45 protein-coding genes and 2 riboswitches (1 of these 47 cut by a window edge) are annotated in these 57,671 nt (G+C 41.3%); of the genes, 22 read left to right on the top strand and 23 right to left on the bottom strand.

Features of this window, described 5'->3' with window-relative positions; all coding sequences use genetic code 11:
* Positions 1 to 7: 7 nt before the first annotated feature.
* Positions 8 to 589 carry a Fe-Mn family superoxide dismutase gene (locus MTF68_RS03520; protein ID WP_004588111.1) on the bottom strand — a complete coding sequence of 194 codons (582 nt, stop codon included), beginning with the start codon at positions 587 to 589 and terminating at the stop codon, positions 8 to 10.
* A gap of 266 nt (positions 590 to 855) precedes the next feature.
* Here MTF68_RS03520 and MTF68_RS03515 point away from each other — a divergent pair, with 266 nt between their 5' ends.
* From MTF68_RS03515 to MTF68_RS03500, 4 genes are all read left to right on the top strand, one after another.
* Entirely contained in the window at positions 856 to 1,194 is a 339-nt protein-coding gene (locus MTF68_RS03515; protein ID WP_004588110.1) for a Grx4 family monothiol glutaredoxin, read from the top strand.
* Positions 1,195 to 2,042: 848 nt separating this feature from the next.
* Positions 2,043 to 6,500: a glutamate synthase large subunit gene (gltB, locus tag MTF68_RS03510; RefSeq protein ID WP_024033372.1), complete on the top strand. Its 4,458-nt coding sequence runs from the start codon at positions 2,043 to 2,045 to the stop codon at positions 6,498 to 6,500.
* Between the two features lie 9 nt (positions 6,501 to 6,509).
* Complete coding sequence (locus MTF68_RS03505; RefSeq protein ID WP_004588108.1) at positions 6,510 to 7,925, top strand: FAD-dependent oxidoreductase; 1,416 nt, start codon at positions 6,510 to 6,512, stop codon at positions 7,923 to 7,925.
* Positions 7,926 to 8,145: 220 nt separating this feature from the next.
* Positions 8,146 to 9,165 (top strand): GGDEF domain-containing protein, encoded by a 1,020-nt coding sequence (locus MTF68_RS03500; RefSeq protein WP_248461676.1) that lies wholly within the window; start codon positions 8,146 to 8,148, stop codon positions 9,163 to 9,165.
* Between the two features lie 361 nt (positions 9,166 to 9,526).
* Here MTF68_RS03500 and recN read toward each other — a convergent pair whose 3' ends face one another.
* From recN to nadK, 3 genes are all read right to left on the bottom strand, one after another.
* Positions 9,527 to 11,200 (bottom strand): DNA repair protein RecN, encoded by a 1,674-nt coding sequence (gene recN / locus MTF68_RS03495; protein ID WP_024033375.1) that lies wholly within the window; start codon positions 11,198 to 11,200, stop codon positions 9,527 to 9,529.
* A gap of 75 nt (positions 11,201 to 11,275) precedes the next feature.
* Positions 11,276 to 11,842: a hypothetical protein gene (locus MTF68_RS03490; RefSeq protein WP_096041509.1), complete on the bottom strand. Its 567-nt coding sequence runs from the start codon at positions 11,840 to 11,842 to the stop codon at positions 11,276 to 11,278.
* A gap of 75 nt (positions 11,843 to 11,917) precedes the next feature.
* Complete coding sequence (nadK, locus tag MTF68_RS03485) at positions 11,918 to 12,802, bottom strand: NAD(+) kinase (protein ID WP_004588103.1); 885 nt, start codon at positions 12,800 to 12,802, stop codon at positions 11,918 to 11,920.
* Between the two features lie 284 nt (positions 12,803 to 13,086).
* On the opposite strand from nadK, the gene MTF68_RS03480 reads away from it, so the two are divergent.
* Positions 13,087 to 14,052, top strand: coding sequence for an HrcA family transcriptional regulator (locus MTF68_RS03480; RefSeq protein WP_054983110.1), 966 nt, complete (start codon positions 13,087 to 13,089; stop codon positions 14,050 to 14,052).
* Positions 14,053 to 14,110: 58 nt separating this feature from the next.
* Positions 14,111 to 14,725: a nucleotide exchange factor GrpE gene (grpE, locus tag MTF68_RS03475; protein WP_024033377.1), complete on the top strand. Its 615-nt coding sequence runs from the start codon at positions 14,111 to 14,113 to the stop codon at positions 14,723 to 14,725.
* A gap of 28 nt (positions 14,726 to 14,753) precedes the next feature.
* Here grpE and MTF68_RS03470 read toward each other — a convergent pair whose 3' ends face one another.
* Positions 14,754 to 15,953 (bottom strand): Bcr/CflA family multidrug efflux MFS transporter, encoded by a 1,200-nt coding sequence (locus MTF68_RS03470; RefSeq protein WP_248461675.1) that lies wholly within the window; start codon positions 15,951 to 15,953, stop codon positions 14,754 to 14,756.
* Positions 15,954 to 16,147: 194 nt separating this feature from the next.
* Here MTF68_RS03470 and MTF68_RS03465 point away from each other — a divergent pair, with 194 nt between their 5' ends.
* On the top strand, positions 16,148 to 16,945 hold the full coding sequence (locus MTF68_RS03465) for a M48 family metallopeptidase (protein ID WP_024033379.1): 798 nt from the start codon (positions 16,148 to 16,150) through the stop codon (positions 16,943 to 16,945).
* Between the two features lie 71 nt (positions 16,946 to 17,016).
* Here MTF68_RS03465 and MTF68_RS03460 read toward each other — a convergent pair whose 3' ends face one another.
* From MTF68_RS03460 to MTF68_RS03450, 3 genes are all read right to left on the bottom strand, one after another.
* Positions 17,017 to 18,030 (bottom strand): alpha/beta hydrolase, encoded by a 1,014-nt coding sequence (locus tag MTF68_RS03460; protein WP_248461674.1) that lies wholly within the window; start codon positions 18,028 to 18,030, stop codon positions 17,017 to 17,019.
* Between the two features lie 162 nt (positions 18,031 to 18,192).
* Complete coding sequence (locus MTF68_RS03455; RefSeq protein WP_248461673.1) at positions 18,193 to 18,981, bottom strand: nucleoside-binding protein; 789 nt, start codon at positions 18,979 to 18,981, stop codon at positions 18,193 to 18,195.
* A 134-nt stretch (positions 18,982 to 19,115) separates the two neighbouring features.
* Entirely contained in the window at positions 19,116 to 20,429 is a 1,314-nt protein-coding gene (locus MTF68_RS03450) for a Na+/H+ antiporter NhaC family protein (protein WP_004588096.1), read from the bottom strand.
* 339 nt (positions 20,430 to 20,768) lie between these two features.
* Here MTF68_RS03450 and dapB point away from each other — a divergent pair, with 339 nt between their 5' ends.
* The 10 genes from dapB (at position 20,769) to MTF68_RS03400 (ending at position 33,010) form a co-directional block, all read left to right on the top strand.
* Positions 20,769 to 21,566: a 4-hydroxy-tetrahydrodipicolinate reductase gene (gene dapB / locus MTF68_RS03445; RefSeq protein ID WP_055255032.1), complete on the top strand. Its 798-nt coding sequence runs from the start codon at positions 20,769 to 20,771 to the stop codon at positions 21,564 to 21,566.
* Positions 21,567 to 21,930: 364 nt separating this feature from the next.
* Positions 21,931 to 23,067 (top strand): glutamine-hydrolyzing carbamoyl-phosphate synthase small subunit, encoded by a 1,137-nt coding sequence (gene carA / locus MTF68_RS03440; RefSeq protein WP_004588094.1) that lies wholly within the window; start codon positions 21,931 to 21,933, stop codon positions 23,065 to 23,067.
* Positions 23,068 to 23,083: 16 nt separating this feature from the next.
* Entirely contained in the window at positions 23,084 to 26,302 is a 3,219-nt protein-coding gene (gene carB, locus MTF68_RS03435; protein ID WP_024033384.1) for a carbamoyl-phosphate synthase large subunit, read from the top strand.
* 46 nt (positions 26,303 to 26,348) lie between these two features.
* Positions 26,349 to 26,825 (top strand): transcription elongation factor GreA, encoded by a 477-nt coding sequence (greA, locus tag MTF68_RS03430; protein ID WP_004588092.1) that lies wholly within the window; start codon positions 26,349 to 26,351, stop codon positions 26,823 to 26,825.
* 353 nt (positions 26,826 to 27,178) lie between these two features.
* Positions 27,179 to 28,237 (top strand): S66 peptidase family protein, encoded by a 1,059-nt coding sequence (locus MTF68_RS03425; RefSeq protein ID WP_024033385.1) that lies wholly within the window; start codon positions 27,179 to 27,181, stop codon positions 28,235 to 28,237.
* A gap of 67 nt (positions 28,238 to 28,304) precedes the next feature.
* Positions 28,305 to 28,486, top strand: a riboswitch (FMN riboswitch).
* Positions 28,487 to 28,710: 224 nt separating this feature from the next.
* The gene (gene ribB, locus MTF68_RS03420) at positions 28,711 to 29,364 is read left to right on the top strand and encodes a 3,4-dihydroxy-2-butanone-4-phosphate synthase (protein ID WP_248461672.1); all 654 of its coding nucleotides are present in this window, start codon (positions 28,711 to 28,713) and stop codon (positions 29,362 to 29,364) included.
* A gap of 189 nt (positions 29,365 to 29,553) precedes the next feature.
* Positions 29,554 to 30,045, top strand: coding sequence for a cupin domain-containing protein (locus MTF68_RS03415; RefSeq protein ID WP_248461671.1), 492 nt, complete (start codon positions 29,554 to 29,556; stop codon positions 30,043 to 30,045).
* 8 nt (positions 30,046 to 30,053) lie between these two features.
* A complete protein-coding gene (locus tag MTF68_RS03410; protein WP_248461670.1) occupies positions 30,054 to 31,187 on the top strand; it encodes a major royal jelly family protein in 1,134 nt (377 codons plus the stop codon).
* 341 nt (positions 31,188 to 31,528) lie between these two features.
* A complete protein-coding gene (gene grxB / locus MTF68_RS03405) occupies positions 31,529 to 32,161 on the top strand; it encodes a glutaredoxin 2 (RefSeq protein WP_248461669.1) in 633 nt (210 codons plus the stop codon).
* Positions 32,162 to 32,425: 264 nt separating this feature from the next.
* Positions 32,426 to 33,010, top strand: coding sequence for a class I SAM-dependent methyltransferase (locus MTF68_RS03400; protein ID WP_248461668.1), 585 nt, complete (start codon positions 32,426 to 32,428; stop codon positions 33,008 to 33,010).
* Between the two features lie 52 nt (positions 33,011 to 33,062).
* Here MTF68_RS03400 and MTF68_RS03395 read toward each other — a convergent pair whose 3' ends face one another.
* From MTF68_RS03395 to MTF68_RS03375, 5 genes are all read right to left on the bottom strand, one after another.
* Complete coding sequence (locus MTF68_RS03395) at positions 33,063 to 33,716, bottom strand: nitroreductase family protein (RefSeq protein ID WP_054983121.1); 654 nt, start codon at positions 33,714 to 33,716, stop codon at positions 33,063 to 33,065.
* Between the two features lie 78 nt (positions 33,717 to 33,794).
* Entirely contained in the window at positions 33,795 to 34,583 is a 789-nt protein-coding gene (locus MTF68_RS03390) for a glycine betaine ABC transporter substrate-binding protein (RefSeq protein WP_055255038.1), read from the bottom strand.
* Complete coding sequence (locus MTF68_RS03385) at positions 34,580 to 34,792, bottom strand: hypothetical protein (protein ID WP_248461667.1); 213 nt, start codon at positions 34,790 to 34,792, stop codon at positions 34,580 to 34,582. Before MTF68_RS03385 ends, MTF68_RS03390 begins: the two co-directional genes overlap by 4 nt.
* The gene (locus MTF68_RS03380) at positions 34,752 to 35,135 is read right to left on the bottom strand and encodes a thioredoxin family protein (RefSeq protein WP_248461666.1); all 384 of its coding nucleotides are present in this window, start codon (positions 35,133 to 35,135) and stop codon (positions 34,752 to 34,754) included. Before MTF68_RS03380 ends, MTF68_RS03385 begins: the two co-directional genes overlap by 41 nt.
* A gap of 52 nt (positions 35,136 to 35,187) precedes the next feature.
* The gene (locus MTF68_RS03375; RefSeq protein WP_248461665.1) at positions 35,188 to 36,294 is read right to left on the bottom strand and encodes a major royal jelly family protein; all 1,107 of its coding nucleotides are present in this window, start codon (positions 36,292 to 36,294) and stop codon (positions 35,188 to 35,190) included.
* A gap of 455 nt (positions 36,295 to 36,749) precedes the next feature.
* Here MTF68_RS03375 and MTF68_RS03370 point away from each other — a divergent pair, with 455 nt between their 5' ends.
* Together MTF68_RS03370 and MTF68_RS03365 are read left to right on the top strand one after the other, a co-directional pair.
* Positions 36,750 to 37,685, top strand: a complete 936-nt coding sequence (locus MTF68_RS03370) for a LysR family transcriptional regulator (RefSeq protein WP_248461664.1) — start codon at positions 36,750 to 36,752, stop codon at positions 37,683 to 37,685.
* 354 nt (positions 37,686 to 38,039) lie between these two features.
* The gene (locus tag MTF68_RS03365) at positions 38,040 to 38,204 is read left to right on the top strand and encodes a hypothetical protein (RefSeq protein WP_240452915.1); all 165 of its coding nucleotides are present in this window, start codon (positions 38,040 to 38,042) and stop codon (positions 38,202 to 38,204) included.
* 45 nt (positions 38,205 to 38,249) lie between these two features.
* On the opposite strand, the gene MTF68_RS03360 is transcribed toward MTF68_RS03365, so the two are convergent.
* The 4 genes from MTF68_RS03360 to MTF68_RS03345 all read right to left on the bottom strand — a co-directional run bounded on the left by MTF68_RS03360 (position 38,250) and on the right by MTF68_RS03345 (position 46,197).
* Positions 38,250 to 39,140 carry a dienelactone hydrolase family protein gene (locus MTF68_RS03360; protein WP_248461663.1) on the bottom strand — a complete coding sequence of 297 codons (891 nt, stop codon included), beginning with the start codon at positions 39,138 to 39,140 and terminating at the stop codon, positions 38,250 to 38,252.
* 220 nt (positions 39,141 to 39,360) lie between these two features.
* Positions 39,361 to 41,157 carry a SulP family inorganic anion transporter gene (locus MTF68_RS03355; protein ID WP_248461662.1) on the bottom strand — a complete coding sequence of 599 codons (1,797 nt, stop codon included), beginning with the start codon at positions 41,155 to 41,157 and terminating at the stop codon, positions 39,361 to 39,363.
* 712 nt (positions 41,158 to 41,869) lie between these two features.
* On the bottom strand, positions 41,870 to 45,019 hold the full coding sequence (locus MTF68_RS03350; RefSeq protein WP_248461661.1) for an efflux RND transporter permease subunit: 3,150 nt from the start codon (positions 45,017 to 45,019) through the stop codon (positions 41,870 to 41,872).
* A complete protein-coding gene (locus MTF68_RS03345) occupies positions 45,016 to 46,197 on the bottom strand; it encodes an efflux RND transporter periplasmic adaptor subunit (protein WP_248461660.1) in 1,182 nt (393 codons plus the stop codon). The genes MTF68_RS03350 and MTF68_RS03345 overlap by 4 nt, the downstream gene beginning before the upstream one ends.
* 169 nt (positions 46,198 to 46,366) lie before the next feature.
* On the opposite strand from MTF68_RS03345, the gene MTF68_RS03340 reads away from it, so the two are divergent.
* Positions 46,367 to 46,630 carry a YkgJ family cysteine cluster protein gene (locus tag MTF68_RS03340; RefSeq protein WP_248461659.1) on the top strand — a complete coding sequence of 88 codons (264 nt, stop codon included), beginning with the start codon at positions 46,367 to 46,369 and terminating at the stop codon, positions 46,628 to 46,630.
* A gap of 722 nt (positions 46,631 to 47,352) precedes the next feature.
* Here the strand turns inward: MTF68_RS03340 and MTF68_RS03335 are convergent.
* Positions 47,353 to 49,206 (bottom strand): TonB-dependent receptor, encoded by a 1,854-nt coding sequence (locus MTF68_RS03335; RefSeq protein ID WP_248461658.1) that lies wholly within the window; start codon positions 49,204 to 49,206, stop codon positions 47,353 to 47,355.
* Positions 49,207 to 49,383: 177 nt separating this feature from the next.
* On the opposite strand from MTF68_RS03335, the gene MTF68_RS03330 reads away from it, so the two are divergent.
* Positions 49,384 to 49,875, top strand: a complete 492-nt coding sequence (locus MTF68_RS03330; protein ID WP_248461657.1) for a peptide-methionine (S)-S-oxide reductase — start codon at positions 49,384 to 49,386, stop codon at positions 49,873 to 49,875.
* A 20-nt stretch (positions 49,876 to 49,895) separates the two neighbouring features.
* Here MTF68_RS03330 and MTF68_RS03325 read toward each other — a convergent pair whose 3' ends face one another.
* From MTF68_RS03325 to MTF68_RS03305, 5 genes are all read right to left on the bottom strand, one after another.
* Positions 49,896 to 50,699 (bottom strand): methionine sulfoxide reductase, encoded by an 804-nt coding sequence (locus tag MTF68_RS03325; RefSeq protein ID WP_248461656.1) that lies wholly within the window; start codon positions 50,697 to 50,699, stop codon positions 49,896 to 49,898.
* A 65-nt stretch (positions 50,700 to 50,764) separates the two neighbouring features.
* Entirely contained in the window at positions 50,765 to 51,316 is a 552-nt protein-coding gene (locus tag MTF68_RS03320) for a DUF4136 domain-containing protein (RefSeq protein ID WP_054983133.1), read from the bottom strand.
* Between the two features lie 108 nt (positions 51,317 to 51,424).
* Positions 51,425 to 54,202 (bottom strand): hypothetical protein, encoded by a 2,778-nt coding sequence (locus MTF68_RS03315; protein WP_029774581.1) that lies wholly within the window; start codon positions 54,200 to 54,202, stop codon positions 51,425 to 51,427.
* Positions 54,199 to 54,747 (bottom strand): hypothetical protein, encoded by a 549-nt coding sequence (locus MTF68_RS03310; RefSeq protein ID WP_024033404.1) that lies wholly within the window; start codon positions 54,745 to 54,747, stop codon positions 54,199 to 54,201. Before MTF68_RS03310 ends, MTF68_RS03315 begins: the two co-directional genes overlap by 4 nt.
* 3 nt (positions 54,748 to 54,750) lie before the next feature.
* Positions 54,751 to 56,022, bottom strand: coding sequence for a hypothetical protein (locus tag MTF68_RS03305; RefSeq protein WP_248461655.1), 1,272 nt, complete (start codon positions 56,020 to 56,022; stop codon positions 54,751 to 54,753).
* Between the two features lie 290 nt (positions 56,023 to 56,312).
* A riboswitch (Lysine riboswitch) is annotated at positions 56,313 to 56,485 on the top strand.
* Between the two features lie 76 nt (positions 56,486 to 56,561).
* Between MTF68_RS03305 and lysC the strand changes: the two genes are divergently transcribed.
* On the top strand, positions 56,562 to 57,671 hold the 5' portion of the coding sequence (gene lysC / locus MTF68_RS03300; protein ID WP_248461654.1) for a lysine-sensitive aspartokinase 3. It continues 276 nt past the right edge of the window; the window shows 1,110 of its 1,386 coding nt (coding positions 1–1,110); the start codon lies at positions 56,562 to 56,564; the stop codon falls past the right edge of the window.

Below are 57,671 nucleotides of genomic sequence, written 5' to 3'. Positions count from 1 at the left end.
TAGCTAATTAAGCGAAGTTAGCGTTCGCGAATTCCCAGTTAACAAGCGCCCAAAAACCTTTAAGGTAATCAGGACGAACGTTACGGTAATCAATGTAGTAAGCGTGTTCCCATAAATCCACAGTTAGGATTGGTGTAACACCTTCGTCTGTAAGCGGCGTTGCTGCGTTAGACGTGTTTACGATATCTAATGAACCGTCAGCTAGTTTAACTAACCATGTCCAGCTAGAACCAAAGTTATTAACCGCTTTGTCGTTTAATGCATCTTTAAACGCGTCAAAAGAGCCCCATTTAGCGTTAATAGCGTCAGCGATAGCACCTGTTGGCTCGCCGCCGCCATTTGGAGATAGACAGTTCCAGTAGAAAGTGTGGTTCCAAATTTGTGCAGCGTTGTTAAATACGCCACCTTCAGATGAACAAACAATCTCTTCTAAAGATTTGTTTTCAAATTCAGTACCTGGAATTAAACCGTTTAATTTAACAACGTAAGTGTTGTGGTGCTTACCGTGGTGATACTCAAGAGTTTCTTGTGAAATATGAGGCTCAAGTGCATCAATTGCATATGGTAGTGACGGTAGTTCAAATGCCATTTTTTTATCTCCATCTTCTTTTGGTTGATAACTCGCTTGATAGTACGTAATGCCTGATAGAACAGACCACTTACCTATACCAAACGAAAATATAGTGTTACTATAATTGTTGAGTATTTTACTCAAGTTTAAGCAAACAGCAATGCTATTGCTAAAGACTATTTCAATTGCGGCTTTATTTGCCCATTTTAAGTTATATATCTGTGGCCACAATGATTTATTTCAAGCCCTAGGTATATCAAGCTATCGTCATTTTGAGGTTGTAGATGGAAACCATTGATAAAATTAAACAGCAGATTTCAGAAAACCCAATTATCCTTTACATGAAAGGGTCGCCTAAATTACCAAATTGTGGTTTTTCTTCACAAGCGTCACAAGCTCTAATGTCATGTGGCGAACCATTTGCCTATGTTGATATTTTACTTAATCCAGATATTCGCGCTGAGTTACCAGCATACGCAAATTGGCCTACTTTCCCACAGCTTTGGGTTGAGGGCGAATTAGTAGGTGGTTGTGACATTATCATTGAAATGTTTCAACGTGGTGAATTACAGCCACTGATCACTGAAACTGCAGCTAAGTATAAAGAAGCTGACGCAGAGTAATTGCTACTTTGCTAGATTATTAAAGCCACGTTTTACGTGGCTTTTTTGTGCCTATATATAACTTTATTACGTCTTAATTTCTTGAACAGCCCATCAGTGGGTGATTATTACCATTAATCTGTGCTCAATAGTTTGCAAACTCACCCCTTGCTCCTTGTTTAGGTGCACCTAGTCAGGATAAGTAAGCAACAAGCTACTTAATATAAGCGCGAATTTTAATTAAAATAGGAGTTTTATATCAATGCGCTATAAGACGTAATCATTTTGCGGGGCTAAACGTGTCGCTATCTGCGTTAAATAATTCTTTTTTAGAACAACTAAATAGCGAGTTTTTTGCCCAGCTATCAACACGTTTTTCCAGCCTTACAATAGTTCGCTCAATCAAGCGAATTGGCATTAAATAAAAATTCACTACATCTGCACTAAAAACGACACCACAATTAATAACTATACTAATGAACGCTAAAAAAGCGTGATCCTAAACCTCTAATTTATTTAAAACGCATTAAACTATCTAAATGTTAACTGAACCCGTAGGAAATTAGTGAATATTTATTCATTGGTTTGGTTCTTTACGTTTACGTAAAGGGTATTGCTTTAACGCCTTTGTTTTTACAAAATGTTAAAATTGACACCAGTGTCATGAAAAAATAACGCGCAAATAAGCGCTAAATGTTAAAACTTATGGGTGAAAAAGAAATCTTGCCTTGAAGTGAGAAATATTCAAGAATGTGAATATGTATTCAAAATAATATTGACTCTATTTACTATAGAGGCTAGTTTTGTGCGTCTGTTAGCAAATCGTCGAGCAGTTCATTCACGTTAACAGTGCAGCAAGGGAGGGGTCTATGTTATACGACTCAACATTAGAAAAAGATAATTGTGGCTTTGGCTTAATAGCCCAAGTAAATGGTCAAGCTAGTCATCGGCTTATTCGTACAGCTATTACTGGACTTGATCGCATGCAGCACCGCGGTGGTATTTCTGCCGATGGTAAAACAGGTGACGGCTGTGGTTTATTACTACAAAAACCTGACAGTTTTTTCCGTGCTATTGCGAGTGAGCATAATTGGCACTTAGGTAAAAATTACGCCGTAGGCATGGTTTTCTTAAATTCAGATCCCGTTTTAGCACAAGCTGCAAAACAGGTTTTATGTGAAGAATTAGAACAAGAAACACTTAAAATACTCGGTTGGCGTGAAGTGCCTACTGACCCTTCAATGCTAGGGCCAATTGCTACACAGCAATTACCTGGTTTTGAGCAAATTTTTGTTAGTGCGCCTGAAGGATGGCGTTCTAAAGATTTAGAGCGACGTTTATATGTAGCACGTCGCCGTGCAGAAAAGCGTTTAGCAGAGGATGAGTCGTTTTATATTGCGAGTTTATCGGGGTTAGTGACTATCTATAAAGGCCTTATGATGCCTGCAGATTTGCCTAACTTTTATTTAGACTTAGCTGATATTCGTATGACCAGCGCTATTTGTGTATTCCATCAGCGTTTTTCTACTAATACTCAGCCGCGTTGGCCTTTAGCACAACCATTTAGGTATTTAGCGCATAATGGTGAAATTAATACCATTGAAGGTAACCGCCAATGGGCTCGTGCACGTTCGTATAAGTTTTCATCGCCACTTATTCCTGATTTACAAAGTGCAGCGCCGTTTGTAAACGAAACTGGCTCTGACTCTTCAAGCTTAGATAACATGCTGGAGCTGTTTTTAGCCGGTGGCATGGATTTATTCCGTGCTATGCGTATGCTTGTGCCACCTGCATGGCAGAAAAACCGTGCTATGGATGATGACTTACGCGCATTTTACGACTTTAACTCTATGCATATGGAACCGTGGGATGGCCCTGCGGGCATTGTTATGTCTGATGGGCGTTTTGCAGCCTGTAACCTTGACAGAAATGGCCTGCGTCCAGCGCGCTATGTTATTACTCAAGATGGCTTTATTACACTTGCCTCTGAGGTAGGGATTTGGGATTACACTGCAGATGAAGTGGTTGAAAAAGGCCGTGTAGGGCCAGGTGAGCTGTTAGTAATTGATACTAAATTAGGCAAAATTTGGCACTCAGACGAAATCGACCAAGATTTAAAATCGCGTCATCCTTATAAGTCATGGCTTGAAGAAAACGTTAAACGTTTAACCCCGTTTGAAGAGCTTACCGAGCAAGATGCGGGTAATCGCTCATTTGATGACGAAACACTTGTTAAATACCAAAAAATGTTTGGTTACACTAACGAAGAGCTCGATAGTGTTATTCGCGTAATGGGTGAAAATGGCCAAGAAGCAACAGGCTCTATGGGTGATGACACGCCATTTGCAGTACTTAGCGAAGGGCATCGTTCATTGTACGATTACTTCCGCCAAAAGTTTGCACAAGTGACTAACCCGCCAATCGACCCGCTGCGTGAAAACCACGTAATGTCACTGGCAACGTGTATTGGTAGTGAGCAAAACGTATTTAATGAAACCACAGGCCACGCTAAGCGCCTACAGTTTGATACGCCAATTTTAATGTATGCAGACATGCAGCAGCTACTAAATGCCGATGACGAGCATTACAGCTACTGTAAAATTGATATTACATACACAGCAGAGGAAGGTTTAGAAAAAGCGGTTGCACGTATTTGCGACGCTGCACAAGAAAAAGCAGCAGCCGGCTGTGTAATGCTTATTTTATCTGACCGTAACTTTAGCGAAACCCAATTACCAATTCCTGCTGCTATGGCGGTAGGTGCTGTACAAAAACGTTTAGTAGATAATAACTTACGTTGTGAGTCTAATATTATTATTGAAACGGGTAGCGTACGCGATGCACACCAATTTGCCGTATTACTTGGTTTTGGTGCAACCGCAATTTACCCATACCTTGCATACGAGTCACTGGTTGCGATGAGCGACAGTAAAGTGATTGATAAGTCGTACTGCGAAGTGACGCTTTCGTACCGAAAAGCCATTAATAAAGGCTTGTACAAAATTATGTCTAAAATGGGCATAAGCACAATTGCATCGTACCGTTGTTCAATGCTTTTTGAAGCGGTTGGTCTATCTGATGCTATGGTAGACATGTGCTTTAAAGGTGTGGCAAGTCGTATTAAAGGCGCCTGTTTTAGCGATTTTGATATTGATCAGCAAAAGCTACATAAACTTGCTTTTAGTAAACGTAAGTTACTGAGCCATGGCGGTTTATTAAAATACGTTCACGGTGGTGAATACCACGCTTACAACCCAGATGTTATTCAAACGCTACAAAAGGCCGTACGTTCAGGCGATTATAAAGACTACGCAGCCTATGCTGATTTAGTTAATAACCGTCCTATTGCAACGCTGCGCGATATGTTAGCGCTTAAATTACCTGAAAAAGGCATTAGCATTGATGATGTTGAGCCGGCTGAATTTTTATACCAGCGCTTTGACTCTGCAGCTATGAGTATTGGTGCACTTTCGCCTGAGGCGCATGAAGCGCTTGCCATTGCAATGAACCGCTTAGGCGGGTGTTCAAATTCTGGTGAAGGTGGCGAAGATAAGCTGCGCTACAACACCGAGAAAAACTCACGTATTAAACAAGTTGCCTCGGGTCGTTTTGGTGTAACGCCACACTACCTTCGTAATGCGGATGTAATTCAAATTAAAGTGGCGCAGGGTGCTAAACCTGGCGAAGGCGGGCAGTTACCAGGCGAAAAAGTAACGCCGTATATTGCAAAGCTTCGTTATTCGGTTCCCGGTGTAACATTAATTTCACCACCACCGCATCACGATATTTACTCAATTGAAGATTTAGCCCAGCTAATATTCGATTTAAAACAAGTAAACCCAGAAGCGATGATATCGGTGAAGTTAGTATCTGAGCCGGGTGTAGGCACAATTGCCACAGGTGTAGCTAAAGCGTACGCCGACTTAATTACTATCTCAGGTTACGATGGTGGTACTGGTGCAAGCCCATTAACGTCAGTTAAATACGCGGGTAGCCCATGGGAGCTTGGCCTTGCAGAAACCCAGCAAGCGCTTGTTGAAAATGGTCTTCGTCACCGTATTCGCCTGCAAACAGATGGTGGTTTAAAAACAGGTTTAGATATCATTAAAGCCGCTATTTTAGGTGCAGAGAGCTTTGGCTTTGGCACAGGCCCGATGGTGGCGCTAGGTTGTAAATACTTACGTATTTGTCATTTAAATAACTGTGCGACCGGTGTTGCAACGCAAGATGAAACACTTCGTCAAAAGCATTACCACGGCTTACCAGAAATGGCGATGAACTACTTTAAGTTTATAGCCCAAGAAGCACGTGAAATTATGGCAAGCTTAGGTGTTGCTAATCTAACTGACTTAATTGGCCGTTTAGACTTATTAGAAGCGATTGAAGGTAAAACAGCGAAGCAAAAGAAAATAGATTTATCGTCTGTAATTGCTCAGCCAAATAACCCAACGGGCGAAACCTTATTTTGCAGCGCACCAAATAGCTCGCATTATTTAGGTGAACTTAACGAAACGTTACTAGGTAAAGCGCAACAAGCGATTGATACCTCATCGGGTATTTCGCTCGTGAGCCGCATATGTAATACAGACCGTTCAGTGGGCGCAATGCTGTCGGGTTACATAGCTTCTAAGCACGGCAATCAAGGTATGGCTGCAGATCCAGTATCTATTGAGCTACATGGTACAGCAGGGCAATCATTTGGTGTTTGGAATGCCGGTGGCCTTGAAATGACCCTTATTGGCGATGCAAACGACTACGTGGGTAAAGGCATGGCTGGTGGTAAGCTTGTTATACGTCCACCACTGGGATCATCGTTTGAAAGTCATAAAGCAACCATTGCTGGTAACACATGTTTGTACGGTGCTACGGGTGGTAAGTTATTTGCCGCAGGCTGTGCTGGTGAGCGTTTTGCAGTGCGTAACTCTGGCGTGCAAGCCGTTGTTGAAGGCGTGGGTGATAACGGCTGTGAATACATGACTGGCGGCGTTGTATGTGTGCTAGGTAATGTAGGCGTTAACTTTGGTGCGGGTATGACAGGTGGTTTTGCTTATATTTTAGATGAGCGAAGTGACTTTGAAAAACGCATTAATCCAGAGCTTGTAGAAGTAGTAACACTTGATGATTTAAGTTCGCACCAAGAGCATTTGCGTGGCTTAATTGCCGAGCATTTAGAGCTAACGGGTTCATGTCGAGCAGAAACCATTTTAGCTAATTTTGAACTGTACTTACCTATGTTCAAACTAGTTAAACCAAAATCAAGTGATGTAAAAAGTTTACTCGGGCACCGCGCTCGCAGTAGCGCAGAACTTCGTGTTCAAGCGCAATAAGGGGGCAGTATGAGCGAAAATGTATATCAATTTATAGACGTGCAGCGTGTTGATCCGCGCAAAAAACCAATCTCGTCGCGTAAAAAATCTTTCGTGGAAATTTACGAACCCTTTTCTGAGAATCAGGTAAATTCACAAGCTGACCGTTGTTTAGATTGTGGTAACCCTTACTGTGAATGGAAATGCCCAGTGCATAACTACATTCCGCAGTGGTTAAAATTAATTAGAACTGGCCGTATTTTAGAAGCGGCTGAGCTTTCTCATCGTACAAACAGTTTACCTGAAGTGTGTGGACGCGTATGTCCACAAGACAGACTGTGTGAAGGTTCATGTACGCTTGATGAAGAGTTTGGCGCAGTAACGATAGGTAATATTGAAAAATACATTACCGATACCGCATTTAAAATGGGCTGGAAACCAGACATGTCATACGTGACATGGACGGATAAAAAAGTAGCTATTATTGGTGCGGGTCCGGCTGGTTTAGGGTGCGCAGATATTTTAGTGCGTAACGGTGTAAAGCCAGTGGTTTTTGACCGTCACCCAGAAATTGGTGGATTACTTACTTTTGGTATCCCTTCTTTTAAACTTGAAAAAGAAGTAATGCAAAAGCGCCGTGAAATTTTCACCGAAATGGGTGTGGAATTTAAGCTAAACGTCGAAGTGGGTGTAGATATCACTATGGACGAAATTTTAGCTGACTACGACGCGGTATTTTTAGGTGTAGGTACGTATCAGAGTATGCGTGCTGGTCTTGAAAACGAAGACGCGCCAGGCGTACACGACGCACTGCCATTTTTAATTGGTAACACAAATCGCGTTATGGGTTACGATGAAAAAAACCAAGCGTGCATTGATATGGCCAATCAAAAGGTTGTGGTACTTGGCGGTGGTGATACCGCGATGGACTGTGTGCGAACGTCTATTCGCCAAAATGCAGCTAAAGTAACCTGTGCTTATCGTCGTGATGAAGAAAATATGCCAGGCTCTAAGCGTGAAGTTAAAAACGCTAAAGAAGAAGGTGTAAACTTTACCTTTAATGTACAGCCAACGGGTATTGTACTTGATGATAATGGTCATGTTGCAGGCGTTAAAATGGTTAAAACACAACTGGGTGAGCCTGATGAAAACGGCCGTAGCCGAGCAGAAGTTGTACCAGGCTCTGAGCACGTACTTGAGGCAGACCAGGTTATTATGGCGTTTGGCTTTAAACCACACAAAATGGACTGGTTAGAAAAGTATGATGTAGAAATTAACCACTGGGGCGGCATTAACGCACCAGAGCAAGGTGAATTTACTCATCAAACAACTAATCCGAAAATATTTGCAGGTGGCGATATAGTGCGAGGCTCTGATTTAGTGGTAACGGCTATTTTTGAAGGACGTAACGCTGCTGAAGGTATTATGGATTATTTAGAGGTTTAATTATCTCGCTAAGTTTTAAATATAATAAAGGCAAGCCAACTGGCTTGCTTTTTTTTTTGCTTTTTTCAAATAAAAAAGTATTAAAAAATTGTCATTAACCAATAATTAACGTGTAAATCTTGCTTAAAGTACTATTTCAGTACAAACTTGCTGCTAAATTCTTTTTTAAATCCTCGGAAAATGAGCTTTTAAAGCTCGCTTGCAAATAAAAAATAATAATATGAATGCATACTCAGACAACAGAGAAAGAAAGCTAATTGTTCGCTTTTTTTCGACCATCGGATTTATAGCTACCTTCGCTATGGCGTGTAATGCACTGTCTAATGCTGATGTAGTGCTTGGTATTATGCTGCTAGTTTCAGCTGGTTTTTATGCGTGGGCTTTTAGCCTTTACCGCGCAGTCGAAAAATCAGCAACCACCATTTTATATAACCTTTACTGTTTAATGCTGTATTTAGTGATCTCGGGCGGAGCTGAAGGTACTGGGCCAATTTGGATATTTATTGTATCACCGGTGACTTACTCTATTAGAGGCCTTAAAAAAGGAACATTTGATATTGTTGCCTTTTTATTTGCCGTGATCGCCGGCTTTATTATTACAGATAACTTTAATATTTATGATTATCAGCCTGAAGCACTTCCACTAAGGGTGGTCATTTCTTTTATTATTGTTGCTTTATTAAGTGGTTTTTATGAGCGCTCACGCGAAAAATACAATGAAAAAATAGTCGCGCTGAGTCAAAAAAATGAGCGCCTTGCCACAATAGATCACTTAACTGATTTACCTAACAGACGTTTTATGATGAAAGAACTTGCTGAGCTTAAACATCTTCATAAAAAAACTAAGCAGCCTTATGTAATTTTGCTAGCTGATGTTGATAATTTCAAAAACATTAATGATAACTACGGCCACGACTTTGGTGATGAAGCGTTAACCCAACTTGCCAATATTTTAAAAAAGAGCATGCCAAAGCAAGGTATTGCTTCTCGGTGGGGCGGTGAAGAGTTTTTAATTGCACTACCAAACAGCGACAAAGATCAGGGGCAAAGTATTGCAGAAAAAATTCATGCAGAATTACAAAAAAATCCAGTGCGCATGAGTGGGAAATCGGTGGTATTAACTATAAGTATGGGGCTTGTGCAAAGCCAGTTAGATACAACCATAGCCCAAGACATAAAGCTTGCCGACGAGCGATTATACAAAGCAAAAGAGCAAGGTAAAAATAGAACTTGCTCTTAACGCTTGCGTTAGTTAATCCATAGAAAAACTATCAAGGTTGGGGCGGCTTTTACTTTTTCGCCGCTGTAAACTTAAATAGCACATTGCACTGCACAGTATCTGTGCTAATAAAAGTAACCATTGATTATTAGCCACTATGTTGCCAATAATAAACCACTGCCAAACACTCACCGTTACTTGATAAACCAATATAAGTTTTAAAAAGCTAAAGAGTTTTAGCTTAAATTCTGCGTGCTTAAACTTACTAAACCCAATAAGCAAAAAGCTCAAAACAACAAGTAGCCACCCAATAACATGGCAAAAATTTATCAGCATGCTTTGCATTTAAAACGTCTCTCCACTGTTGAAGCAAAAGTATAACTTAGGCGTGCGCCATAATAAGCTCTTTAGCATTTGCTTTAGCGGTTTTACTTATATTATCGCCGCCAAGTAAGCGTGCAATTTCATTAATACGGCCGTCTTTATTTAGGCTGAGCATTTGAGTAAAGGTCTCGCCTTGTGCTATTTCTTTTGCTACAAAAAACTGCTGATGCGCACTACTTGCAACCTGGGGTAAATGGGTTACACAAATAACCTGTGTTGATTTTCCTAGTTGGCGTAGTAACTTCCCTACAGAGGAGGCGGTAGGACCTGATATACCTACATCCACTTCGTCAAAAATAAGCGTTGGCGTAGTCACTTTTTGGGCAATGATCACCTGTATGGCAAGGCTAATACGCGACAGCTCACCACCCGAGGCAACTTTAGCTAAAGGTTGTAATGGCTGCCCAGGATTAGTAGAGACCAAAAACGAGACGCTATCAAAACCTAATGCATTGGGTTGGCGCTCAGCTTCTTGGGTAAGCTGAATTTCAAAGACCCCATTTTCCATTGATAAATTAGCCATGCTTTCACTAATTAATTGATTTAATGTATTAGCATATTTATGGCGACTTTCGCTTAGCTGATCACTGGCGTGCTGGTATGCACTTAGCGCATTAGTTATTTCATCGTCTAATTGCGCCAAACGTGAGCTATTGTTACTAATTGATTCTAGCTCTTGTGTTAAACCTTGATGAAACTCAACCAGCTCTTGAGGTTTTATATGATGCTTACGGGCTAAGTCCATCGCGCCACTTAAGCGCGCTTCTACTTCTGTTAATCTAGCAGGGTCTAAGTCGGCCTGCTCTGCGTAGTTTCTTACTTCTCTGCTTGCTTCTTCAACTTGCACTGCGGCTTCATCTAATAATGCAGCTACACTTGCTAAGCTTTCGTCATAATTTGCAAGCTCGGCAAATTGCTGAGCGCTGTGTTGCAGCATTGAACAGGCATTTTGCTCATCACTTTCGTATAAATGTTGAAGTTCGCGCTGGCAGGCTTCTAAAATGGTTTGGCTATTACTTAGCTTGTAATGTTCGGCTTCTATTTGTTCAAACTCGCCGTCTTGTAAGGCAAACTCATCTAATTCGGCAACTTGGTATTCGAGTAATTGTTTTTGAGCGGCTTGTTGTAATTGCTGTTGCTCAAGCTGTTTAAATTCTTTTTGCAGGTTTGCATATAATTTAAAGCTTTGGCTAACCGCTTTTACAAGCTGATTATGGCCTGCGTAGGCGTCTAGCAGTTGCAGCTGGTGTTCAGCTTTTAAAAGGTGCTGATGAGCGTGCTGTCCGTGTATAGAAATTAAATACTGTCCCAGCTCTTTAAGTTGAGCTGCTGTAACAGCGCTGCCATTAATATAGCTTTTGCTACGGCCATTTTTACATACAACGCGTCTAAGTAGGCATTCGTTGTCGTTACTCGTTAGCATGTGTTGTTCTAAAAATGCTTTAGCAAGAGGAAGGGCAGTTAAATCAAATTGTGCGCACACTTCTGCTTTATCTGTGCCAGGGCGAACCGCCGACGCTTCAGCGCGCTCGCCTAAACACAGTGAAAGTGCATCAATGGCAATCGATTTACCCGCGCCGGTTTCACCCGTGATCGCCGTCATGCCGTTATGCCACTCAGTGCTTAAGTTACTTACAATTGCAAAATTTTTAATTTCTAAACCAATTAACATACTGTTCATCCATCCAGTGAATTAACTGTTAATTTATACAGTGTTTAGGTTTTTTGCAAATTAATTTTTTACTTTTTAAGCAACACTCGCATTTTGAGAAAACTGACTATCAGAGTCAGTACTTTCATCAGAAGGGGTTTCGTCAGTATTTTCAAGGCTTTCGCTTGGGTTTTCAGGTGTGTCAGTTTTAATTTGTACAATCAATGAGGGTAAAATTTCGTGATAAAACGCTTTATTATAAAGTATGCCTTGCTGGGGTAACTCACTCACAAAGTACTGTATATTATCTTGAAGCGCTTGGGCGTTTTCACTTTGCAGTGCTTTTTGAAACTCAATCGAAAGCGTGCTCACTAAGCTGTCGCTAATATCTTCTAAATGTTGTAGGTTTTCATCTGTATGGGGCTGAACCACAAAAAAATTGGCCACAATTGCCTGAATTTGCGCTACATACTTAGGTCTTATTATTTTGGCTTCTAATAAATTGTTTAGCTTGGTTTTGAGGCGAGTGTTTACTTGGGCAACACGTTCGTTAAATTGTTTTTTCTTGGTTTCTAACGCTTTTTTTCTATTGTTTTCAACTCTAATATACGCGCCAAGCAAAGTGATAAGTAATAACAAAGCAAAGATAACAACATAAGTCATTGCTAGATATTCCTAGTTTGATTAATTTTTATTTGTCTTGTATTTTGCGCTAAAGCACTACGCTTGGCAATAAAATTAGTATAAACGGCTGCCCCAATTAAGTTTAGTACGTAAAACGTTGTAGTAAGAGTAGTTTTTTGGGTGAATTAAGCGCAGTTTTCTGTCGGCTTTTTTAATAACCACTTCATCACCGGGTAAAACGGCAAGCACTACATGGCTGTCGCAACTGACTTGTAAGCTGTCGGTGTTCTCAAGGCTTAACTTTAAGCGTACCTCGTTATCGGCATCAACCACTAAGGGTCTGCTTGATAATGTATGCGGGAACATAGGCACTAACGAAATTGCATTAAGCTCAGGTGTTAAAATGGGCCCGCCACCCGATAAAGAATAAGCTGTAGAGCCGGTAGGGGTTGATACAATTAAACCGTCAGAGCGCTGAGAAAACACAAAGTCGTTATTTATAAAAGCCTCAAACTCAATCATGTGGGCAACTTTGTCGGCATGTAGCACCGCTTCGTTAACGGCTGAATTTGCACTTTTAAGTTCGTTATGGCGATATACTTCTACCTCGAGCAAAAAGCGTTTTTCTTCTAAATATTCGCCGCTTAACACTTGCTCTAGGCTACCTTCAAAGCCTTCTGGGTTTAAATCGGTTAAAAACCCTAAATTACCTCTGTTTACGCCTATTACAGCTACGTCAAAGCGTGCCAGTACGCGTGCAGCACCAAGCATATTGCCATCACCCCCTACAACAATAGCAAGGTCGGCTTGCTCGCCTAAGCTAACAAGGTCAACTTGATGAGTATCAGGGACATCCGATAACTGCCCACCGGTGCGCTTTTCTACAATCACGGTAAAGCCAAGAGCCGATAAAAAAGTATGTAAACGCTGTAACGTAGCCGCAGCTTTAGGGTGGTTTGGTTTACCTATAAGGCCAATAGTTTTAAACGGTGAGTGCATAACGGCTGCAATAAAAAGTAATAATATTTTTGTAGGGTAACTCAAAACAGAAGTGTTTGAAAACACAGATTTACCAATATGATAATGATTCAATTACGCCTGTATATTGCCAAGCTCACCTAAGAGCTGATTATTGGCTCAACAGATTAAATTACCCCTTTAATTTTTATATTTAATGCTTAAAAATAGTTGCAGCAGTGTTTTATTGTAATGCATGCAACAACATATTCACTTAAAGCGTGCTTTAGGCTTGAATTTGTTTTAACTGCCCCGATATCTCTTTCATGCAACAAGATGTAGATAACATGAATATAAACCCGCGAGATCAACAAATTTTTTCAGCAGTGATGAGCCTTTATTGTAATGGTGAAGGGTTACCCGTTCCATCAACAAAAATAGCGAAGCAAAAAGGCATGGCGGTTTGTTCTGCCACGGTACGAAATGCTATGGCGCGACTTGAAAAAGTAGGCTTGTTATATTCCCCTCATACATCGGCAGGGCGTGTGCCTACAAACCAAGGGTTTGATTATTGGTTTGATGAGTTTTTTCCGTTAGCTGAAATAGCTAATTACTGGCAGCCACAACAAGCACAACTTGTGGAGCTGGCCCATGGATTAAGTAAAAAGTACCAAGTATGTTGTTGTGTAGGCTTACCCCAAGCAAGCTCACAACAAGTGTTTAGAGTAGAAGTGCTTGAGTTTGATTCTAACGATTGGCTTGTACTGCTAATAGATAGAGCAGGGCAAAGCCATAATATTTGTATCAACAAACCTGATGATTCCTCAGATGCCGTGCGTTATCAATTTGCAACTTGGTTAAACACAGTATTTAGCCAACAAACCTTAATGGAAGGTTTGTACAGAATGCAAGCAATGGCAAACACCGCACCGCGTAATTGCCATGACTCACTGACACAGTGGACGCGCCAGCTTAGTCATAAGCTTGGATCAGATAACAGTATTGTAGTAGGCGAAAACTATTTATATAAAAAGGTCGATTGCGAACAAAGCTTAAATATTGGCGTTTCATTTTTAAATTTTGTCGAAGATAAACTCGCATTTAAAAACGGGGTATCAGTTTTAAACACTGAAAACTTACCGTTTACAGAGTGTAATGAGCTAATAGTAATTAGTGTGCCGTACTTTCAAAATCAAGAGTATCAAAGCCGCTTTTGCGTAATTTGCCCTAAATCGGCGCAAATTGAACAATTAATCCAAGAATTTAAATTATTAGAGCCATCTAACTCTTGAATCTTTTTATTCAATCCCCATAATTACCGCAGTTGTAAAGAATTGGAGCACGTATTTTATGTCTGAGCAGACACAAAACCCAGAGCAAGAAGTAGAACTAAACGAAGAAGTAGCTCAAATGGAAGCTGATGTTGAAGCAGCAGTAGAAGCCGCAGAGCAACACGAAGCAGACCAAGAGCAAAGCCCTGAAGCTGAAATTGCAATGCTATACGCAGAGCTTGAAGCCGCTAAGCAAACCATTGCGGATCAAAAAGACAGCGTAGTACGCGCCGCCGCAGATGTAGATAACATTCGTCGTCGTGCTGCACAAGATGTAGAAAAAGCACATAAATTTGCACTGGAAAAGTTTGCTAACGAATTACTTCCAGTAATCGATAACCTAGAGCGCGCTATTGAGTTTTCTGATAAAGAAAACGAAACCTTAAAGCCATTGCTTGAAGGTATTGATATGACAGTTAAAAGCTTTAACGATGCGGTTGCAAAGTTTGGCGTTGAAATTGTTAACCCACAAGGTGAGCAATTTAATCCAGAATTCCACCAAGCAATGTCTATCCAACCAAGTAACGATGTTTCACCAAACACGGTACTTGCAGTAATGCAAAAAGGATACACATTAAATGGTCGTTTATTACGCCCTGCAATGGTTATGGTATCTAAAGCAGCAGACGCTTAATTAGTCACTGTTTATAAAAAATGCCTCATTATGAGGCATTTTTTTTGTCTATTTTATAGTGGATTAACTGCACCAGCATAGTTAATAGCACGGCGCTAAACATTAAGCTTGAAAACGGCACAGCACTTTTAGCATGCACCACTGCAAGCAATGGACCAACGAGCGCGCCACTGCCAAAGCGCAGCGTTCCAATAACAGCGGTGGCGGTACCGGTGTTTTTTTCAAACTTCATTAATATTAATGAATCAGCATTACTTGCTGTTACCCCTAGGCTCATCATTAAAGGCGCAATGGCCGCTACAATGTAATATAAAGAAAGCTGCAATAAGCTAAACATAAGCAGTGCCAGCCCAGAGGCAAAGCCACATACAAGCCCTATGTACAGCATTTTTCGAGAGCCAATTCTTGGTACAATTCGGGTATTTAAAAAGTTACCACACATAAGTGCCATGACATTAAATGCGAATAAAATACCAAATAATTGCTCAGATACATTATATAAATCTAGGTATACAAAAGGCACTGAGGTTAAAAAGCAAAAAAAGCCAAACGAGACAAACATAGAGCTTAATATGTCTGCACGTGCATCTTTATTACTAAGTACCGTTTTATAGCTGTTGAAAAACAAGGCTAGGCCTTTTTTCTCATTTTTATGAATGGGGATATCAATTAAATACACTTGTACAAACGCTAAAATTAAAAAGCTATAGGCAGCAAGAACCAAAAATATGGTTGACCATACCGAGAACCCTAAAATAAACGACCCCACAGAGGGGGCAACTAAGGGCGCTACCATCATAATCATAGATACATACGACATGCCTTTAGCGGTGTTTTTTTGATAAATATGCCTAATTACGCCAGGCACAACCACCGTAGCTGCCGCGCCGGTGAATGCTTGCACGGCTCTAAGTACCCAAAAGGTGTGTATTTCGGTGGTAAAAGCCAGCGCAAAAGAGCTTGCACCAAATAAGGTTAAGCCAATACGGGCTAGTTTTCGTCGTCCGAGTTGATCGGCAATAGGGCCAAAAAATAACATGCCTAGCGAGTAGCCAGCCAAATAAATACTTAGCGAAATTTGTACATTTGGCATAGTGGTTTGTAAATCGTTCGCAATAACCAACATGGCCGGTAAGTACATGTCTATAGCCAGCGGCGTAATAGCAACAATACTGGCTAACAAAGGTAACAAAATTCGGGTATTAAAAGACGAGGCCGAGGCGTCCATGTAGTCACTCAACATTCACTAAAAACAAGGCTTATAGTGTAACAGGGCTATGCAAGGGTATAAACTTAGTTTGTCTGGCAAGGTCATTTATTTATTAAAAATAAAAAGCGGCGTAATAAAGAGCAAAGATTCTAAACTGGCACCGTGTTTGCTATTCTACAACTAATAAAAATTAAAGACTTGAAGGAAACACCATGAAAAAACTAGCCCTTGCCTTACTCGCAACCGCAGTTTTAGCCGGCTGTAAAACATCGCCTACGGGGCGTACTCAAATAGCCCTGTATTCAGAGCAACAAATGAGTGAAATGGGCACCGCAAGTTTTGCTCAAATGAAGGAGTCACAGCCAATCAATAAAGATGCAAAAACCAATGCGTATGTAAATTGTATTGCTGAAAAGGTCGTGGCTGTTTTACCAAAAGAATACGCCTCACAAAATTGGGAAGTCGTGGTATTTGAAGATGAGTCGGCAAATGCCTTTGCATTACCAGGTGGCTACATAGGTGTTCATACGGGGTTATTAAAAATAGCCACCAATCAAGATCAGCTTGCAACCGTACTAGGGCACGAAGTAGGCCACGTTATAGCAGAGCATTCAAATGAGCGTGTATCGCAAAGCTCAATTTTAGATACCGGTATGCAATTAGGCAGCGCAGCGCTTGAAATGGGCAACGTACAATACCGCAACGAAATTATGCAAGGTTTAGGCTTAGGGGCGCAGTACGGCGTAGTTTTACCATTTAGCCGTTCACACGAATCAGAGGCCGATACCATTGGCTTAGATTTAATGGCGCAGGCTGGCTTTAACCCACAAGAGTCGGTAACGCTTTGGCAAAATATGAGCGCAGCAGGCAGTGGTAGCACACCTGAGTTTTTATCTACTCACCCTGCACCGAGCAATCGAATTAATAATTTACAAGCACAAATGAGCGAAGCACTTAGCGAGCAAAGTACGGCTAAATCGCAGGGTAAAAACCCGCAATGTACGCTGTAAATTAGTTTTATATAAAAAGCCCCTGTAAGCAGTTTACTTACAGGGGCTTTATTTTATTAAGTATCAAGCTATTAATCACTTAGTGCTTGTTTAAACACTGCCTTAAATCGCTCAAAATCTTCTACTTGCGGTAAATGACCTAAATTATCAAGCTCAAACAGTTGCGCATCAGGAATGAGCGCAGCAGCGTGTTTTCCTAATTTGTCGTAACGCCCCAGCTGATAATCTATCCCGTCTTTTTTCCAGTTTCGGCCAGGGCCTGTTCTGTCACGCGTACCAATAATTAATTTAACGGGCACGGTTAAGTCTTTAAATTCAGTGATCACCGGTTGGGTGAAAATCATATCGTAGGTTTTAGCGTTAACCCAAGCAATTTGCTCTTTATCTGGGCCTTGTATTTGCCCTGTAATAAAGTCGGTTAATGCTGAATACTGGGTATTCCATTGACCATCGTAGTAGTTTTTTTGCTGGTACTTTTTAACACCTTCGGGCGTTTTGTTAAGCTCATTTTTATAAAAAAAGTTGGTGTCTTTGTATTTTACATAGTGTAAGTAGTTCTCAAGCCCTATTGGATTAAGCAAAATCAGTTTAGTGGTTGTATCTGGGTACATTAGTGCAAAACGGCTCGCTAGCATTCCCCCCATAGAGTGGCCAACAACAATCGACTTTTCAAGTTTTAGCGAGTCCATTAATGCATGTGTATGATGCGCAAGCGCCGCAAATGAATATTGATAGTTAGTGGGCTTTGAAGATTTACCAAAACCAATTTGATCGGGGATCAGCACCCCAAATCCAAGCGACTGTAAGTAACGGGCTGTGGGGCTCCAGTAGTCGGCATTAAAGTTTTTACCGTGCATTAGCGTCACTGTTGGCATATTTTTTTGCGTGGGTTTTAAATAAATATACGCCATTTTTAGTGATTGCTTTTGTGATGCAATATCAAAATAATTTACTTTAAAATCATACTGGTAATTTGTTAAAAGTGCATCGTAAGAGAGGGTTTTAGAGGGTTCTGTACTACTGGCAAATGCATTATTAGTAAAGGCTAATAATGCAGACAAACAAATAACTTTAATCGCTGGCATTTCCTTACTCCTATTAAAGGCAAGCACACGGCTTTAATTAAAGTAAGACAATAACTAAGTATTAAAGGCTGTTCAATTAAATAGTTTTCATGGCAAAAAAAAGAGCACTGTTTAAGTGCTCCGTTTAAAAGTAATGTTGACTCTGTTTTACACTGTAAGGGCTTAAAAAGTCCACTCAACGTGTATTTGTGGAACCGATTCAGTGACCTCAGTGCCTAGCTTGTTATGCCAGTATTGCAGTTCCATACCCAGTAATAGGGTGTTTTCTTTCATCTCTAACGCGTGGCCCATATCCCATACTAAAATAGGCTGTGCAAGTATCCACGCTTCTACGTCGTTACCAAACTCATCTTCGCGCTCTGCAATGTACTCAGCGTGTCCTTTAAAGCTAAATTTTTGCGAGCCTAGGGTAAACGGGTATTCAAAGGCTACATCAAACATCCAGCTGTTAGTTTCAATAGGGGCACCGCCTTTGGCTACGCCTTCACTGTCATCAATATAGGCAGTGACAAGTGTTTGAAAAAAGTTGAACCCAGGTACATCCCAGCTTAATTTAACACCCGGTAGGTATTTCATCATTTTGGCATCGCCAGCAACGTTAATTCCGCCAGTAAGGCCTACATCTAATAATGCACCAGCGCCAATTTTCTCACCGCTAATAGCCGATAAGCTTAGCGTTGAATACCATTCGCCGTAAAAGTCGCTATCTTGGTAGCCGTCGGTTGTATCGTCTTTGCTGTAATCAATAAAGAAAAAGTTATCACCGTAATCATAGCCCGATGCATGTTGCAGCGAGTAAACAGTAGTGTCTGATTCTTGGTTGGTAAATGGGTTTTTTTGGTCGCCATTATTAACATGTAATGCGGTACTGCTCCAATTAGCAGCAAGGGCAGAAGATGATAAAGCGATTGACGTAAGGGTAACGAGGGGAAGTATTTTTTTTAATTTCATAATCTGTATTTAACTATAATTTCAGTGACACGCGAAAGCGCGCATTATAGCACAAGGTATTGATTTGTAGATTATTATTTTAACATATGTTGCAGCTTATTTATTAAGCTGCAACATAAGGTTTTGCACAAAGTTTAGGCTTTATTGCGGCGCAAACAAATAACGGCAATGGCAGTAAAGGCTAAAATAAAGCAGTAGTAAGATGACGTTGATACTTCCCACGGGCTAATTTTAAACGTAGCACCTAACAGTAATGCTTGAGCACCATAGGGCAGTGAGCCTTGCGTAACACAAGCAAAAATATCAAGTAAACTTGCAGAGCGTTTACCACTTATTTCGCCATCATCAGCAAGTTTTTTAGCAATAGGACCTGCAACAATAATTGATACCGTGTTATTGGCTATACACACGTTGCTGGTTAATACCAACGCAGCTATACCAAGCTGATCAGCTACTTTGCGGTGCCACTTGGCAATCACTTTTGTAATGGCTTGAATTTTTTGTGCCAGAAAATCAAGGCCGCCGTTAATACGAATGAATTCAGATAAGCCACCAATAAACATAGAAAGTAAAAATATTTCCTGCATATCGGTAAAGCCTTTGTAAATATCTTTTACAAAGCTTGCGCCTTCGTAGCTGCCGGTAAAGCCCATTAGCGCAGCAAATACAATACCGCTAAATAGCACCACAAACACGTTCATACCGGCAACAGCCAATACTAAAATAAAGGCATAAGGTAGCACTAATAATAAATCAAAATCTTTAGTTTCTACTGCTTGTGGAGCAGGTGTTAAATAAAGCAGCAAAGCAATGGTTAATACGGCAGCAGGAACCGCTATTTTTAAGTTTTCTTTAAACTTGTCTTTCATTTCACAGCCTTGCGTACGCGTTGCCGCAATGGTTGTGTCTGAAATAATAGAAAGGTTATCACCAAACATTGCGCCCGATACTATAGTACCGGCCATTAGCGCAGGGTCGATGCCTGTTTTAACGGATACCGCATAAGCAATTGGCCCTATAGCACCAATGGTACCCATTGATGTACCCATTGCAGTAGAGACAACCGCAGCAATTAAAAATAGCCCAGGTAATAACAGCGACGGGGGAATAAGTGACAAACCAGCGTTTACAACCGCATCCACACCACCGGTGGCACTTGCTACTGCCGAAAATGCACCAGCAAGTAAATAAATTAAACACATGGTAATAATGTTGTTGTGTCCTGCGCCTTTAATAAAGGTTTCAACACATTGGTTTACAGTGCCTTTGTTTAAAATAAAGGCAAGCATAATAGCGGGTAGTATAGCAACCGGTGCTGGGAGCTGGTAAAAAGCGTAATCAACCCCTTGCGATTGTAAATATAAACCTGAGCCTAAAAAAAGGGCAACAAAGGTAAGAAGGGGAAGCAAAGATAGAATTGCTTTGTTTTTATTAAATGTTGGCTGCATTGTATTCCTCATAACCAGTTAGTATAACCACAGCCAAAACTCCTCTTTTAGCTGAATTTAGTAGATCACTCTTTAATAAAAAAGTTGATGACCACAGCGCCCGCAAGCCAAAGACCAAATCGACGCGAAAGAGAAGTTTAAATGTATAGATGGCTAAAGTAAACTGGTATTGTTATTATTATTTAATTAAGGGCTTACCTGACTATTGCACGACTTTTAGATAATATCTACCGGTGTGCGATTATATGCGGCTAATAATTGCTCAAAGCAAGTTTAGGGCGGCAAATTAGTCAGGGTACGCAACAACAGATCCAACTAAATCAGATTAAGGCAATAACAATGAATCGAATAGGTGTTTTTGGTGCTAACGGCAGAATGGGCTTAGCCCTATTAGAAGCCGCGACAATTAAAGAGCAAGCACAACTTGGTGGTGCGTATGTTCGCAGCAGCTCATCGTTATTGGGTATTAATGTAAATCAAGTAAACAGTTCAGCCGACAAATCCATTAGCTTTAGCGACGAGAGCAAGGTTGCTGATGTTGATGTACTTATCGACTTTACGTTACCAGCAGGTATGCGCAATCACTTAAAAACAGCGCTCGATAAAAAACTGCCTATGGTTATAGGCACCACAGGTTTAACTAGCGAAGACATGGCATTATTAGAAAATGCTGCTAAACATATTCCTATTGTGTTTGCGCGTAACTACAGCGTTGGCGTTAATGTGCTACTTAACCTAGTGCAAACAGCGGCCACTAAGTTTGGTGATGACCTAGATATAGAAGTTTTTGAAGCACATCATCGTCATAAAATAGATGCGCCCTCGGGCACAGCATTAGCCATTGGTGAATCTATTGCACAGGCTAAAGGGTGGGATCACGATGAAGTAGCGGTATACGACCGCAGCCAAGTAGAAACCGCAAAATCACAAAATGAAATTGGCTATTCAGTACTAAGAGGCGGGGACATAGTAGGTGAACACACCGCCTATTTCGCAACTATGGGCGAAAGGCTTGAATTAACCCACAAAGCAAGTTCGCGAATGACCTTTGCATTAGGAGCTATAAGGGCTGCGCAGTGGTTACAAAATAAACCAGCAGGACTTTATGATATGCAAGATGTGCTAGATCTGAAGTAGTTTAGTTACTTTTTTAGCTGTTTGGGTCTATTTTTGCCTAAAGCGACTTATTTGTAGTATTTATCTAAATAACGTTAGACCTAAATAGCATCTTCATGTAGAATGCAGCCAATTTGCCAAAAATTACTAAATGCGTGTTTCCAATTATACCCAAGTGGCTAGTAAAACCAGGGGTTTCAGTGGGAATGAAAAGAGTTTTAGGCAAGAAAAATGATTGAAGGTTTAGCGTTTTATATCGGCATCATTTAAGACTGCGTAAAACAATTTAAGCTCACAAAAAAATCTGGTTTTGACGATCCCTCTGGGTATTGGCGGGGTGTTAAGCATTTGCTTACTCCCGTTTTTTACTGTTAGGAGGTTTAACTTGACTAAATCCGCTCTGTTAGTCCTAGAAGACGGCACAGTGTTTCGCGGTACTGCAATCGGCGCTGACGGCATGTCAGTCGGTGAAGTAGTATTCAATACGTCTATGACTGGTTATCAAGAAATTTTGACTGATCCATCATACGCGGAACAAATCGTAACTTTGACGTACCCACATATCGGCAATACGGGTACCAACAGCGAAGACGAAGAAGCGAATCAAATTTGGGCTAAAGGCCTAGTGATCCGTGATTTGCCACTGCTAGCAAGTAACTTTCGTAACGAGCAATCGTTAGATGATTACTTAAAACAACGTAATATTTTAGGTATTGCGGACATCGACACCAGAAAGCTTACCCGTATTTTGCGCGACAAAGGCGCACAAAACGGCTGTATTATTGCCGGTGACGAGTTAGACGAAAACAAAGCGTTACAAGCCGCGCAAACCTTCCCAGGTTTAAAAGGTATGGATTTAGCAAAAGTTGTCTCAACCAAGGAAAATTTTGAGTGGCGCGAATCGAGCTGGACATTAGGCCAAGGATTTAAAACCCTTAGCAGCGATGATGAAAAGTTTCATGTAGTAGCCTACGACTTCGGTGTTAAACGTAATATTTTACGTATGCTAGTTGATCGCGGTTGTAAATTAACCGTTGTACCAGCGCAAACCTCAGCCGCCGATGTACTTGCTTTAAACCCAGATGGTATCTTCTTATCTAATGGTCCTGGCGATCCAGAGCCATGTACTTACGCTATTGATGCAATTAAAACCTTTTTAGAAACCGACACACCAATTTTTGGTATTTGTTTAGGGCATCAATTATTAGCACTGGCCTCAGGTGCTAAAACAGTAAAAATGAAATTTGGCCACCACGGTGGTAACCACCCAGTAAAAGACTTAGACCGCGATGTAGTTATGATCACCGCACAAAACCACGGTTTTGCTGCCGATGAAGACACACTGCCAAGTAACTTACGTGCCACGCACAAATCGTTATTTGATGGAACACTACAAGGTATTCATCGTACTGATAAGCCAGCGTTTAGCTTCCAAGGTCACCCAGAAGCAAGCCCAGGCCCGCACGATGCAGCCCCATTATTTGACCACTTCATCGACCTGATGCAAGCGCGTAATAACTAATTTAACTGGAGTAATAATGCCAAAACGTACCGATTTAAAAAGCATTCTTATCTTAGGCGCAGGCCCAATTGTAATTGGTCAAGCTTGTGAATTTGATTACTCTGGTGCTCAAGCGTGTAAAGCACTTAGAGAAGAAGGCTTTAGAGTTATATTAGTTAACTCAAACCCAGCAACTATCATGACTGACCCAGAAATGGCCGATGCAACGTACATCGAACCTATTCATTGGGAAGTGGTAGAAAAAATTATTGAAAAAGAAAAACCAGATGCAGTACTACCAACAATGGGTGGTCAAACGGCATTAAACTGTGCACTTGATTTAGATAAGCACGGCGTACTGGCTAAACACGGCGTTGAGCTAATTGGCGCAACCGCCGATGCAATCGACAAAGCAGAGAACCGTGAACGCTTTGACGTAGCCATGAAAAACATTGGCCTTGAATGTCCACGTGCTGAAATTGCTCACTCTATGGATGAAGCACACGATACGCTAACACGTATTGGTTTTCCGTGTATTATTCGTCCTTCTTTCACTATGGGTGGCACCGGTGGCGGTGTGGCTTACAACATGGAAGAATTTAACGAAATCTGTGAGCGCGGCCTAGATTTATCACCAACAAGTGAGCTGTTGATTGATGAATCACTGATTGGCTGGAAAGAATATGAAATGGAAGTTGTTCGTGATAAAAAAGACAACTGTATCATTGTATGTTCTATCGAAAACTTTGACCCAATGGGTGTACACACTGGTGATTCAATCACCGTTGCACCAGCACAAACCCTAACCGACAAAGAATATCAATTAATGCGAAATGCCTCTATGGCGGTACTGCGTGAAATTGGTGTTGAAACCGGTGGTTCAAACGTACAGTTTGGTGTAAACCCTGATGATGGCCGCATGGTTATCATTGAGATGAACCCTCGTGTATCTCGCTCATCAGCATTGGCATCTAAAGCAACGGGTTTCCCTATTGCTAAAATTGCCGCTAAGTTAGCAATTGGTTACACGTTAGATGAACTTCAAAACGACATTACGGGTGGCAAAACACCAGCGTCATTTGAGCCATCAATCGACTACGTAGTAACAAAAATTCCTCGCTTTAACTTTGAAAAATTTGCCGGCGCGAACGACCGCTTAACAACGCAAATGAAATCAGTGGGCGAAGTAATGGCGATTGGTCGTAACCAGCAAGAATCGTTACACAAAGCATTACGCGGTCTTGAAGTAGGCGCAACGGGCTTTAACCCAATTGTGGCACTTGATGACCCGAAAGCGCGCGAAAAAATCATCCGTGAACTACGCGAGCCAGGCGCTGAGCGTATTTGGTACATTGCCGATGCAATGCGCCACGGTATGAGCGTAGAAGAAGTATTTGAACTTACCAAAGTTGACCCTTGGTACTTAGTACAAATAGAAGACATTTTAAAAGACGAAGCTAAAATTGCTGAAGGTGGCATGGCCGGCTTAAATGCAGAGTTTTTACGTAAACTTAAGCGTAAAGGCTTCGCCGACCCACGTATTGCTGAAATTGCTGGTGTATCTGAAGCCGAAATTCGCAAAAAGCGTCATCAGTTAAACATTGTACCTGTGTACAAGCGTGTTGATACCTGTGCTGCTGAATTTAGCTCAGACACAGCTTACATGTACTCAACGTACGATGAAGAGTGTGAAGCGAACCCGTCAGACAAAGACAAAATCATGGTTATTGGCGGCGGTCCTAACCGTATCGGCCAAGGCATTGAGTTTGACTACTGTTGTGTGCACGCAGCCCTTGCACTACGCGAAGATGGCTATGAGACCATCATGGTTAACTGTAACCCTGAAACGGTTTCTACCGATTACGATACCTCTGACCGTTTATTCTTTGAACCAATTACACTTGAAGACGTATTAGAAATTGTACGTGTTGAAAAACCAAAAGGTGTGATTGTACAGTACGGTGGCCAAACACCACTTAAACTAGCACGTGAACTTGAAGCGAATGGTGTGCCAGTAATTGGTACTTCACCAGATGCGATTGACCGCGCAGAAGACCGTGAGCGTTTCCAGCAGTTAGTAGAGCGTCTTGATTTACTACAACCAGAAAACGCGACAGTTACATCAACTGAAGAAGCATTGCTTAAATCAGGTGAAATTGGCTTCCCACTGGTTGTGCGTCCATCGTACGTACTGGGTGGCCGTGCAATGGAAATTGTTTACGATGAGCAAGACTTACGTCGTTACATGACCGAAGCGGTACAAGCTTCAAATGAAGCGCCAGTACTACTTGATCACTTCTTAGATAATGCAATCGAAGTGGACGTTGATGCAATTTGTGACGGCGAGCAAGTAATTATTGGCGGTATAATGGAGCACATTGAGCAAGCGGGTGTTCACTCGGGTGACTCAGCGTGTTCATTACCTGCACACTCTTTATCACAAGAAGTGCAAGATGTTATGCGCAAACAAGTAACCGATATGGCACTTGAGCTTGGCGTAGTGGGCTTAATGAATACACAATTTGCTGTAAAAGATGGCAAAGTGTACTTAATTGAAGTGAATCCACGTGCGGCGCGTACTGTACCGTTTGTATCTAAAGCGACCGGTATTGCACTTGCAAAAGTAGCCGCGCGTTGTATGGCGGGTCAGTCTTTAGCAAGTCAAGGCATTACTAAAGAAGTAATTCCACCGTATTACAGCGTTAAAGAAGTTGTTTTACCGTTTGCTAAGTTCCAAGGTGTGGATCCTATCCGTGGCCCAGAGATGCGCTCTACAGGTGAAGTGATGGGTGTTGGCGATACTTTCGCCGAAGCGTTCGCAAAAGCACAATTAGGTGCAAGCAACACTTTACCACGCGGTGGTCGCGCGTTACTATCTGTACGTAACAGCGATAAGTCTCGTGTTGTAGAACTTGCTAAAACCATGACAGACCTTGGTTTTGAAATTGATGCAACAGGTGGCACAGCAGAGGCTTTAAAAGAGGCCGGTATTGAAGTACGCCGTGTAAACAAAGTATATGAAGGCCGCCCGCATATTCTTGATAACATCAAGAATAAAGAGTACAGCTATATCGTAAATACCACCGAAGGTCGCCAAGCGATCGAAGATTCGAAGGTGTTGCGTCGTGGTGCATTGCAAAACAAAACCAACTACACGACAACCTTGAACGCGGCATTTGCTAACTGTACTGCTAACCAAGCGGACGACCGTAGTAAAGTGACGTCAGTTCAAGAGCTACACCAGCGATTGAACTAAGGAAATGTACCAAGGCCACTAGGCCTTGGTGTTAAGTGAGAAAAGTATGCAATCAATTCCGATGACAGTTCGTGGCGCAGAGTTACTGCGCGAAGAGCTTAACGAATTAAAAACAGTTACCCGTCCTAAAATCGTAAATGATATTGCGATTGCACGTGAACATGGTGACTTAAAAGAAAACGCTGAATACCACGCAGCGCGTGAGCAACAGGGTTTTTGTGAAGGCCGTATTCAAGAAATTGAAGCTAAGCTTTCAAATGTGCAAATTATTGACGTAACTAAAATGCCTAATACAGGTAAAGTTATTTTTGGTACTACTGTCACTATTGTAAATGTAGAAACAGATGCCGAAGTAACCTACCGTATTGTGGGTGATGACGAAGCAGATATTAAAAATAACTTAATTTCTGTTAACTCACCGATTGCGCGCGGTTTAATTGGTAAACAAACAGATGATGCTGTGACCATTAAAACGCCTAAAGGCGACGTTGAGTACGAAATCATTGACGTTGAGTATCTTTAATATTTAGCTCACAGTAATGTTCAAGCAAAAACCGATGCAATTGCATCGGTTTTTTTATACCTAAAAACTAGCTAATAGCAACTTACCCCCATAAACCCCATATATAACACCAACCCTCAAAATAAAGAGCTGAGTTAAACGGATTGGCATAATTGGATTGCTAAAAAAGCGCGTGCCATTACCCGTTAAAAAATTTATAAATAAAATGGTGACTGCATAAATGCTAAACACACTCTACGCTTATTCATATTGCATAAAGAGTGTGCGTGTTGATATAGGTACATTCATATAGGTAATGTGTAAATGCATAACGGCTTTTACACACTGGAATCACTTTATTAAAAGGAACATTCATGGCTAATATACTTTATCCAGCGCCTTTAAAAGTAGGCTCTAAAATTGCTATTTGCTCGCTTTCGTCGGGCTTAAAAGAAAAATACCATGCACGATTAGATAGAGTGATAGACGGTTTAAAACACCGTGGTTACGAGGTAGTAGAAGGGGAGTTTTTACGCCAAAATAAACCCCGCGATGAATTAGATGCAAAAGCGCATGCCAAGCAATTAATGGGCTTTTTGCTAGACGATGAGGTTGCCGCCATTATGCCGCCAATGGGCGGAGAGCTGGCAATGGAAATTTTGCCACTACTCGATTTTAACGCCATAAAAGAGGCCAAACCTAAATGGCTGGTGGGTTTTTCTGATGTGAGCACAATTGCCTGTGCACTTACGGCTAAGTGCCAATGGGCAACACTTCATAGTGCCAACCTAATGCAGCTCCACCCTGATGAAACAAACCCCTACAGCTTACAAATTTTTGAAACCATTACCTACGAGTCAGGAAGTAAATTTGAGCAAGGACCTTCTGCTTATTATCAAAAAAATAAACCCAATTACGCACAAAACCCCGATGAGCTGCTAGCGCCAAGCGAGCCTACCCAGTGGCAGTGCCTAAATTACACTGATGAGCGCACAATAGAGATGTCTGGGCGCTTATTTGGCGGCTGCCTTGATACCGTAGGGTTATTGCTGGATTCGCCATTTTTAGCATTGCATGACTTTAAAAAACACAGTGCGAACGAAGGGCTAATTTTATACCTAGAAAATTCAGAGCTTACCCCTACCACCGTGGCACGATTTTTACTGTCGCTCAAACTTGCCGGTGTATTTGATGATATTAACGGCCTTATTTTAGGGCGCAGCGAAATAACACAAAGTCATCACGATGCATTTGATTACCGCCATGCGCTAGATGTGGCATTGGGTGGGTGTTTATTCCCGGTAATAATAGATGCTGATATAGGTCATGTGCAGCCAAATTTAAACTTAGTTAATGGCGCAAAATGCTCACTCACGGCCGATATTAACCAAGGTAAAGTACTCAATGCCTCACTAAACACTGAACTTATTTAACGTTTATTTTTGAATAACGTATAAATACACGCGTATAATGTGCAGGCCGTGAACAGATAAGTTCACGGTACATTCTCAGGGCGGGGTGAAATTCCCCACCGGCGGTATGTTTTACTCATTAGTTTTTGAATAAAACGAGCCCGCGAGCGCTTTATTTAATAATCGTTTTTTAATGTATTAAATAAAGGTCAAGCAGATCTGGTGAGATGCCAGAGCCGACGGTTATAGTCCGGATGAAAGAGAATATAGCTTGTAGCGTATGCAAACACGTGGCCTGTGGCTGCGTGTTTAATACCAATTCGCAATAATACTTAATCATTTTGAGCGACACGTTTTTCCAACCTCAAAATAAATCACTTAATTAAGCGGATTGGTATAAGCTGTTTAGTGGCAAAAAGTGCGCAATTTAGTTTGTGTGTTTTGCCATGCCTTTCAGTGTCCTGAATCTATTTATTTTTATGTGGAATATAATAATGATTCAGTCTTTACTTAGCCAATTTGGCGAAAGCCACACCCGCGTAGAAAACGCCATCGCTGCTTTGCAGCAAGGCCAAGGCGTACTTGTTGTTGATGACGAGAACCGCGAAAACGAAGGTGATTTTGTTTTTTCTGCCGAGCATTTAACCACCCAACAAATGGCGGAAATGATCCGCGAAGGCAGCGGAATTGTGTGCCTGTGTATGGGCGATGAGCGTATTAAGCAGCTCGAGCTACCGCAAATGGTAACTCACAACACCAGCCAAAATAATACAGCCTACACAGTTACAATAGAGGCTAAATACGGTGTTACAACCGGCGTATCGGCCGCCGATCGAGTAACAACGATTAAAGCCGCCACAGCCGATAACGCCAAACCGAGTGATTTATCGCGCCCAGGCCATGTATTTGGCTTAAAAGCACAAACAGGTGGGGTTTTAGTTCGCCGCGGCCACACCGAGGCATCTGTTGATTTAATGCAGCTGGCTGGTTTAAAACCGTTTGGGGTTATTTGTGAACTCACTAATCCTAATGGCACCATGGCGCGTTTACCACAGGTAAGTGATTATGCTAATAAACACAGCATGACAGTGGTATCGATTGAAGACTTAGTACAGTACATACAAATGCAAGAATTAAAGGTCAGTTAAGCATTTTTAAGCATTACCTAAGTAAAACCCAGCTTTATTGCTTGGTTTTTATTTTATAATAAGCAATTAATTGCTCGTTTTTATTTGAAAATGTTTCTTGCCTAGGCGGCTTTTTCAAAAATCCTCAGCCTGTAAACTTTGCCTAAATAGTCAGTGCAACCGCACACAGTTTATTATTTAGGTGAAACTATGAAAATTAACACGCTTTTACTAGCAAGTGCTTTAACAAGCAGTGGCGTATGGGCAGCGCAAAGTAAACTTGAACAGCAAATAACGCCGGCACCCCAAATGGGCATAATGGATAGTTATAATCAGCACATTACCAACGCCCCTTTTTTACTTAATCTCGACAGCCAACCCAAAGAGCAAATGGGCCCATATTTAACACGCCAATATTTTCATGGTACGCAATCTACGTTTGTAAAATGGGTGGCTAAAAAAGGTGGCAAAGTGCCGCTTCATAAACACCCGAATGAACAAGTAACGTGGATCATGTCAGGCGAGGCTAAAGTGTTTTCTGGCGGTAAACAATATCTTATGAAAGCGGGTGACATGATGGTAATACCGGCCAATGTACCGCACGAATTTCACTTTACCCAAGATACGGTGGATATTGATTTTTTTGCCCCAGCTCGTCAAGACTGGATAGACGGCACAGCTAATTACATTAAGCAAAAGTAGGGCAAATTATGTTTTTAAATAAATCTAAATTAGGGCTAAGCGCTATAGCCTTGCTAATAAGTGCCTCGGCTTTTGCAAATGACACGGTACCCGCTGAGGTTTACGCACAAACCGACGGTGCTGTGGGCGGTATTACGTATACACAAAACAAGCGCTTTATTTTTAGTTATCACCCTTTTTATAACCCAAAAGTAAAAGTGGGGGAGCTTTTAAAAAGTGGTGATGTGGTGCCATTTCCTAATGCGCAAATGCAAACCCCTTATAAAAGTGATGGCAGCTTAAAAAATCCCGCTAACTATTTAAATTGGGTATTAGGGGTAAGGGCTGATGAAAGAGGTAATGTATGGATACTCGACTCAGGCCAGGCGCAGCCGCGTATTACGCCAAAGCTGATAGCATGGGATGCGCTAAACAATAAGCTTAATAAAATTATTTATTTACCTAGCCCTATATCGGTTGCTCAATCTCAACTTAATGACTTAGCTATATCGAGCAAATACAATACATTGGTGATCGCTGATGAAGGTATTGCAGATGGCGGAAATGGCAAACAAGCCGCCCTTATTATCGTTAATACTAAAACAGGTAAGAGCCGGCGAGTACTGCAAGGTCACGAAAGTGCATTACCCGATTACACAATGCCAATAATGATTGATGAAGGGACTGATAACCAAAAGCAACTTAATGCCTTTATTGGTGCTGATGGCATTGTGCTTGATAACGCGCAGCAATGGCTTTACTTTGCTCCGCTTAATAAAAAGTATGTTTACCGTATTAAAATGGCCGACATTGCTAACGAGCAACTAACCGATAAACAACTAGGCGAACGAGTAGAGCAATACGCACAAAAACCAGTAAACGGTGGTTTAAGTATTGATGCTGATGATAATTTATATTTAACCATAGTGGGTGAGCGTACTGTGGGCGTTATTGATGCCAAAACACGTACGTACCGTGATTACACGTACGATAAAAACATGATTTGGCCAGATGGTGTAAGCATTGGACCAGAGGGTTACATGTACACCGGCGCTGCACAATTGCCGCTTTCGGCACAACTTAATAACGGCAATGCTCAAAATAAAGCACCCTATTACATATTTAGATTTAAACCTTTAGCTGAGGGCGTAATAGGGCGCTAACTATAATGTGTAAATTAAGCACGCCTTTATGGCGTGTTTTTTTATTTTATTTACTACTTATACCAATCCGCATTAACGCTTAATCATTTTCAGGGGCTAAACGTGTCGCTATCTGCGTTAAAAAATTCTCATTTGGAACGACTAAATAGCGAATTTTTTGCCTTGCTATCAACACGTTTATCCATCCTCAAAATAGATCACTTAATTATGCGGACTGGTATTAAAGCGTGATTATCAATTTTTACAAGATAAAGTTTCAACCTAAATGCGGTTTTTCTGCGCTGACTATTTGGGTATCTTACGGGCATAGGTACTTAACCCGCTTTAGGCTTTAATTAATTATGAAACTATACAGTTACTCTCATTGTCCTTTTTGTGCGCGTGTTAAATATGTAGCAGGCAAATTAGGCATTAAGCTTGATGAGGTTGTACTTGATTACGACGACACTGAAACACCAACAAAACTAATTGGTAAAAAAATGGTACCTATTCTTGAAATGGATGGCGGCACTGTTATAAGTGAAAGTAACGAAATTATTAGCCTGTTTATTAAACTTGCTGGATCTAGCGAATCAAACAAGCCAACGCAAGGGGCTATTGAGTGGCAAGGTGGCTCGTTTGCGCCTTTATTGCAAATTGGTTTGCCGCGCTGGCCATTACTGGATTTAAAAGAGTTTAAAACAGAATCTAGCCGTATAGCGTGGGAAGATAACAAGCAATCGACAGAGCTTAACTTTGTAAACCTAATAGCATCAACTCCTGAGATCGTTTTACAAGTAAATGAATTTTTAATTGGCACCGAAAAACAGCTCAATATTAAAAATGGTAAAACGTCATTAAGCTTGCTTGATAGCGCTATTTATTTTTCTATATTACGCGGTTTATATTGTGAGCCAACCATTACTTGGCCAGAGCAATTAAACCAATGGATGAACTATCAGGCATTAGAATCTCATGTGCCGTTATTAAGATAGCGAATAATGAAAAAGTTTTAACAGCCAGTACGACTCCCTTCGTATTGCCTTCTTTTGGCCGGTGACCTCGTCACTGGCTTTTTTTATTTAGCTCTGAAAATCCCCCCTTTTAATCCAGCACTTAGCAGTGTGCGTGAGCATGGCTGAGTAGTATATTAATAACATTAAAAAATTAGTTACCTATTTACACTACATATTATTAGTGGAATTATTAAGCAGGCTTATTCAACGCTATGAATACGCAAAATAATACCAGGAGCTATTATGTGGGATGAAAGGTATAACACTCAGCAATATGCTTATGGCAAACAGCCAAACGATTTTTTAGCCGAGCACTATAAGCAATTACCTAAAGGCAATGTTATTAGCTTAGCCGAAGGTGAGGGGCGAAATGCGGTATTTTTAGCAAAAATGGGTTACAGCGTTACCGCGGTTGATGGCTCAAAAGTAGGGCTTGAAAAAGCGGCAAAGCTTGCCAAAGAGCACAACGTAAACATTGAGCTTGTACACGCCGATTTAGCGAAGTTTGATTTCGAAAAAGAAAAATGGGATGCGGTAGTGTCTATTTATTGCCCTTTAGCAAGTGCCGTGCGTTCAGCGGTATATAAGCGCGCTGTTAAAGGTTTAAAGCCAGGTGGGGTGTTTTTACTTGAGGCTTATACGCCTGAGCAAGTAAATTATAATACCGGAGGCGGCCCAAGTGTCGATACTAAAACCTCAAAAAGCGATTTACAAGATGACTTAGCCGAGCTTAGCTTTGTACATTTAGAAGAATTAAAGCGAGAAGTGTTTGAAGGCACATACCACACGGGTTTAGCATCGGTCCTGCAAGCTATTGCTAAAAAATAAAATGAATATAAAAGCTTAGCACTCATTAGCGCTAAGCTTTTTTAATAGGTTTTTATAAAACCTGTATAACTTGCTCTTTTGCTAAGCGAGATTTAGGTAACTTAGCGTTATAATCTTCAGTGTCATCGTGGTAGCCAAGTACCAACGCTACATCACAAATATAGCCATCGAGCTCTTGTTCAAACACTTCACCAATAAGCTGTGCATCTACACCTTCCATAGGTGTTGAATCAACGCCTAAGCGTGCTGCGGCGTGCATTGTGTTGCCCAGGGCAATGTAAGTTTGCGCTTTGGTCCACATTGCATTGTTGCCTTGCTCATCGGTATTCATGTCAACAAAAGCAAACGCGCCAAAAGCTTGTTCGCGGTTTTCACTTTGAGTTCGGCCATTTTTAATGTCTGCATCAATGACTTGTGCATAGTCATCACGTTTATATTTAGGGTTGTAAGCAAATAAAATAACGTGTGATGCAGTTTTAATATGCGGCTGATTAAATTGAAATTTATTAGCAAACGTAGAGTGCATACGCTCTTTAGCTTCGTCTGATTCAATAACAATAAATTTCCACGGCTGCGAGTTAATCGATGAAGGAGAAAGACGCATAGCTTCGTAAATTACATCTAGATCATCTTGAGGAATACGCTTGGTTGTGTAGCGTTTAGTTGTATAACGTTTTTCTAAATCATTAATAATTGGATGGGTCATGGTTATCTCCGTTAAGTGGCTTTTTTAGCCAAGTAGTGTCTATATTGAGCCTTTTAAAAAAAAACAAAGCACAAATTACTATTTAATTGGATTGTTATTAAGCCAATTACGCGTTACGTCATCGAGTGGTTGTAAGTTTTTGCATACTTTATAGTCAAGCTCGGCAATGATCTCATTTGAAAAGCGTAATTTATCAAGGGTGTTTAACTGTGCTTGGTTAAACAGCGCTTGTTTATCTTCACGTAGGAGTAAAACAGCTCTATCAACAACGCCTAGTAATCCTTGTGGTTCTTTAAGCTCTCGTATTGTGTGCTTGTAATGCAAAAATTGTGGCTTCCATAACGGCACTACGCACCAGGTTTGGGTGGCGACGGCGTTTTCAAACGCGCTAAAACAGTCATGCTCTGTGCCGGTTAAAAACTCATATCCTGCGCTCGTCAGCCCATATTCTTTCATCATATTAATAGAAAAACGGGTAATACCAGCACCGGCATTAATGCCCTGAATTGTTTTTTGCATTTTTGAAAGCACATCTGGTTTTAACAAATCACTAATTTCGTTCACTGCACTTTGCGGTACGTAATCTGGTACGCCCCAGTGTGCATAAGGCTCATAATGTAAGCCAAGCTCAACGAGTGGCATAACTTGTTCAACATCGGCTTTATAAATACCGTGGCTTGAAGGTAGCCATGCTGAGGCGAGTAAATCTACTTCACCAGATTTAAGGTTTTTAAAGTTATCTTGATGCGGCGCATAAATACGCTCAACGTTAAAGCCCATATCAGTTAAAACATGGCTCACTAAAGAGGCCGTAACATGGTGAAACGATAAATCGGTTACGCCCAATTTTAAATGTACTGTACTCATAATGAATTACTCCATTTTATAGAGCAGCCCGTGCTGGGTGTTTGCTGCCCAGGACCTTTGCCTGTGGCCGCAATTTGGCGCATGGCATTAACTAACTCAGGAGTGCGATGTGCATCGTCATTCATTTTTGCATCGTCTAAGCGGCCACGGTATTGCAGTGCCCCATGTTTATTGAAACCAAAAAAAATCAGGCGTGCAAACCGCGCCATACTGTTTGCCTACGCGTTGGTTTTCATCAACAAGGTAGGGAAACAAAAAGCCGTGCTGTTTAGCAAATTTTTCCATATTAGCTGGGGAGTCAGCAGGGACGCTTTTATAGTCGTTCGACATAATAGCTAACACATTTATACCTTCGTTTATTAATAACGCGGTATCATCGCTTAAGCGCCTTGCAATACGTTGCACATAAGGGCAATGGTTACAAATAAACATGATTAACAAGGCATTTTCGCCTAGGTTGTCGGCTAAGGTAAAAGGCTCGCCTTGCGGGGTTCTTAACGTAAAGTTGGGTGCTTGCCAGCCAAAGTCGCAAATAGGGGTGTCGAGTAGCATAACTTAACTCCTAAAAAGCCAGCGGGTATGGCTGGCTTATAAAAATAATTAATTATTTTTGATTAAAGCGAAAACGCGTTAATACGTAAGGTGGTTTTGCATTACCAAAGCCTTGGCTAAATGCAGGGTGCTGGTGGAGCTGATCTTGGGTTACATAAATCCAACCATTGCTCACTGCTAGGCTATCAGGCCATGATAATCGTTTGTCTTGAACAATTATTTCGTAGTGGTCTTTAGTCGTTAAGCCAATGGCATTGTTTTCAAGGTCGGTTACTAAAATACCGCCATCTGGCGCGTAGGTCATGCCATCGCTTGGGTTTTTAGGGCCAAACACTTCAATGCTTTTTGCTTTTTTAGCATCTGAATACGTGCTATCAGCGAGTGTTTTTGCCGGAATACGGTACACGCTAGTACCTGTAAATGCGCCAAAGTATACCCATTCATTTTTATCATCAATAGTAATTGGGTTTAAACCAAAACGTAGGTTTGTTGTTTCACCTTTTGCTGATTTAGATGCAACAGGAGAGGCTTCGATGACAATATCGCGCTCCTCTGGCATTAGCTTAGCATTGCCCTCAAGTACACGCGTTGATTCGCCGGTTTTTAAATCAACAACAATAAACGCAGGTTTAGTGGCGCCCATAAAGTTACCAAAAGACATATCGGCAATGTAAATTTTGTCGTTACGTTCATCAATAACAAAGTCTTGTAAAAACGAGTTATCAAGTACAGCGTCTTTATTTAATTCAATGGTATTAACTAAGGTATTGGCAACGCTGTCCCAGGCTATAAGTTTTGGGGCTACTTGCTCGCTGCCCATGTCTAAAATCCACACCACACCTTTGCTGTCGCTATGCACGCCAATTACGGCTGCAAGGCCTACTTTGCCAAGCTCGGGGCCGTCAGCCCAATCTTCGTTAGGGAAAGGTTGTTGAGCACCGTTTGCCATAATTTCAACTACTCGCGTTTTTGGTGCATCAAGCGGGTGCATGCTTACAATCATTCGCCCTGCAGGTGTTATAGTTATACCTGCGCCGCGATATTTATTAAAAGTAGTCACCGTTTCAAGGGGGCCAACGTCTGCTGCATAGGCGCTTGAAAAAGCACTTGCGGCTAATGACAGGGTTGCTATTGCTAAAGTGGTTTTTAATCGTTTCATACTGTGATACCCGTTATGCTAAAAAATAGAGTAAAGCGATTTAAATAGCCTAAATGACTTCGCTTGCGTTGAGGTGAATAATAGGTGAGAATTTTTATGCAATAAACAGGGTAATGATTGAATCTTTATCAAATAATATTAGTTAATTGATAAAGCGAGCGATTGCTTTAAACAAATTTTCTTTTTAAACATACTATTACTGCCAAAAGCTGGGTTTACTAATAAACGCCTTAAAGATTGTCCTAATTTAATAAATAGTGGTTAGTGACTAGCTGTTGGGTACAGTGTAATATTTGCCTTTATATTGATAAACCGCGCAATAGATAAGCATTGTTAAATATAAATAGACAATAAATCACTTTTTGATTGCTCAATACACTGTAAGCAAACCTAAAGCGCTTAATTTTGCCAAAAATAATAATTAAATTATTAAGTTGATAATGGATTAATACACAATGCTTTTAGAAGACTTACAGGTAATTTTAAAAGTGGCAGAGTTTAAAAGTATTACTGCTGCAGCATCAAATTTAGATATGCGCACCGCCACAGCAAGTGCTGCTGTTAAAAGGGTAGAGCAGGGTTTAGGTTTTGAACTATTTATACGCACCACTCGCCATTTAAGGCTTTCTGCAGCCGGCGAGCGTTACATTCCGCAATGCCAACAAGCAATGGCAATGCTTGAACAAGCCAAAAATACACTTAAAAGCGATGACGATATAATTGATGGTGAGCTGCGTATTGCGCTTTCTTCTGATTTAGGGCGCAACATTGTGATCCCCTGGCTTGACGAGTTCATGCAAACCCACACTCAGCTCAGCTTGCGCGCCAATATAAGCGACAGTAATATCGACTTTTATCGTGACTCGGTCGACATTGCACTGCGTTATGGTAAACCTAACGATGCCAGCATGTACGGTTTTAAAATTTGCGACGTACCGCGTATTTTATGCGCAGCACAAAGCTACCTTGATACACATGGCACGCCTGCTCATCCACATGATTTAACAGAACATAAAGGGCTGTTTTATCAACTGCAAGATATAATTAAAGATGTATGGGTATTTAGCGATGCCAGCGAAAAGTTTAAAGTAAAATTGCACGGTGGCCATGCGGCTAACGATGGCGATTTAGTAAGGCGCTGGTGTGTGTCGGGCAAGGGGCTGGCGGTTAAATCGTGCTTAGATATGTCAAATGAATTACTTGCCGGTAATGTCATAAATGTTATGCCAAACTTTAAACCCACGCCTACAGAGCTTTGGTTGGTGTGCCCAAGTAGGCAGTCAATCACTCCGGCGGTGCGCTTACTTCGCGATGCCTTTAGAGAAAAAAGCGCCGGTATTTTAAAAGCCCTTATTGCAAAAGGGATTATTGATAAAAGCGTGCTTGGCTAATGAAGGACTGATAATGCAAGTTGATGATATTAGAGTGTTTGTGCCGTGTAAAAATTATCAGCAATCGTGCGACTTTTTCAGGCGCTTGGCTTTACTATTGAGCCTGCATCAGCTGATTTAAGTATTGCAACATCAGGTGAATGTAGTTTGTTTTTATACCAATCGTGTTAAGTTATTAGGCATTTATAGCGACAGTTAAATAGCGTGATAACAAGGCATAAATATCGTCATGTAGTTGTTCTACATAAGAAATTTATAACGCTGTTAGCGCTCTATTTAGCACGCTAGAATGATTAAATATTTAAGTCGATTGGTATTAATCGTTACTACAACCAAGAATTTGCTGAAAATTTAATGCTGCAAGTGTGCGTATTAAACATAAACGAAGCCTTTAACACTATTAGTAAGTTAACTCACTTTGATATTCGCTTTGAAGGGATAAAACAAGAGCCGTGGGGTCAAGTGATTTATTTATGGGGACCATCTGGTGAGCTTTTACACATTACAGAGCTCAATTAACTTAAAAAATGCCACCCATTTTAAGCTGGTGGCATTACCTTATTATTAACTTAGTTTTTCATTAAAAAACGCTAAGGTACGCTGCCAAGCAAGTTCTGCTTTTTGCTCATCATAACGCCCAGTAGAGTCGTTATGGAAACCATGATTAGCGCCTTCGTACATGTGCATAATGTACTCAACATTGTTAGCTTTTAAGCTTTTTTCATAATCAGGCCATGTAGCGTTAACGCGTTTATCAAGCTCACCTAATTGAATCATTAAAGGCGCTTTTATATTTTTGTGCAGTGACTCACTGGCAGGAGTACCATAAAAAGGCACGCCCGCGCTCAGTAAGTCACTCTCAACTGCCGCTAAGTAATTAACAATGTAACCACCAAAACAAAAGCCTACAGCTCCCAGTTTGCCGTTACTATTAGAATGACTTTTTAAAAAGTGAGCCCCAGCTACAAAATCGTTTTGAATTTTAGCTCTGTCCATGGTCTTTTGCATGGCGCGTCCTTCATCATCGTTACCAGGGTAGCCACCAAGCGGAAAGAGTGCGTCGGGTGCAAAGGCAATAAAGCCTTTTTTGGCTAAGCGCCTGGCTACATCTTTAATATATGGGTTTAAACCACGGTTTTCGTGAATAACTAATACAACCGGCAGTTTACCTTCAATTTTGCTAGGTACTGCTAAGTAGCCTTTGCCTTTACCATGCCCGTTTGGCGAATCAAATTCTTCGTAGGTGGCTTTAATATCATCATCGTTAAATGATACTTGCTCTGCAAACGCATAATTAGGTAACAGGGCACTGGTTAGTACGCTCATTGAAAAACCAAGTGCAGCTAACCCACCTAGTTTTTTCATAAATGTACGTCGGTCCATTAAACCGTGGGCGTATTCGTCGTACCAATCAAAGGCTTCTTGCGGGATATGATCTGATTGCGGGGGATTCATGGCTGCTCCTTCCATTATTATTAGTTATGTATTGTTATTTATTACCATAACGTATTAGGGATAAAAAACGAGCAGTTTATCTTTTTAAATTTATAGATCTCATTAATATAAAATAAAAGGCTAGTAAACTTTAACTTATCTACCTTCATAGCCCTTCATCAATATTTATAAAAAGCTCGGGAAATTCCGAGCTTTTTTAGTGAGTTACCTAAGTGACGTGTTACGCCATAGCGTCGTTGTCTACAGGGTATTTAGGGTCTTCAACAATGTTAACCTCAACTAAATCACCGGCTTTTTGTAATAACTTGGCAGACTCTGGGCTCAAATGGCGCAAATACAACGTTTTATCTAATGCTTTATAACGCTCACTTAAACCATGTATGGCTTCAATACCTGACTGGTCGCACACTCTGGCACTGGCAAAATCTATACACACTTTTTGTGGGTCGTTATGTGGATTAAATCCTTCTTTAAACGAGGTTATAGAGCCAAAAAATAGATTACCCGTTACTTGGTAGGTTTTTTCGCTTTGCGATTCATCACTACATTGAATACGGATTTCTTTTGCAGAGTTCCATGCATAAACCAAGGCAGAAATAACAATACCTATGCCTACGGCTACGGCTAAATCGAGCAATACGGTAACGGTAGATACCACAATAATGATAAATATTTCAGACTTTGGAACACGACCAAATAAGCGCAAAGATGACCACTCAAACGTAGCAATAACCACCATAAACATAACGCCAATTAAAGATGCCACCGGTATCATTTCAATTAAGCTTGGAAAAAACAAAATAAATACCAGCATAAATAAAGCGGTAGCAATACCTGCTGCACGCCCTCGGCCGCCTGAGTTTAAACAGACCATGCTTTGGCCAATCATGGCGCAGCCACACATGCCACCAAATAAACCACTTAAAATATTGCCCGAGCCTTGCGCTACCGACTCACGATTACCTTGGCCGCGGGTTTGTGTTATTTCATCAATAAGCGAAAGCGTCATAAGGGTTTCTATTAGCCCCACAGATGACAAAATAAGCGCAAGCATGAGCACGGTAATAAGCGCATCGAGCGAGTCGCTATTGGTTAAATCCCAACTAATTTGCGGAAAGTGAAAACTCGGTAATGCACCTTTTAAACTGCCATCAAGTGGGTCGATGGTTTCTTTTAAGCCCTCAGCTACTTTTTGCGCTTCGTTTTCTTGCCATTTAGCCGTAATTTGCGCATCGGTTGGGCGCTCAAGCGCAATATTTTGCGCCACTTCGCTGTATTGCCCATGAGGTACTTGATTTTTTATAGCTGCAAAGTTTTCAGTAATGATCTCTTTTTCAATCATTGAAGTACGCTGCGTGTGCACAACATCGCTAACAAGTTTTGACTCAAGTGGCGTAAAGGTGACCAGCGCCGTACACACTGCTATTGCAGCAAGAGGGGCAGGAATTGCTTTAGTATAGCGCGGTAAAAAATACACAATTGCCATGGTTAACGCAATTAGCCCCATCATGGTAAGCATAGCTGGGCTGGTTAGTTGCATCCAATCGCCTGCGTAGGTAAACATATCGTGTTGCTTATCGTAAACTACGCGAACGTTTTCTTTAAATTGGCCAAATTGCGCCATACCAATCACAATAGCTAAGCCATTTACAAAGCCAAGCATTACAGGGTGAGGTAACAGCCTAATAAATTTGCCCATTTTAAAAGCGCCAAACACTACTTGTAGCACACCGGTTAATACCACGGCGGCCAACAAGTACTCCAGCCCAAACATAATAATAAAGGCGGTGGTGACTACAGCCATAGAGCCAGCAGCACCCGAAATCATACCAGGGCGGCCGCCAAACACGGCGGTAATAAAGCCAACAAAAAACGAGCCATAAAGCCCCATCATTGGGTCAATTCCCGCTACAAATGTAAACGCAACGGCTTCGGGAATGAGCGTAAGCACAGCGGTTAAGCCGGCTAATACATCATTTTTTAAATTAGCGCTGCGTTTGCTTATTAAATCAAACATAGGGTTCCTTAGGGTGCATAAATAAACTAGATGCCATAGCGCTTTAAGCGGATAGCAGTATATTTAGGTGTTTTAAATTTACGTGTATAGGGCGTGTTGATCTTTGCGGATTGAGATTTGTTCAATCTAGGGGCGATCAAATCGCGGCGCGAGGTTTGTAACCTAGTGGGCTCGATAACTGCTCCTGCGTTATTCTAATGACTTACATCCCTGTAAGAATAAGTAAAAACCGAGCAAAGCTTCCGCGTCCTGCTCACGCCCCTTACCTACATCCATGTAGGCAACAAAGAGTTTATCGCCCCTAGGCAGAACCCGAAGGGCAGCGCATGTTTGGCATTTATGCTGCGTTATCGCCTATTTATGGGGAGTAACCACACTTCATAGGCTCTGCCTTGCCTAAAAACCAAACATACTGCTGCAAATTCAAACGCCAAAGGTCAACACGCCCTCGTTATTAGAGCTAAGTGGAGGGCACTTAACTGACAAGCGGCTCAAAACCATTGCGGTGTGAGCTTAATGCTAAGCAATAAAATTATAATGCGTTAGCGATGCTTTAAATTGAGGGCGCATAATACGCTGATATAATTAAAATAATTACCCATAATTTATTTGAAACACTTTATAAAAACTATTAATAATGCAGTGCAATATGCAGGCAATAAAAAGCTCGGCGTATTAGGCCGAGCTTTAATGGTTGGGAGAGAAACTTTAATTATTTGGCAGTGGGTGTCGGTTGAACACTTATAGGTTGCGATTTACCAAGTAGCTTACGGGTAAGGCGCTTAGCGTCTTCTAGTGCTACGTATTGGCAAGGTATAAGTATTAAAGTAATTACCGTGGCAAATAGCACACCAAAGGCCAGCGATACCGCCATAGGAATAACTATTTTAGCCTGTAAGCTGGTTTCCATAATAATTGGCATTACACCAATAAATGTAGTGATTGAGGTAAGCAATATAGCTCTAAAGCGCTTTGCACCGGCTTGCATAACAGCTTGTTTTACGGCCATGCCTTCTGCGCGTGCTTTATTTACAAAATCAACCATTACGAGTGAGTCGTTTACGACTATGCCCGCTACAGCAATAATGCCAAACATAGACAGCCCGCTCATGGTCATGCCTAATATTACGTGACCAAACATTGCACCTACTACACCAAATGGAATAACCGACATAATAATAAGCGGCTGCGAGTATGAGCGAAGCGGAATGGCCAATAAGGCAAATATAATCATCAGCGATATAGCAAAGTCGCGTAACTGCTCATCGGCGCTGTCCATTTCTTCTTGTACGCGCCCAGCCACATTACTTTTAACGCCTGGGTAGCTTTTAAGCAGTGAAGGTAAATAGGTATCGCGAATTTCTTGTGCAATAGCAAACGGCTCAACTTGGTCAGTATTTACTGCTGCCCACACATTAACAGTACGGTTTGAGTTTTCACGGCGAATACGGTTTACACCATCTACTAGCCTAACTTCGGCTACTTCGCTTAACGGTACTTCTGCGCCGGTTGGGGTAATAATACGCGCATTTTGAATGTTGCTAATTGAGTTACGCTCGCTTTCTGGGTAGCGTATCATTACTTTAATTTCTTCGCCTTCGCGTAAAATACGCTGTGCTTCTAATCCGTAGTAACTAAAGCTTACTTGCGATGCAATGTCAGCAAGAGTAAGTCCCATGCTGTAGGCCAGTGGTTTTAAATCAAGCTGTACTTCGTCGGTGGCACTTTGCAGTGAGTCGTTTACATCGCCTACACCTTCCATGCTTTGTAGTTTAGCTTTTAATTTACCAGCTACTTCTTTTAGCTCATCGGCATCTTTGCCTTGTAGCCTAAAGCTTACGTCGCCGTCATCACGTCCGCCGCTAAAGATATTATCTTGAATATTAAGCGTTTTAACACCTGGAAGCGGGGGCATTTGTTCGCGCCACAGGGTGCTTAATGCAAAGGTGTCGATAGGGCGCAAGTGTGGCTCTACTAAAATAGCCATAATGTTTGCTTGAGTACGCCCACGTAAGCTTACCGATAAATCGCGGATCATGCTTTGGCCGTATTGCTCTTCAAGCTCTTTATCTACTTTGAGTAATACATCTTCTATTTTACGGGCCGTTTCAAGGGTGGCTTGCTCCGAAGAGGCCAGGTTCATTTCAAGCGTAATACGCGGAAAATCATGCGGTATTTTAGGGTTAGGCACAAACTTAACTAAGCCGCCTGCAAACATACCTGCACTGACTATTAATATACATAAAAAGCCAATAATTACGGTATAACGATAATGTATACAATGACCTATAAAAGGCGTGTAATAGTTTTGTACAAAGTGTTTTAAGCCACTATCAACCACATTACGCAGTTTATGTAATGGGTTTTTAGGGTTAGGTTTACGTGGGTTCATGGCTGCAATATGCGCAGGTAATATTAGCTTTGATTCAATCAGCGAGAAAATCAAACACAATATAATAACCACACCAATGGCTTTAGAAAACGCAGCGCCTGGGCCCGATGCCATAGCTTGCGGTAAAAACGCCGCGATAGTGGTTAAAACACCAAAAGTGGCAGGCATTGCAACGCGCTTAACTCCGCGAATAACATTATCAAGGCTATGGCCGTGTTTTTCTATTTCGGCACTGGCAGACTCACCCACGACTATGGCATCGTCGACCACAATGCCAAGTACAATAATAAAGGCAAATAACGACACCATGTTTATGGTGATGTCTAAAAAGCCAATTGGCATAAACAAAAAGGCACCTAGAAAAGACACCGGTAAGCCCATCATTACCCAAAAAGCTAAACGCAGCGGTAAAAACAGTGCCAGCACTATCATTACTAAAATACCGCCCCATACCATGTTGTCGATCATCATATCGAGTCGACCTTCAAGGTAGTAAGTTAAATCAACAATAGGGGAGAGCTTTACGCCTTGTGGAAGTTTCGATTGTTTTTCTGCCATGTAGCCTTTAAGAATTTTAGCTACATCGGTAATGTCTTGATCTTTTGAGGCATCTACTTCAAACGTGAGTGAGTTTTTACCGTTATATTTAGAGTAAAGTAAGCCTTCTTCAAAGCCATCATTAATTGTTGCTACATCGCCTAAGTTAATCTGTGCGCCATCGGCAAGCGTTATAAGCGGAAGCTTTGCAAATTCACCACCACGGTAGGCTTGTTTTTCAACACGCATTGAAATATAGCCAGTATCAGAGCGAATTTGCCCTGCCGACATATTGGTAGAAAAATTTTGCACCGCACTTGATACATCTCTAAAAGTTAGGCCATATTCACGTAGTTTGTCGGGGCTTATTTCTATGCCTATTTCGTAATCTAGGCCACTGTAAAAGTCGACTAAATTAACGCCAGGTAAGGCGAGTAGTTCATCTTTTATGTCGTTACCTAGCTCTTTAAGCTGGTAATAACTCATGTCGCCATAAAGCGCGAGGATCATCACCTCTTGCTGAAATTTTTCACGTTGAATAACGGGGCGTTCCATTCCTGCCGGAAAGGTATTGATAGAATCAACTTGCGCTTTTATTTCGTCTAGGGCTTCTTGTAGGTCGTATTTTTCTTCTATTTCTACCCACGCTTGCGCATAACCTCGGTTAGAGTAAGTGATTAAACGTTTTATACCCTCGGTACCTTCAAGGTTTTCTTCAATTTTTATGGTTATGCCTTCTTCAACCTCTTGCGGGGCTGCGCCTGGGTATACCGCTTGAATACTCACCCAGTTACTTTCAAACTGCGGGAATGCCTGTTTACGAATTGTCAGCGCTGTTAAAAGCCCGCCAATAAGTATAAAAATCATGATGAGGTTTGCCGCCACTGGGTTACGTGCAAACCATGCAATTAAGCCTTTTTCTGAGGTACTCATGGTGTATCCTCTTTAAGTGCTAATTGAGTCACATCGCTTTTAGGCTCAGTGCCTTCCAGCTTAACCGCCATGCCTTCTGTTGGGTATTCAAGGGCAGAGGTAATAAGTTGCTCACCACTGTTTAAGCCTTGGTCCGCAATCACCATACCGTTTTGTTCACGTACAATATTAAGCGTTTTAAAACTCAGGGTGTGATCGTCGTTTAAAATAGCAATTTTGTTATTTTTAACTAAATGGTGCGGCACTATAATCGCGTTATCAAGCGCGCGACCTTTTATGGTGGCATTTATATAAGAGCCAAAACGCAGTGGTTTGGTGTTATCAGCGTACGGAGTCGGTAACTGAGCAACTAAATAGCTCATACGGCTGGTTTGATCAACCACACCTTCGCTTCGTACCACCTTGGCTTGCCATGTTGTCTGTTTGCCTGCAAATTCAGCGTTAAGTGTAACCAACGCGCCAATACCGCCGTTATCTAAGTATTGCAGCTCTTTATCTGCAACCGGTAAACGCACCTCTGCAACAGAGGTAGCGCTTAGCTCGCCAAACTTATTACCCGCACTAACCACTGAGCCTAAGCTAATGGTGCGTTGGTTTATTATAGCGTCGTAAGGGGCTTTGATGTACGTGCGTTCTAAATTACGTTTAGTGCGTTTTACACGAGCTTGGGCAGAGCGAAAGTTTGCCATTTTTTCTGCAAGTTGTGGTTTACGTAAATAAAGCTCCGATGCAATTGCATCGCTTGAGTCTGATTTAATACGTTCCCATTCGGCTTTAGCTACGTGAGCTTGCGCGCGTTCTATTTCGAGCGCTGAACTTGCTTGGGCAAGGCCTGCTTCAGCCTCAATTAAATCGGCCTCGTAATCATTTGGATCAATTCGTGCTAAAATATCGCCTTGCTTAACAAACGCGCCTTCAACAAATTGTTCGGCTACTGAAATAACTTGCCCGCTTACTTGTGCAACCAGTTCTGTACGGTCTTTAGGTTTTACTACGCCGTACGATTTAACATCGAGCGTTATTGCATCAATGTTTACGTTTTGCGCAGCAACAAGTGGGCGAGTGTCTTGCTCTGGTTTTTCTTCTGGTGGCGTTTTCATGGCTGAAAGGCCAAAAGCGAGTGCAATCCCGGCTGCTAAAACCGCGACTGGTAATAAAATTTGTTTTTTAGTAGCCACAAGGCATTCCTTCATATATTTGGTGACAAGGCAATAATACGCAATAAAGTGTTTACAAGGCGTTTTAAGATGTAACAAAGCATTACATATGTGTATTACAGATAAATAATGGGCTAGGCAGAGTGTAAATTTAAATACAAAGGCCTGGCTTTAACTAACAGAGGTATTTATGAAAACAGAGCCTATGGCATGTCGCTTAGGCTGCGGCGCATGTTGCATTGCCCCAAGTATTAGCTCGCCAATACCCGGTATGCCAAACGGTAAAAAAGCCGGAGAGCGTTGTATTCAGCTTGATGAGAACAATTTATGTAAACTATTTGGCGATGAAAGCCGCCCTAAAGTATGTAGCGATTTTAGCGCCACGCACGATGTATGTGGGTCAACTAATGCAGAGGCTCTAGCGCTTATTACCGAACTTGAGCAGTTAACCTAGCTTACGAAGTTAATACACATATATTTACATTTATCTATTACCGAGTGATTTTTTTAAGTAATTAAAAGCTGCGCTTTTCACGCGAGCAAGCTCTGCGTCTACCGCAAATGTGTAGATATATGGTTGTTTTGTAGACGTGAAGCTTGCTTACGTGACAGGCAAAGCCTGTAAAAGTGGATTATTTACAAAGAGGGCAAGAGGCGCGGGGCTTTTAGAGGAAGAGATTAACTTTAAGCAGTAGTTGCCTTTTGTTTTCTCATTTACTACTCATTAGCTTCTCTTTGTGCAACTTTTTAGCTTTGCTTTATATAAAAACGCGCTGCTTTTACTGGCTTAAGGCCATAAAGTGAGTAACTCACAAAGAGGGCAAGAGGCGCTGCGCTTTTAGAGGAAGAGATTAGCTCTAAGTAATAGTTGGTTTGTGTTTTCTCATTTACTCCTCATTCGCTTCTCTTTGTGCAAATTTTTAGCTTTGCTTTATATAAAAACGTGCTGCTTTTACTGGCTTAAGGCCATAAAGTGAATAACTCACAAAGAGGGCAAGAGGCGCGGGGCTTTTAGAGGAAGAGATTAACTTTAAGCAATAGTTGGCTTTTGTTTTCTCATTTACTGCTTATTCGTTTCTTTTTGTGCAATATTTTTTCTAAAATAGCGCTTTTATAAAAAACACAGCGTCTACAAATCAAAGTATAAATTGAGTTTGTAAACGCCGGGTTTATTTTCTACCAACTGTACGTTGCGCTTAATGTATATTGTTCACCACGCCCTGGTGTACCAGGTATTTCTTCAAACGACTCATCCCATAAGTTATCTGCCGCTAAAGTAATAAATAAATTGCTTAACTGAGGCGGGGTTATTTTAAGCGTTAGCTGGGTAAATAACGCGTTGTCGTCGCCGTTTCTAAGCGCATTTTTGTGTTGTGTACGCCATTCGTTATCTATTCTAAATTCTAAAATATCAGTTGGGTTATACACAGCGCCAAGTGTTAAACGGTGATCGGGGAAGTTTAACGCGTAAAAACTGGCATCAATATCGGCTGCGCCGTAGTTTTCTGATTTATGTAAATAGGTGTAGCTAGCAATAAGTTTTGCTGTATCAAAGTGCTTAGTCGCTAAAAATTCAACCCCTGCAGTATCAATATCAACGGGGTTTGCAAAGCGCGCCGAGGTAGAGTCAAAATTAAAGGTCCAGTCGGTTAAGTTATTATCTTTTCGATAAAAAATAGCCGAGTTTAACTGCCAGCTTTGCTCTTCAAGTAGTAAACCTAACTCTAAGTTTGAAGTGGTTTCGCGCTCAAGGTTGTAGTTACTTCTAAATAACCCGCCAGAATCGCTACCGCCAATGGCTGTATAGCCTGCAACTTGACTCGCCTGCGCATATGATAAATAAAGGCTTTGCGCTGTGCCGTCATTATTTTGGGTATTTAAGGTTATATCGCCAATGGCTGATACCTCAGCGTCATCACGGTTTGTATCGTCATACGCAGCCCCTAAACGAAAAATAAGCTGTTGGTTAGCCTTTAGCGCCATAGTGTATTGGGGCAATACGCTCAGCTTATAATATTTTCGTGAGGTAAAGTTGTTTTCAAGTGTGGTTGATTCAATCGAGTCATCAATAAATTGTGCTGAGTAATTGATTGCAAACGCATTGCTTTGTGCATGGCGACCTGAAAGAGCAAGCGATTTAACTTCACTTTTATGAAACGCTTCGAATGCACTTGGGTTTTCGCGCGAGTAAATATAGTGATCGTCATGGGTACGGTAATACGCCGATACTTCAAAATTACTGTTTTCAGCGTAATTTTGCTTGTGGTTAAGCATCCAAAGGCGGGTTTCTAAATCTTCAGTTTCGTTAACGCCAAAAGGGGTATACAAGTTAGGCCAGCCAAAAAACTTATCTTGCGAGCCATAAAATAAATCGGTTTGGCTATGCTCGCTTGCCAATTGCACGCGAGCTGAGGCGCGCGAAAAGTCATGGTCACCATTATCAATAGTGCCATCACTTTGCGAGTGAGAATATTCACCTTCAAAACCTAAGGTATAGTCAGCTAAGCTATCAAGTTGTGTGTTTTTAGCAGCGTGAATACTTTGAAGATTAAAGTCGTTCGTACCAGTACCAAGCGATACACTACCGCCAGTAATAATCGGTTTCCAACCAAACGAAACCGTACCTACAGAGCTGTTAATACCGTACAGTGCATTATCAGCACCGGTTAAAACTGCTGGGCCGCTTAGCATTTGCGGTGCAATGGGAATTTCAGCAAAATAATGACCAGATTGCGGGTCAAGCAGGGTAGCACTGCCTACTCTAAAGCCGGTGTTTTCAAAAATACCGCCACGAATAGTTACATCAGCTTGCGCCTCAGCCATATTGCGCGATTGAAGATCTACACGTGGGTCATATTCTAAATTAGAAATAGGCGAGTCAAATGTACCCACAGGCAGTTTATTCGCAGTAGGCGAAGCCTCCACTGTTATTTGCTCGATTGAAGACTCATCAGATAACGTATTAGCATAAACAAATGGGGTAACACTGCATAAAAGTGCAGGCAATATAATGTATGGTGTGCGGTTCATGTGTTTCTCGTCGTTTTTTTATTTGTAGCTGCGGTTACAATTAATTTCAAAGCTTATATTTGAGCATGATAAAATAGTCAAATGTAACAGCAGTCATTTTGTGCGCGATTGTACATTAATTTGTTAATATCTGCATTTGATAACCATTCACACTTTTCTCATTAGGTAACATTTATAATGGATATTAAAGAACACAATACTATTTACTTTGCTGGTGGGTGCCTATGGGGCGTACAAGAGTTTATGAAACACTTACCAGGTGTTGTTAGCACACAGGCAGGGCGCGCTAATGGTACAAGTAAAACTACAGATGGCGAATACGATGGTTATGCTGAATGCGTAAAGGTAATTTTTGACCAAAACGCCGTTAGCCTAAATAAGCTGTTTGACTACTTTTTTGAAATTATTGACCCATACAGCATTAATAAACAAGGGGATGACGTAGGCCCTAAATACCGCACTGCTATTTACAGTAAACACCAAACCCATTTAGACGCAGCAAGCAATTATATAAATAAGCGCAGTGATGCCGATAAAATTGTAGTACAGGTAGAGCCGCTAACTAATTACGTGCCAAGCGATCCTGAGCATCAAGACCGTTTAACCAACCACCCAGATGACTATTGCCATATACCTTTTGAGTTATTGTATAAGTATAAATTGTCATAGAGTTATACTTAGATTACAGGTTACTCAGGCCTTTCAAAGCGATACAATTTAAACGAGCCAGTTTGAAGAGTTGTACCTTTGTGGTTTGAATACATATAGCCTTTGAGTTCTCGGTTGTCTTTATGAATAATTAGCTTATTTGCGAAGAGTGGATTGCTGGTAGTGATTTTCAGTACGTTGTCTATTTCTTGAATATCTTGTGGCATAAAAGTGGTGCTGATTATGTCATTGGTTCCACTTGCAAAATAGGTGAAATATGACTCTTTATTTGGGTGAAATTCAATACTTACGAGTTTTTGATTGCCGTCTAAATTTAATAATCCTACCCAAAAACCATATAAACCTGACTTTTCTATAGCTGCTAATTCATCTATTCTAGAGCGGTATTTATCTATAAATGTATGGACGGTAGATTGCCTTTCTTGTTTTTCCAATCGGTAAGTTTTTGACATGACAAAATCATCGTCTGCATTAGAATAAATTTCTAACACCTCAAATGAATTATCTAAATAACGGCTTAAAATTAATGTAAATTGCAGATGCTCTTTATTAGGGCTAATGAGTTTGATAGTGCAATTAATGCGATTGCATTTAATATCGTTATCATTAAACGCAATTGATTTATTTCTATGAAATGCACTGGCGATATTTGCAATGATTAAACGGTGTTCTCCGTTTTCTTTTATTTCCAGTACATTGTATTCAAAATTATTTTTGTAAATGCCTTGCCATAAGCCCGGTGTTAATTTTAAATTTTCCGCATGTGCGGGGAGCGAAGCAAAAAAGACGAACAGAGTGACTGTAAAATATTTTAAAAATGCCAAGGTATGAGTCCTTTATTAACAAAAAAGCTCACATTTTGTGAGCTTTTTAAAAACTAACTTTAAACTTACAGCTGCTTTTGCGGCGGGAAGTTACTTAAAATATTAGCGACTGTTTCTTTAATTGATGCTTCGCGTTGCTCAGGCGATTGTTTTTTCTTTAAACGGCCTTCTTTTGCGCCGCGCCATACAAGCTGGTTTGATTCGCGGTCAATAATATCAATTACTAACGTACCCACTTCGTATTCGCGGGCGCTAATGTCGCGTTGAAAACCCGTACCCCAGTATCCCCAACGTGCGCCGTAGCCTACGTTAAAGCTGTCTACTTCTAGCTCTTTATCTACCGATGCATGGTAGTTAACTAGTACGTCAGCTTGGGCTGGGTCTACTAAGCTCATACCTAAAGTTTGGCTAAGCTCTTTATTAACGGCAGTACGTACACGTTTTTCCATTAAGCCGTTAATTTGGTAGTTTGTGGTGTCTTTGGTTAGGCTCGCGTTTTCTACCCAAGCAAATGTTTTAAAATTACTAAAGTTGGCTGATTTGTCGTAATCCCAGTCTGGGGTTTGCGTACAGGCTGTAAGTAATGTCAGCGCTGCAACAATAAGTATATTTTTCATTACCTTTGCTCCAATAAAATGCGTTAATTTAAAATAACACACATCGTTTAAATGTGTATTAGTTTAACGTCCTATATTTTAGTTTAGTTGGTTTGCCTTAACGGCCAATTAATTGTGTTCAACTTCAATCCAGTCTTTTTCGTCTACCCAGTTTTGGGCGCCATCTTTCACTGAACGAATAGGTACAATGTAATCACAGCTTACCTGCGGCTTAACCGAGGCAAAAATTGGCACAAAGCCAAAGCTCAGTGCCGTTTCTATGATTGCTTTTTGGTTTTGCGGATCAATGTCGGCCGCTTCATCAATATAAATGGGTATACGGTAAAGGTTTTGTTCCTGATCGCTTAATAAGTAACGAATAAACAACATGCCACATAATAACTTAATAGTAATACGGGTCCCGTTTGAGCCAGCTGAATCGATTTTTTCAAAGTGTTCGGTTTCGCCAGCGCGGTTAACCACTTCAAAACGAATATCAAATAAATCAGTTAATGTAAGGCCTGCTTTGTCGGAGGCAAGTTTTATTAGGTGATCTTTTGCTTCGTTTACTGCGCTTTCGCTGTAAGGTTCTTGGCTTAATAAATCAAGGGTGTCGCCTTGTTCAAACTGATGCGACGTGCTGATAATGGTATCAATACTATCAACCAGCATTTTGCGAGGTATTACGTTAATTTTAAACGCTTGAAGGTTAGAAATACGGTGCTGGCTTATTCCTTTATTAAAGCTGTTCATTTCGCGGCGAAGGCGGTCTAGGTCTTCACGCAAGCCTTTAATTGTGGCGGCTACTTCGGTTAGGGCTACTCGGCCTTGGCGCTCAACGGCATCGCGTTCGTTATCAAGGTTATGAAATGCGCTAATCAACTTTTGGTATTTAGTGAATTCGTCGTTTTCGTTATCGAACTTAGTAATGCCCGCATTATATACATGCAAATAGGTATTACGTACGTTTATGTCAAAGTTGCGCAGCTCTTGGCAGTCTTTATTAAAGTGATGTACTAAGTCGCTTAGGTTATCAAAGTCGACTGTTATATCAATCATATACGGGGTTACTTTACCGCTGTATAAATCAAGCGTGTGGTCAATTCGTTCGCTTTTAACTTGGCGTAGGCGCTCGGTTTGGCGATTAATTTGCTCTTGCTTAGATTTAATTAACGAGCGCCTGTCTGCAATTGAGCCACTATTTTTTTGAATGTCTTGCAGGTAGTCGTCAACTTGTTCTCGCTCTGCTAATAACTGCTCTTTTAGCATGGATTGCGCTTCTACCGATTGCTGCATTACCTCGAATTGCTCTAAGCGTTTTAGTGCGCTCTCTGCGCTCATTAGCTCATCGTAAAGTGCATCTTTTTCTTTTTGTTTATCGGCCACGTTAGCGGCTACTTCGCGCTGTTGTTTAAACTCTTTTAACGAGCGTTCCAGCGCGTCTAGCTGAGCGCTAAGCTGGGCTTTGTTTTCGCCGCTTTGCATTTGCACTGGGGAAAGTTTTTTAAGTTTAATGCTTGCCCCTGGTAGGGTTAGTACACCGCCTTTAACGTTTTCGCTTAATAGCGATAAAAATTCCCCAAAGGCGTCTTCATCATCAATGGTTATATCGCCATTGCTGGTGGTGGCAAACGAGAGTATATCGGGGTTTAAAATCCGCGATATTTCTTCTACCTCTTTAAGTGATAGGTCTTCGCGCATTCGGGTAAACAAATTAAACTCAAGGTTTTTAAGCTGCAGTTTTAAGCTTTTAATTTGCTTTTGCGTTTCGCTAATGCGGTAATCAAGCGTGTGTAGGCTTTGCCCTTGTGCGCTGGTAATCGAGTGCGAAAGCGACTCGTAGTCTTGCTTAAGTTGGCCAAGGGTGGTTTTAAGGGTGGCTTTATTTACCAGTTCAAATTCGCTTTTAAGAGCGCTGTAATCTAAAAACCATTGCTCTATTTGGGTTTGCCTGCGCTCTATATCGCGCGATTGCTGTACGTATAAGCTTTGCTTTTGCTCAAACTCGTGTTTTTCGTGCTCTATGTCTTCAAGGGCAATGGCTAGTTCGCTTAGTTGCTCTTCTTGGTAGGTATCAAAGTCTATTAATGCTTGATCAATTTTAGGCGCGTAGGCTGCTAACTTACCTTTAAGCACGGTTTGGTTCTCAAGCATTGATTCAAGCGCTGTTATTGGCTCTTGCATTGATTCAAGCGCTTTTAATTCGCGTTTAGCCCGATTTACTTTATCAAACGAGCGACGCCATACCTCGTAAAAGTCCACTTTAGAGTTAGACATATGGCGTTCAAACACACGTAGCATAAAGCGTTTAACATCGCTTGCACCCAATTTGTGTAAGTTAAGAATACGCCTAAAAATTTCTTTATAAATGGCGGAGTCTTGCACGTTATTAAGCGGGATCATTTTTAAATTAATGTCGCCGTCAAAAGGGGTTGCGCCGCCGGTAAGCAGGGCGTTTAGCTCTTGTGCTTTAAGCTCTATAGGGTTGTAACCTTGCGTTTTTAAATGATTAAACAGCTTGGTAAACTTAATAATGGTATTACCTTGCGTGTACTGCGCTAAATCAAGTTTGCCCTGATAACAAAAGTACTGATGCGCGTAACCGGCTATTTTACCAAGGCCTGCTACACCAATAACCACCGAGCCATGGGGGAGGTTGGCTTCGAGCAAAATGTACGACTGATCCGATGAAAAATAAAATTTACGGGTTTCATCTAAATCGTGCCCGTCCCATTCGGTTAGGCGCAAATCGTTTATTAGCGGAAATTGTAGGGCGTTTATAACCGAGCTTTTACCGGTATTGTTTGGCGCACAAATAGAGCTGCTTTTATCAAGCGGAATAACACATTTTGCATAACCTGCGGTATTAAGTAGGGCGAGTTTACTTAGTCCGTATAAGTTTTTCATTGCTCGTCCTCTGTAATGTAGGTTTCTTCGTTTACTTCCATAAGTGCATCAATATAGCGGTGAATAGGCGCTTGTAGCATAAAGCCGCCTTCTACTTCGCGGGCAAGGCCTAAACGTACCATGCGCAGGTATACGTCTTTTCGTAAATCTGAGCCCGAAAATATCTCAAGCTGATCAAACAAGTGCTTATTAATTTGCACTAAGGTTTGCATCAGTTCTAAATCGTTTACTTCATCAAATAGGGCACGCATTGGGTCTTTACCCGTATTGGCAAAGTGCTCAATTAAAATGTAAATAGTCAGTGCAATAGCACGGGATATTTTACCCATGTTTGGCGTGCTTTCGTCGCTGGCAAAGTAGTAAAAGCCGCGGCTGTCGTGTTTTAAATCGTGGCCAAGGGCGCTAAATAAGGCGCTATAAGATTCTATGTGCTGGTCAAGCTCTTGCCACATTACGTTGTCTTGTTCGCAAATATGGTAACCCGCACCTAATTTTTTATTAATGGCTTGTAGGTGCGTAAGCTCGTCTAAGTTTATATGTGTCATGTGTTACTCGTCTGCCTGTGTATCTGGCTGTGGCGCAGAATTAAATGGGTATAACGAAAAATGCTGGCCGGCAATTTTTACGCGTATTTTTTCATCGCTTTGGCTAATGTGAATTTCACTGTCGCTGACTAGTTTTTGATATAAAAATAGCATTTCGTCGGCGTCTAATTCTGGGTAGCTTTCATCTAAAAATTGCAGTAATGGCTGGGGCTTTTTACGTTTTTTATTAAAGCGTTTTGCAAAGCTTGTTTTAACATCGTGGTAATCAGGAATGTTTGGCGTAACAAATGCCGGCACGTCTTGTTGCTCTGGGAGTTGGTATTCTTCGTGTTCAAATTCTACCAAGCTTGCCATATAGGCAACTATATGACGCTGCTGGCCAAGCGAATAACGCTGCGCATCGCTTACAAAATTTGGTTGTACCGCGCTTAGCATGTTGTCTACGCCATTTTTACGCACAAGGCCAAGCACTTTTGCTGCCTGGCGGGTAATTAGGTTATTACGGCGTAGCTCTTCGCGCAGTGGCATAAGCATATCGGCACTTTTGCGTAAGCTTTCTCGGCCAACTAAATGCATTTCGAGTATCCGAGTACGCAATTGCTCAAGCATACGTTTGTCGTTGTAGGCTTTGCCTGAGCGTTCAATGTGCTCTATTTGCTTACTTATTTGCTGCTCAATAAGTGTAAAACAGGCATGAAAGTCACCGCGAATATCGACCATTTCAAGCATCGGCTCTATGTATTCGTCAAAGGCTTCTATTACCGCTTTGTAGCGCTTTTGCAAAGATTGCACCGCGTGATCAGATTTAGCTTGCTCAACAATGTTTAAAATAGCGTTTTCGTTGTGCGCGTAAAGCTTCATTATTTTACGTACCCGATCATCCATAATGCGGCTATAGCGGCGTAAATCGTCAAAGTCTTCTATTTCGCCGGCATTATCTAATCGGTTTCCTAGGCGTGCTAAATCATCAACCAAAACGCTAATTTCTTGTGCTAAACCTAGGTGTTCTTCTTGTAATAAAAAGGTCGCAAAATCGGCAATGGCGCGGTTTATTTCAAGCTGGGATGATTTAGCCAATGGAATAAGTATATCTTGATTGAGCAAACGGTTAGTTTCTTTGTATATGCGCTCGTTTGTCCATGTGGGCTGTTTTTGCTTAATGGCGTTTTGCACGTCTTTGAGGCTAAAGTCGGCCATTTTAAAACGTTTAAATAATAGCTCTAAAACACTCCAATGTTCGTTAAGGGTGTTAAGCAGCTTTTTAGCTGGGATCATAATGCGGTGATACATCCTAGTAATGAGTTAACTACGCTTAAAGCAGAGCGTAGTTTTTATATTTTTATAATAAAAAGTACTCGTTATTAACTGGCTTAATTTACACATTTTTTTAGCTGGCGTACAGGCGAGTTACATTAAGCGCTGTAAAAGTAGCCAGCAATGTAAACCCGGGCTAAATTATTCGCGTTATATTAACTAAAACACCTTGACAGCTAGACGTCTAAACGATAACTTTCAAAGCCCCGCTACACAGTGGGGTTTTGTTTTATTAGCCACAGGTTAATACAACATTCAGAAGAGGTGCGATACTTAGGTATTTAATGGTAGGTGACGAACGCCCATAACCATTAAAGAGGGAAGTACTCGCCGAGGAAAACAAGGTTACGTCAACCGTGTTTTTCGGTTTATGGGGCTGAATCCCCAAAACTGTCACCAACTTAGGTGGAGAGCTTCTGGCAGCGGACACATCTTATTTGCATTCCTTTGCCAAGTTCTTCTTGTTTTTTAGCGGTTTGGATACCGCGAAAGGAGACGAAATGACTACCCAATCAGTGCCACAAACAGTATCAGGCGCAAAATCAGATTACATCGTTGCCAAATTTGGCGGAACCAGTGTTGCAAACTTTGAAGCGATGAGTCGCTGCAGCGAAATTATTGTTGCAGATAAAAGCGTACGTATTGTAGCTGTGAGCGCCAGTGCCGGCGTAACTAACCACTTAGTTGCACTGTGCAAACCCGACCTTAGTAAAGAGCAGCGCCAAGCACACATCGATGGCGTATTGGCTATTCAACAGGCTATTTTAGATGAGCTGTCGCTTGATGCCGATTTAGCGGTGGGTTTTAACGAGACGTTAAAAGCATTTCAAACGTTAGCCCTTGAAACACTCACCACTGATCAACAACACGATGAGCTGCTTAGCTTTGGCGAGCGTTTATCGTCTTATTTATTTGCTCAAGTGCTGCGCTTAAAAGGCTTAAATGCAGATAGGTTTGATGTACGCAAAGTGCTTAAAACTGATAGCCAATTTGGTAAAGCAATGCCCGATGTTGCGGCCACTGAACAAGCTGCTAAAGACCTGTTAATTCCGTTATTAGATGAGCAAGTAATAGTTACACAAGGGTTTATTGGTAGTGATGAATTTGGCCAAACCACAACGCTTGGCCGTGGTGGCTCTGACTACAGCGCGGCGTTATTAGCAGAGGCTATTAACGCCAAAAGTGTACATATTTGGACCGATGTAGTGGGTATTTTTAGCACCGACCCGCGTTTATGCGCTAAGGCAACGCCAATTGCCCGTTTAAGCTTTGATGAAGCCGCAGAAATGGCTACATTTGGCGCAAAAGTATTGCACCCTGCGACAATTTTACCAGCAAGCCGTAGCCATATTAATGTATTTGTAGGCTCTAGCCGCGAGCCAGAGCGCGGGGGGACGTGGATTGAGCGTGAAAAATCGCAGCAGCCAGGTATTCGTGCCGTTACGCAGCGTAAAAACCAAATATTGCTAACGCTTAAAAGCCCAGAAATGTTATTAGCAAGTGGCTTTTTGGCCCGTGTATTTACTATTTTAAGTGAATTTAATATATCGGTAGATTTAGTTACTACCTCAGAAATTAGTGTTGCCATAACCCTAGATAACGCGCCTAAT

Origin of the sequence: Pseudoalteromonas sp. 2CM37A (genome assembly GCF_023161885.1) — a bacterium.
GTDB classification, from domain to species: Bacteria; Pseudomonadota; Gammaproteobacteria; order Enterobacterales; family Alteromonadaceae; genus Pseudoalteromonas; species Pseudoalteromonas atlantica.
Note: the sequence above shows the minus strand (reverse complement) of the source record. Positions and strands in the feature narration are given on the sequence as shown.

What these genes read in the sequence shown, in the direction of transcription:
- MTF68_RS03470 (WP_248461675.1), bottom strand. Translation starts at nt 15,953, where the DNA reads ATGGACGCCTCGGCCTCGTCTTTTAATACCCGAATTTTGTTACCTTTG.
- MTF68_RS03410 (WP_248461670.1), top strand. Translation starts at nt 30,054, where the DNA reads ATGTTTTTAAATAAATCTAAATTAGGGCTAAGCGCTATAGCCTTGCTA.
- MTF68_RS03425 (WP_024033385.1), top strand. Translation starts at nt 27,179, where the DNA reads ATGGCTAATATACTTTATCCAGCGCCTTTAAAAGTAGGCTCTAAAATT.
- MTF68_RS03520 (WP_004588111.1), bottom strand. Translation starts at nt 589, where the DNA reads ATGGCATTTGAACTACCGTCACTACCATATGCAATTGATGCACTTGAG.
- dapB (WP_055255032.1), top strand. Translation starts at nt 20,769, where the DNA reads ATGAATCGAATAGGTGTTTTTGGTGCTAACGGCAGAATGGGCTTAGCC.
- MTF68_RS03505 (WP_004588108.1), top strand. Translation starts at nt 6,510, where the DNA reads ATGAGCGAAAATGTATATCAATTTATAGACGTGCAGCGTGTTGATCCG.
- MTF68_RS03450 (WP_004588096.1), bottom strand. Translation starts at nt 20,429, where the DNA reads ATGCAGCCAACATTTAATAAAAACAAAGCAATTCTATCTTTGCTTCCC.
- greA (WP_004588092.1), top strand. Translation starts at nt 26,349, where the DNA reads ATGCAATCAATTCCGATGACAGTTCGTGGCGCAGAGTTACTGCGCGAA.
- MTF68_RS03390 (WP_055255038.1), bottom strand. Translation starts at nt 34,583, where the DNA reads ATGAGTACAGTACATTTAAAATTGGGCGTAACCGATTTATCGTTTCAC.
- MTF68_RS03480 (WP_054983110.1), top strand. Translation starts at nt 13,087, where the DNA reads ATGCAACAAGATGTAGATAACATGAATATAAACCCGCGAGATCAACAA.
- carB (WP_024033384.1), top strand. Translation starts at nt 23,084, where the DNA reads ATGCCAAAACGTACCGATTTAAAAAGCATTCTTATCTTAGGCGCAGGC.
- MTF68_RS03515 (WP_004588110.1), top strand. Translation starts at nt 856, where the DNA reads ATGGAAACCATTGATAAAATTAAACAGCAGATTTCAGAAAACCCAATT.
- MTF68_RS03460 (WP_248461674.1), bottom strand. Translation starts at nt 18,030, where the DNA reads ATGCCAGCGATTAAAGTTATTTGTTTGTCTGCATTATTAGCCTTTACT.
- nadK (WP_004588103.1), bottom strand. Translation starts at nt 12,802, where the DNA reads ATGCACTCACCGTTTAAAACTATTGGCCTTATAGGTAAACCAAACCAC.
- MTF68_RS03370 (WP_248461664.1), top strand. Translation starts at nt 36,750, where the DNA reads ATGCTTTTAGAAGACTTACAGGTAATTTTAAAAGTGGCAGAGTTTAAA.
- MTF68_RS03360 (WP_248461663.1), bottom strand. Translation starts at nt 39,140, where the DNA reads ATGAATCCCCCGCAATCAGATCATATCCCGCAAGAAGCCTTTGATTGG.
- MTF68_RS03375 (WP_248461665.1), bottom strand. Translation starts at nt 36,294, where the DNA reads ATGAAACGATTAAAAACCACTTTAGCAATAGCAACCCTGTCATTAGCC.
- MTF68_RS03310 (WP_024033404.1), bottom strand. Translation starts at nt 54,747, where the DNA reads ATGACACATATAAACTTAGACGAGCTTACGCACCTACAAGCCATTAAT.
- MTF68_RS03400 (WP_248461668.1), top strand. Translation starts at nt 32,426, where the DNA reads ATGTGGGATGAAAGGTATAACACTCAGCAATATGCTTATGGCAAACAG.
- MTF68_RS03355 (WP_248461662.1), bottom strand. Translation starts at nt 41,157, where the DNA reads ATGTTTGATTTAATAAGCAAACGCAGCGCTAATTTAAAAAATGATGTA.
- grpE (WP_024033377.1), top strand. Translation starts at nt 14,111, where the DNA reads ATGTCTGAGCAGACACAAAACCCAGAGCAAGAAGTAGAACTAAACGAA.
- MTF68_RS03490 (WP_096041509.1), bottom strand. Translation starts at nt 11,842, where the DNA reads ATGACTTATGTTGTTATCTTTGCTTTGTTATTACTTATCACTTTGCTT.
- MTF68_RS03380 (WP_248461666.1), bottom strand. Translation starts at nt 35,135, where the DNA reads ATGCTACTCGACACCCCTATTTGCGACTTTGGCTGGCAAGCACCCAAC.
- MTF68_RS03385 (WP_248461667.1), bottom strand. Translation starts at nt 34,792, where the DNA reads ATGGCGCGGTTTGCACGCCTGATTTTTTTTGGTTTCAATAAACATGGG.
- MTF68_RS03395 (WP_054983121.1), bottom strand. Translation starts at nt 33,716, where the DNA reads ATGACCCATCCAATTATTAATGATTTAGAAAAACGTTATACAACTAAA.
- gltB (WP_024033372.1), top strand. Translation starts at nt 2,043, where the DNA reads ATGTTATACGACTCAACATTAGAAAAAGATAATTGTGGCTTTGGCTTA.
- MTF68_RS03465 (WP_024033379.1), top strand. Translation starts at nt 16,148, where the DNA reads ATGAAAAAACTAGCCCTTGCCTTACTCGCAACCGCAGTTTTAGCCGGC.
- MTF68_RS03415 (WP_248461671.1), top strand. Translation starts at nt 29,554, where the DNA reads ATGAAAATTAACACGCTTTTACTAGCAAGTGCTTTAACAAGCAGTGGC.
- ribB (WP_248461672.1), top strand. Translation starts at nt 28,711, where the DNA reads ATGATTCAGTCTTTACTTAGCCAATTTGGCGAAAGCCACACCCGCGTA.
- MTF68_RS03330 (WP_248461657.1), top strand. Translation starts at nt 49,384, where the DNA reads ATGGATATTAAAGAACACAATACTATTTACTTTGCTGGTGGGTGCCTA.
- MTF68_RS03320 (WP_054983133.1), bottom strand. Translation starts at nt 51,316, where the DNA reads ATGAAAAATATACTTATTGTTGCAGCGCTGACATTACTTACAGCCTGT.
- MTF68_RS03340 (WP_248461659.1), top strand. Translation starts at nt 46,367, where the DNA reads ATGAAAACAGAGCCTATGGCATGTCGCTTAGGCTGCGGCGCATGTTGC.
- MTF68_RS03455 (WP_248461673.1), bottom strand. Translation starts at nt 18,981, where the DNA reads ATGAAATTAAAAAAAATACTTCCCCTCGTTACCCTTACGTCAATCGCT.
- MTF68_RS03315 (WP_029774581.1), bottom strand. Translation starts at nt 54,202, where the DNA reads ATGAAAAACTTATACGGACTAAGTAAACTCGCCCTACTTAATACCGCA.
- recN (WP_024033375.1), bottom strand. Translation starts at nt 11,200, where the DNA reads ATGTTAATTGGTTTAGAAATTAAAAATTTTGCAATTGTAAGTAACTTA.
- MTF68_RS03500 (WP_248461676.1), top strand. Translation starts at nt 8,146, where the DNA reads ATGAATGCATACTCAGACAACAGAGAAAGAAAGCTAATTGTTCGCTTT.
- MTF68_RS03365 (WP_240452915.1), top strand. Translation starts at nt 38,040, where the DNA reads ATGCTGCAAGTGTGCGTATTAAACATAAACGAAGCCTTTAACACTATT.
- MTF68_RS03350 (WP_248461661.1), bottom strand. Translation starts at nt 45,019, where the DNA reads ATGAGTACCTCAGAAAAAGGCTTAATTGCATGGTTTGCACGTAACCCA.
- MTF68_RS03305 (WP_248461655.1), bottom strand. Translation starts at nt 56,022, where the DNA reads ATGATCCCAGCTAAAAAGCTGCTTAACACCCTTAACGAACATTGGAGT.
- MTF68_RS03335 (WP_248461658.1), bottom strand. Translation starts at nt 49,206, where the DNA reads ATGAACCGCACACCATACATTATATTGCCTGCACTTTTATGCAGTGTT.
- grxB (WP_248461669.1), top strand. Translation starts at nt 31,529, where the DNA reads ATGAAACTATACAGTTACTCTCATTGTCCTTTTTGTGCGCGTGTTAAA.